The 57,671-nt window shown below is 60.2% G+C and carries 52 protein-coding genes and 1 tRNA gene (2 of these 53 cut by a window edge); 10 read left to right on the top strand and 43 right to left on the bottom strand.

What is annotated here, in order from left to right; translation table 11 throughout:
* The 7 genes from AAAV44_RS05195 to AAAV44_RS05165 form a co-directional block, all read right to left on the bottom strand.
* Positions 1-782, bottom strand: the 5' portion of a protein-coding gene (locus AAAV44_RS05195) for a nickel-dependent hydrogenase large subunit (RefSeq protein WP_349114871.1). The gene continues 307 nt to the left of window position 1, outside the view; only the first 782 of its 1,089 coding nucleotides appear in the window; the start codon lies at positions 780-782; its stop codon lies beyond the left edge, outside the window.
* A gap of 5 nt (positions 783-787) precedes the next feature.
* Positions 788-1,489 carry an NADH-quinone oxidoreductase subunit C gene (locus AAAV44_RS05190; protein ID WP_349114870.1) on the bottom strand — a complete coding sequence of 234 codons (702 nt, stop codon included), beginning with the start codon at positions 1,487-1,489 and terminating at the stop codon, positions 788-790.
* Positions 1,489-2,085, bottom strand: coding sequence for an NADH-quinone oxidoreductase subunit NuoB (gene nuoB, locus AAAV44_RS05185; RefSeq protein ID WP_349114869.1), 597 nt, complete (start codon positions 2,083-2,085; stop codon positions 1,489-1,491). Before nuoB ends, AAAV44_RS05190 begins: the two co-directional genes overlap by 1 nt.
* 12 nt (positions 2,086-2,097) lie before the next feature.
* Positions 2,098-4,980, bottom strand: coding sequence for a proton-conducting transporter membrane subunit (locus AAAV44_RS05180; RefSeq protein WP_349114868.1), 2,883 nt, complete (start codon positions 4,978-4,980; stop codon positions 2,098-2,100).
* A gap of 286 nt (positions 4,981-5,266) precedes the next feature.
* Positions 5,267-5,647 carry a helix-turn-helix domain-containing protein gene (locus AAAV44_RS05175; RefSeq protein ID WP_117746202.1) on the bottom strand — a complete coding sequence of 127 codons (381 nt, stop codon included), beginning with the start codon at positions 5,645-5,647 and terminating at the stop codon, positions 5,267-5,269.
* A gap of 448 nt (positions 5,648-6,095) precedes the next feature.
* Complete coding sequence (gene bilR, locus AAAV44_RS05170) at positions 6,096-8,126, bottom strand: bilirubin reductase, long form (protein ID WP_349114867.1); 2,031 nt, start codon at positions 8,124-8,126, stop codon at positions 6,096-6,098.
* Between the two features lie 528 nt (positions 8,127-8,654).
* A tRNA-Met gene (locus AAAV44_RS05165) sits at positions 8,655-8,731 on the bottom strand.
* 196 nt (positions 8,732-8,927) lie between these two features.
* Here AAAV44_RS05165 and AAAV44_RS05160 point away from each other — a divergent pair.
* Complete coding sequence (locus tag AAAV44_RS05160) at positions 8,928-9,701, top strand: type III pantothenate kinase (RefSeq protein ID WP_349114866.1); 774 nt, start codon at positions 8,928-8,930, stop codon at positions 9,699-9,701.
* Positions 9,702-9,897: 196 nt separating this feature from the next.
* Here the strand turns inward: AAAV44_RS05160 and AAAV44_RS05155 are convergent, their stop codons facing one another.
* The 3 genes from AAAV44_RS05155 to AAAV44_RS05145 form a co-directional block, all read right to left on the bottom strand.
* Complete coding sequence (locus tag AAAV44_RS05155) at positions 9,898-10,599, bottom strand: hypothetical protein (RefSeq protein ID WP_349114865.1); 702 nt, start codon at positions 10,597-10,599, stop codon at positions 9,898-9,900.
* Positions 10,600-12,330, bottom strand: coding sequence for a dihydropteroate synthase (gene folP, locus AAAV44_RS05150; protein ID WP_349114864.1), 1,731 nt, complete (start codon positions 12,328-12,330; stop codon positions 10,600-10,602).
* Between the two features lie 95 nt (positions 12,331-12,425).
* A complete protein-coding gene (locus AAAV44_RS05145; RefSeq protein ID WP_349114863.1) occupies positions 12,426-13,178 on the bottom strand; it encodes an NAD-dependent protein deacylase in 753 nt (250 codons plus the stop codon).
* 113 nt (positions 13,179-13,291) lie between these two features.
* Here AAAV44_RS05145 and AAAV44_RS05140 point away from each other — a divergent pair, with 113 nt between their 5' ends.
* Positions 13,292-14,110 carry an exodeoxyribonuclease III gene (locus AAAV44_RS05140; protein WP_349114862.1) on the top strand — a complete coding sequence of 273 codons (819 nt, stop codon included), beginning with the start codon at positions 13,292-13,294 and terminating at the stop codon, positions 14,108-14,110.
* A gap of 536 nt (positions 14,111-14,646) precedes the next feature.
* Here the strand turns inward: AAAV44_RS05140 and AAAV44_RS05135 are convergent.
* From AAAV44_RS05135 to AAAV44_RS05125, 3 genes are read right to left on the bottom strand one after another with little or no spacing between them, the layout of a single operon-like run.
* Entirely contained in the window at positions 14,647-15,360 is a 714-nt protein-coding gene (locus AAAV44_RS05135) for a DUF6580 family putative transport protein (protein WP_349114861.1), read from the bottom strand.
* Between the two features lie 4 nt (positions 15,361-15,364).
* Entirely contained in the window at positions 15,365-17,008 is a 1,644-nt protein-coding gene (locus tag AAAV44_RS05130) for an ATP-binding cassette domain-containing protein (protein ID WP_349114859.1), read from the bottom strand.
* Positions 17,008-17,895: an energy-coupling factor transporter transmembrane component T gene (locus AAAV44_RS05125; RefSeq protein WP_349114858.1), complete on the bottom strand. Its 888-nt coding sequence runs from the start codon at positions 17,893-17,895 to the stop codon at positions 17,008-17,010. Before AAAV44_RS05125 ends, AAAV44_RS05130 begins: the two co-directional genes overlap by 1 nt.
* A 199-nt stretch (positions 17,896-18,094) precedes the next feature.
* Here AAAV44_RS05125 and glmU point away from each other — a divergent pair, with 199 nt between their 5' ends.
* The 5 genes from glmU (at position 18,095) to gltA (ending at position 24,153) form a co-directional block, all read left to right on the top strand.
* Positions 18,095-19,507, top strand: coding sequence for a bifunctional UDP-N-acetylglucosamine diphosphorylase/glucosamine-1-phosphate N-acetyltransferase GlmU (gene glmU / locus AAAV44_RS05120; protein ID WP_349114857.1), 1,413 nt, complete (start codon positions 18,095-18,097; stop codon positions 19,505-19,507).
* A 192-nt stretch (positions 19,508-19,699) separates the two neighbouring features.
* Entirely contained in the window at positions 19,700-20,686 is a 987-nt protein-coding gene (locus AAAV44_RS05115; RefSeq protein WP_006235790.1) for a ribose-phosphate pyrophosphokinase, read from the top strand.
* 223 nt (positions 20,687-20,909) lie between these two features.
* On the top strand, positions 20,910-21,539 hold the full coding sequence (gene pth, locus AAAV44_RS05110; RefSeq protein ID WP_349114856.1) for an aminoacyl-tRNA hydrolase: 630 nt from the start codon (positions 20,910-20,912) through the stop codon (positions 21,537-21,539).
* Positions 21,540-21,913: 374 nt separating this feature from the next.
* Entirely contained in the window at positions 21,914-22,753 is an 840-nt protein-coding gene (locus tag AAAV44_RS05105; protein ID WP_006235793.1) for a sulfide/dihydroorotate dehydrogenase-like FAD/NAD-binding protein, read from the top strand.
* Complete coding sequence (gltA, locus tag AAAV44_RS05100; protein WP_117647774.1) at positions 22,744-24,153, top strand: NADPH-dependent glutamate synthase; 1,410 nt, start codon at positions 22,744-22,746, stop codon at positions 24,151-24,153. The genes AAAV44_RS05105 and gltA overlap by 10 nt, the downstream gene beginning before the upstream one ends.
* A 125-nt stretch (positions 24,154-24,278) precedes the next feature.
* Here gltA and AAAV44_RS05095 read toward each other — a convergent pair whose 3' ends face one another.
* From AAAV44_RS05095 to AAAV44_RS05045, 11 genes are all read right to left on the bottom strand, one after another.
* Entirely contained in the window at positions 24,279-24,902 is a 624-nt protein-coding gene (locus tag AAAV44_RS05095) for a cytidylate kinase-like family protein (protein ID WP_022094991.1), read from the bottom strand.
* A 171-nt stretch (positions 24,903-25,073) separates the two neighbouring features.
* Entirely contained in the window at positions 25,074-25,712 is a 639-nt protein-coding gene (locus tag AAAV44_RS05090; RefSeq protein ID WP_055285379.1) for an amino acid ABC transporter permease, read from the bottom strand.
* 3 nt (positions 25,713-25,715) lie between these two features.
* Entirely contained in the window at positions 25,716-26,462 is a 747-nt protein-coding gene (locus tag AAAV44_RS05085; protein WP_035136546.1) for an amino acid ABC transporter permease, read from the bottom strand.
* A gap of 25 nt (positions 26,463-26,487) precedes the next feature.
* Positions 26,488-27,363, bottom strand: coding sequence for a transporter substrate-binding domain-containing protein (locus AAAV44_RS05080; RefSeq protein ID WP_349114855.1), 876 nt, complete (start codon positions 27,361-27,363; stop codon positions 26,488-26,490).
* A gap of 8 nt (positions 27,364-27,371) precedes the next feature.
* On the bottom strand, positions 27,372-28,103 hold the full coding sequence (locus tag AAAV44_RS05075) for an amino acid ABC transporter ATP-binding protein (RefSeq protein ID WP_349114854.1): 732 nt from the start codon (positions 28,101-28,103) through the stop codon (positions 27,372-27,374).
* A 247-nt stretch (positions 28,104-28,350) separates the two neighbouring features.
* On the bottom strand, positions 28,351-28,794 hold the full coding sequence (locus AAAV44_RS05070; RefSeq protein WP_349114853.1) for a GatB/YqeY domain-containing protein: 444 nt from the start codon (positions 28,792-28,794) through the stop codon (positions 28,351-28,353).
* A gap of 54 nt (positions 28,795-28,848) precedes the next feature.
* Positions 28,849-30,072, bottom strand: a complete 1,224-nt coding sequence (locus AAAV44_RS05065; RefSeq protein WP_349114852.1) for a peptidylprolyl isomerase — start codon at positions 30,070-30,072, stop codon at positions 28,849-28,851.
* Between the two features lie 224 nt (positions 30,073-30,296).
* Positions 30,297-30,764 carry a PTS sugar transporter subunit IIA gene (locus AAAV44_RS05060; protein WP_349114851.1) on the bottom strand — a complete coding sequence of 156 codons (468 nt, stop codon included), beginning with the start codon at positions 30,762-30,764 and terminating at the stop codon, positions 30,297-30,299.
* Positions 30,765-30,829: 65 nt separating this feature from the next.
* Positions 30,830-31,297, bottom strand: a complete 468-nt coding sequence (locus AAAV44_RS05055) for a PIN domain-containing protein (protein WP_349114849.1) — start codon at positions 31,295-31,297, stop codon at positions 30,830-30,832.
* On the bottom strand, positions 31,294-31,638 hold the full coding sequence (locus AAAV44_RS05050) for a type II toxin-antitoxin system RelB/DinJ family antitoxin (RefSeq protein WP_349114848.1): 345 nt from the start codon (positions 31,636-31,638) through the stop codon (positions 31,294-31,296). Before AAAV44_RS05050 ends, AAAV44_RS05055 begins: the two co-directional genes overlap by 4 nt.
* Positions 31,639-31,904: 266 nt before the next feature.
* Entirely contained in the window at positions 31,905-33,371 is a 1,467-nt protein-coding gene (locus AAAV44_RS05045; protein WP_349114847.1) for an ATP-binding protein, read from the bottom strand.
* A gap of 70 nt (positions 33,372-33,441) precedes the next feature.
* Between AAAV44_RS05045 and AAAV44_RS05040 the strand changes: the two genes are divergently transcribed.
* Together AAAV44_RS05040 and AAAV44_RS05035 are read left to right on the top strand one after the other, a co-directional pair.
* Positions 33,442-33,768, top strand: a complete 327-nt coding sequence (locus AAAV44_RS05040; RefSeq protein ID WP_349114846.1) for a hypothetical protein — start codon at positions 33,442-33,444, stop codon at positions 33,766-33,768.
* Positions 33,769-33,850: 82 nt separating this feature from the next.
* The gene (locus AAAV44_RS05035; protein WP_349114845.1) at positions 33,851-34,417 is read left to right on the top strand and encodes a Crp/Fnr family transcriptional regulator; all 567 of its coding nucleotides are present in this window, start codon (positions 33,851-33,853) and stop codon (positions 34,415-34,417) included.
* Between the two features lie 10 nt (positions 34,418-34,427).
* On the opposite strand, the gene AAAV44_RS05030 is transcribed toward AAAV44_RS05035, so the two are convergent.
* The 8 genes from AAAV44_RS05030 to AAAV44_RS04995 all read right to left on the bottom strand — a co-directional run bounded on the left by AAAV44_RS05030 (position 34,428) and on the right by AAAV44_RS04995 (position 41,570).
* A complete protein-coding gene (locus AAAV44_RS05030) occupies positions 34,428-34,946 on the bottom strand; it encodes a zinc ribbon domain-containing protein (RefSeq protein ID WP_349114843.1) in 519 nt (172 codons plus the stop codon).
* 196 nt (positions 34,947-35,142) lie between these two features.
* Complete coding sequence (locus AAAV44_RS05025; RefSeq protein ID WP_349114841.1) at positions 35,143-35,799, bottom strand: hypothetical protein; 657 nt, start codon at positions 35,797-35,799, stop codon at positions 35,143-35,145.
* A gap of 417 nt (positions 35,800-36,216) precedes the next feature.
* Entirely contained in the window at positions 36,217-36,543 is a 327-nt protein-coding gene (locus AAAV44_RS05020) for a hypothetical protein (protein WP_349114840.1), read from the bottom strand.
* 13 nt (positions 36,544-36,556) lie between these two features.
* Positions 36,557-36,892: a zinc-ribbon domain-containing protein gene (locus tag AAAV44_RS05015; RefSeq protein WP_349114839.1), complete on the bottom strand. Its 336-nt coding sequence runs from the start codon at positions 36,890-36,892 to the stop codon at positions 36,557-36,559.
* 383 nt (positions 36,893-37,275) lie between these two features.
* Positions 37,276-37,662, bottom strand: coding sequence for a hypothetical protein (locus tag AAAV44_RS05010; RefSeq protein ID WP_117803467.1), 387 nt, complete (start codon positions 37,660-37,662; stop codon positions 37,276-37,278).
* A 288-nt stretch (positions 37,663-37,950) separates the two neighbouring features.
* Positions 37,951-38,649: a phosphoribosylglycinamide formyltransferase gene (gene purN, locus AAAV44_RS05005; protein WP_349114838.1), complete on the bottom strand. Its 699-nt coding sequence runs from the start codon at positions 38,647-38,649 to the stop codon at positions 37,951-37,953.
* Positions 38,639-39,742 (bottom strand): phosphoribosylformylglycinamidine cyclo-ligase, encoded by a 1,104-nt coding sequence (gene purM, locus AAAV44_RS05000; protein ID WP_349114836.1) that lies wholly within the window; start codon positions 39,740-39,742, stop codon positions 38,639-38,641. The genes purN and purM overlap by 11 nt, the downstream gene beginning before the upstream one ends.
* A 157-nt stretch (positions 39,743-39,899) precedes the next feature.
* Positions 39,900-41,570, bottom strand: a complete 1,671-nt coding sequence (locus AAAV44_RS04995) for an amidophosphoribosyltransferase (protein WP_148331751.1) — start codon at positions 41,568-41,570, stop codon at positions 39,900-39,902.
* 285 nt (positions 41,571-41,855) lie between these two features.
* Here AAAV44_RS04995 and AAAV44_RS04990 point away from each other — a divergent pair, with 285 nt between their 5' ends.
* A complete protein-coding gene (locus AAAV44_RS04990) occupies positions 41,856-43,085 on the top strand; it encodes a putative ABC transporter permease (RefSeq protein WP_271760873.1) in 1,230 nt (409 codons plus the stop codon).
* A 90-nt stretch (positions 43,086-43,175) separates the two neighbouring features.
* On the opposite strand, the gene AAAV44_RS04985 is transcribed toward AAAV44_RS04990, so the two are convergent.
* From AAAV44_RS04985 to dnaB, 11 genes are all read right to left on the bottom strand, one after another.
* The gene (locus AAAV44_RS04985; RefSeq protein WP_349114835.1) at positions 43,176-43,592 is read right to left on the bottom strand and encodes a molybdenum cofactor biosynthesis protein MoaE; all 417 of its coding nucleotides are present in this window, start codon (positions 43,590-43,592) and stop codon (positions 43,176-43,178) included.
* 54 nt (positions 43,593-43,646) lie between these two features.
* On the bottom strand, positions 43,647-44,645 hold the full coding sequence (locus AAAV44_RS04980; RefSeq protein ID WP_349114834.1) for a class B sortase: 999 nt from the start codon (positions 44,643-44,645) through the stop codon (positions 43,647-43,649).
* A 36-nt stretch (positions 44,646-44,681) separates the two neighbouring features.
* A complete protein-coding gene (gene purE, locus AAAV44_RS04975) occupies positions 44,682-45,146 on the bottom strand; it encodes a 5-(carboxyamino)imidazole ribonucleotide mutase (RefSeq protein WP_349114832.1) in 465 nt (154 codons plus the stop codon).
* A 442-nt stretch (positions 45,147-45,588) separates the two neighbouring features.
* Positions 45,589-48,903, bottom strand: coding sequence for a carbamoyl-phosphate synthase large subunit (carB, locus tag AAAV44_RS04970; protein ID WP_349114831.1), 3,315 nt, complete (start codon positions 48,901-48,903; stop codon positions 45,589-45,591).
* A 1-nt stretch (position 48,904) separates the two neighbouring features.
* On the bottom strand, positions 48,905-50,350 hold the full coding sequence (gene carA / locus AAAV44_RS04965) for a glutamine-hydrolyzing carbamoyl-phosphate synthase small subunit (RefSeq protein WP_349114830.1): 1,446 nt from the start codon (positions 50,348-50,350) through the stop codon (positions 48,905-48,907).
* Between the two features lie 206 nt (positions 50,351-50,556).
* Positions 50,557-51,522 carry a hypothetical protein gene (locus tag AAAV44_RS04960; RefSeq protein ID WP_349114829.1) on the bottom strand — a complete coding sequence of 322 codons (966 nt, stop codon included), beginning with the start codon at positions 51,520-51,522 and terminating at the stop codon, positions 50,557-50,559.
* Between the two features lie 19 nt (positions 51,523-51,541).
* Entirely contained in the window at positions 51,542-53,314 is a 1,773-nt protein-coding gene (locus AAAV44_RS04955) for an ABC transporter ATP-binding protein (RefSeq protein ID WP_349114827.1), read from the bottom strand.
* Between the two features lie 184 nt (positions 53,315-53,498).
* Entirely contained in the window at positions 53,499-54,194 is a 696-nt protein-coding gene (locus AAAV44_RS04950; RefSeq protein ID WP_195363837.1) for an NUDIX hydrolase, read from the bottom strand.
* 21 nt (positions 54,195-54,215) lie between these two features.
* Positions 54,216-55,520 (bottom strand): phosphoribosylamine--glycine ligase, encoded by a 1,305-nt coding sequence (gene purD / locus AAAV44_RS04945; RefSeq protein WP_349114826.1) that lies wholly within the window; start codon positions 55,518-55,520, stop codon positions 54,216-54,218.
* A gap of 118 nt (positions 55,521-55,638) precedes the next feature.
* Entirely contained in the window at positions 55,639-56,925 is a 1,287-nt protein-coding gene (locus AAAV44_RS04940) for an adenylosuccinate synthase (RefSeq protein WP_161115595.1), read from the bottom strand.
* Positions 56,926-57,018: 93 nt separating this feature from the next.
* Positions 57,019-57,671, bottom strand: the 3' portion of a protein-coding gene (gene dnaB / locus AAAV44_RS04935; RefSeq protein WP_022094074.1) for a replicative DNA helicase. The gene runs 739 nt beyond the window's last position; 653 of the gene's 1,392 nt are visible here — the last part of the coding sequence; the start codon falls outside the window, past its right edge — the gene reads right to left on this strand; it ends in the stop codon at positions 57,019-57,021.

Raw genomic sequence — 57,671 nt, 5'->3', positions numbered from 1 at the left:
TCGGCGCAACGCACCTGGCAGCGGGCATAGCAGTCGCCGTCGGTGGCAACAATGGGCTCAAACGCGGCCAGGTCCGCATAGGCGCCGTCGCCAAACATGCGCACGTCGTAATCCACGCCCGAGGCGCGCCCAAACGGGCCGACCATCGACAGATCCAGCGCATCTTTCTTGCTGATCACGCCCACGCCATGCAGGCGCTCGCCGCAGCTGTTGTCGTCCAAAAACGTATGCACCAGGGCCTCGTAGTCAGGACGCATGGCATCGAGCGTCTGGACAATGCCCGCCAGCTCGGAGTCCTCGATATCGTGCTTAAGGCCGCCGATCTCGTTAATCGACAGAATCACGCGCCCGCCGCAAGTGCTCTCAAAAATCTTGAGTATCTGCTCGCGCAGGGTCCATGACCGATAGAACAGCGCCTCGAAGCCAAAGGCGTCGGCGAGCAGACCCAGCCACAGCAGATGCGAGTGAATGCGCGAAAGCTCGTGCAGAATGGTGCGGATATACTGCACGCGACCAGGCACCTCGATGCCGAGCATGCGCTCGCAGGCGCTGGCATAGCCGCAGCTGTGGCCCACGGCGCAGATGCCGCAGATGCGCTCGGCGATGTAGCCAAACTGATGCATGTCGCGCTTTTCGGTGAGCTTCTCGAGCCCGCGGTGCACAAAGCCGATCTGAGGAATTGCCTCGATGACGCGGTCATCCTCGATCACCAGGTCCAGATGAAGCGGCTCGGGCAGCACCGGGTGCTGCGGGCCAAACGGAATAACGGAGCGATGTGCCATGGACCTTACGCCTCCTTTTTCTGCTTGTCGCGGGCGGCCTTGGCGGCAAGCGCCGCACGGACCTTGGCCGCTTTCTCGGGATCCATGGCGGCGAGCTTTGCTTCCATCTCGGCAGCCTTGAGCGCGGCCTTTGCAGCGGCCTCATCGTGCTGAGCATCGGAGCCGGCAGCCGCAGTGGGCTGAGCAGCGGCACCCGCGGCATCGCCAGCGCCCGTGGCGCCCTCCCCCGCAGCGGCCTTCTCGGCAGCGGCCTTGCGCGCCTTGGCCTCGGCAGCCGCGCGGACCTTCATGGCCTTCTCGCGCGCGGCCTTCACCTCGGGCGTAATAACGCTCATGGGTTCAGCGGTCGAGACCTGGTAGAAAAAGCCCTTAAAGTCGATCTGCATGTCGGTGATGACAAGCCCGAACAGGTCGTGTGCCTCATTTTCAAACGGGAACACCGCCGGATAGTACGAGCTGATGGACGGAATCTCCTGGTACCGATCAATTCCCTCAACCACCAGGTTCTCGATCGCATAGCTGCCGTCCTGCGCAATATGCTCCTGAGCAGCACGAACGTTGATAAACGTATAGACCAAGCGATACGTGCCGTCGTCGACGTTGCGCTCGGCGTGCATTTGCACAAAGCGCGCGCCGACGCCCTTAAGCGCCTGGACATGCGACAGAAGCTCGTCAATCCCGACGGTGGTATAGATTGCCTTTTGCATTACTCGGCCTCCCTTGCAGCGGCGGGCGTCTCAGCAGGCGCGTCGCCAGCGGCTGGCGCGTCACCGACACCGTCAGCCCCGGCCCCCGCAGCCACAAACCCGTCCTCGCCCAGCTCAACGCCACCGTCCCAGGTTGCGGCGCCGCCCACGGTAAGCGGGTCACCGCCGGCGCGCATCACGGCCTCCTTCTGGTCCAGGATGCCGCACGCCTCAACGATGGCGTCGATCACGGTCTCGGGACGAATGGCGCACCCGGGCGCGTACACGTCCACGGGAATTGCGCGGTCCACGCCACCGATCACGTTATAGGCATCGCGGAACACGCCGCCCGAACACGCGCAGATGCCGCAGGCCACCACGCACTTGGGCTCGAGCATCTGGTTGTAAATCTGGCGCACGACAGGCAGGTTCTGGGCATTGACCGACCCCGTCACCAAAAAGATGTCCGCATGCTTGGGGTTGCCGGTGTTGACCACACCAAAACGCTCCGCATCAAACAGTGGGGTAAGCGAGGCCAGCACCTCGATATCGCAGCCGTTGCAGCTCGAGCCGTCGTAATGAATAACCCACGGCGAGCGCGACATTTTATGATCCATGGATGCCGCCTCCTAAATAAATACGTCGACGAGGATGGGCATAAGGTTGAGCAGGCCAAACACCAGCGCCACGCCCCATCCGAGCCTAAAGCAGCTGCGCCAGGTGCTGCGTGCGAAGGTGTTGTCGATCAGGACCTCGACAAAATACGTCGCGGCCATCACGACCAGGGCTACGACCCAGCTCACCGGGTTGTTCCAAACAAAGAACATGCCCACCCACATCAAAAACAGCACGGTCTCGCACCAGTGCATAAGGGTCATCTTGGCCAGCGTGCCGCCGCTCATCTCGGTGGCGACGCCCTGGACGATCTCCTGATGCGCGTGATGCGAGCACGAAAGGTCAAACGGCGACTTGCGCAGCTTGATGGTAAGCACCGCGAGCAACGCGAGGAAAATGGGTGCGCTGTACACGATGATGGGGGCCGACTGCCCCGTCACGGCGATGGAATCGAAGCTGTCGGTAGCAAGGTACAAGCCCACGCTCATCAGCAGAACGGCGGGCTCGTAACTCATAACCTGCAGCAACTCACGATCGGCGCCGACCTGGGCAAACGGGCTTTGCGTCGAGGCAGACGCCAGCACCACAAAGATCGCGGCGAGCGTCACCATAAAGGAGCACAACATCGTGTTGGAACCCGACACAAAGATGCCGCCGCCCACCACGGTAAAGATGAGCGCGCATGCCATGTAGGTGTCGTCCATGGTGTTTACGCTGGCAGGGGCCTTGCGCAGCAGCTTGGCAACGTCGTAGAAGGGCTGCAGCAGACGCGGACCCACACGACCCTGCATGCGGGCCGAAAGCTTACGGTCAAGGCCGTCAATCAAACCGCCCACAAGCGGCGCAATCAAGGCAAACGCCACGGTGCCTATAAAGATGCCCACGACACCCGAACCTTCGAAATACTTGCCGCGCAGCACCGAGGGCGCGCTCATGGCAAGTCTCTCGGGCCCAATCCACGCGCAACACAGCAGCGCAAACAAGATAATGCTGCAGCACACGACGCTACCCGCGGGGCCAATACGCTTCTCGCCAAGGGCGTCCTCCGAATACCAATTGCGCTTTTCGGCCTTCACCTCGTGTCCCATCGAGCCGCGGAAATGACGATATTTGTCGGTTCCCACACCCGAAAGGTACACGTTGACGTGCGGCTTGTTGCTCACGCGGAATGAAGTCAGCAGCACCACGGCGATAAACGCCACGATAACCACCATCAGATACATGGCGTCCTTGCCGATAACGTACGGCACGCGGCCAAACACCATGGCCAAGTAAGGCGACACCAGACCGCTCGAGATAACCGGAAACGCCACGCAGCACAGAATCAGCAGCGCGGCGATGGTGTTGAGGGCCATCCATTCGGTCTTATGGACATTGACCTCAACGTTTTGAGCCGTGGGGTCGACGCCCGAAAGCTTGGCAAGCCACTTGCCCCAGAAGAAGAACGTCGCGGCCGAGCCAAAGGCAAGCACCATGATCATGAGCACGTTGCCAGTCTGCGCGAACGCCACCAGGGCGCCCCACTTGGAGACGAGCATGCCAAACGGCGCCACAAACATGCCCATGATGCCCAGCATCATCAGACGCGTCAGGTGCGGCATGCGGCTGAACATACCGTCCATGTCCTCGATATTGCGGCTGCCGATATGATGCTCGGCCGTGCCCACGCACAGGAACAGCAGCGACTTTGCCACCGTGTGGAACAGAATCAGAAAGATGGCCGCCCATACGGCCTCGGGCGCGCCGACACCCAGGCAGGCACTGATGAGGCCCAAGTTGGAAATGGTGGAGTACGCGAGCACGCGTTTGGCGTTGCTCTGCGAGATGGCCATGAGGGCAGCAAGCAAAAACGTGATGGCGCCCACACTCGTGACCATAAAGCCGGTTACGGGATAGATAGCATAGAGCGGGCTCAGCTTGACCATTAGGAACACGCCGGCTTTGACCATGGTTGACGAGTGCAGCAGGGCGCTCGTGGGAGTGGGGGCAACCATGGCACCCAACAGCCAAGTGTGGAACGGCATCTGTGCGGCCTTGGTGAGTGCGGCGAGCGACAACAGGATGACCGGCATCACCAGCAGTGCGGATTGCGCGGTGCCGGCGCCGGAAAGCTCGATCATGCCCGAGATGGTCAGCGGCATGCCGTTAACGTGCAGAAACATAAGGCCCGCCAAAAACGCGATGCCGCCCAGCATGTTGAGGATGATCTGGGTAAAGGCGTTCTTGATGGCCTCGGGCGTGCGCGTGTAGCCAATCATAAGGAACGAGCACACGGTGGTGATTTCCCAGCCGCAGAACAGCCACTCAAGGTTGTCGCTCGTCACGATAACGAACATGGCCGAGAGGAACAGGAACATGAGCGCCAGGAACTGCGGGCGACGGTCGGGCGCGGTCTGCCCGCGCAGCGCGGCCTCGTGCTCGTCATGGGCCTGGAAGTCCTTCATATAACCCAAGGCATACACGCAGATTAGGCTGCCGACGATGCCGACGGCGAGCACCATGATCACGCTCATGTAGTCCAGGTAGAGCGGCGTTGCCGTGACGGCTTCGGCCGCGGGCAACGTCATGGCTGCAAAGGCGAGCGAGCCCACCAGCTGGACTATGCCGAGCACCGTGGTGAGCGCGTTCCTATATTTGTACGCGTTGTACAGGATTACGGCGCACAGGATGACGTCGATGACGGAGCTGATGATCGAGAGCACATGCGAGGTGCCGGGGGCAACCTCAAAGCTCTGCGGACCCGTGCCAAAAAACATGACGGCGACTACAACTGTCACCGCCATAATAATGCCGGAACCTATGAGCCCCACCGCATCGCGGGCGCGGTCACCACGCGCGAGCAGCATGCCCAGCGCCGGTACCAGCGGAAACAGGGTAAGGAAATACAGTAGCGTCATACCATCACTCCCCCATGCAAAAACGCTGCAATTGTTTAACGTTATAGCTCAATTGAGGAGTAGCGGCGGCAGGTTTTCGGTCAACTGGGGAGTTTTAGGCGTACGGGGCAAGGAGTCTGTCCGCATTGGAGTAGAGGGGTGACGCTCCCTTACCGCAACGACAGACGCGCGGGCCACTGCGCGCGGTTTATTGACCACGTTGGAGGATGTCCCGATAGGCTCGCGCCGGTCCAAAAAGTTGGCGCGGCAAGAAAAATGCGCCCCTGTGGGCGCACCATCCCGTTTGCTATTCCGCCTTTTTAACGCGCGGCTTATCGACCAGTGCGGACTCACCGCTCTCGCGGTACTGACGGCACCAAGCCTTGACCGAAGACTCGCTGGGAATCTTGTGCTTGATCATGGCCTCGCGAACCGTCAAGCCGTTTTCCAGACGGTCCTTAACCACAGCGAGCTTTACGTCGTACGAATAGGTGTGATGATGCGAACCGGCATTGAGAACGGCGTCGGCACCGCCCACGGCATACGCGCGGGCCCACTGACGAGCCGTGGCCTGGGGAATGCCAAGCTCCGCAGCGAGGGCACGATGACCGACCCCCTCTTGGAGGATCTCGACGGCGCGCTGCCTAACCTCGGGCGCATGCGTGCGAGTCCTAGTTGCTTCCGACATACCTGCCACTTCTTAGCCTTAACCGTTAATCTGCTTTCTTACGTGCAAGTTAGATAGTAGCATTTTACTGTTTGCTCAAAGCAGTTAATTAAAATAGACGCGGCGTTATCTGGGCATTTGGCACCAAATTACGACATTTCTTTATCGATTATTTACGCTGGTAGCTGACTCGCAGCTAATCGTCATTCGCTTGTCAACAAAATTGGCATCTCTTTATGTCCTTTGGTATAGAAGATATAGTTATTAACCCCTCCCCCAATAATTTTGAGTAATCTGCAAGGCAGTAGACGTCCTCACTCCTCATGATTACCGCGCATTGCCATCCACCGGAGCAAAACAAAAGGGCGGGACCTGCTGCGCTTGCAGGCCCCGCACCGATTGACACCCGACGGGACGCAGTCGGGCGAGGCGGATCCGTGCTACCGCCCCGCCTGGCCGCGATGCTCAACTACAGCTCGTTGGCCGCGTGATACGCCGTGCGGATGGCGCTCGCAATGTCGGCGGTGCGCTCGCCCGAGCAGTCGCCCACGCAGGTCACGGGCACCGTCACGCCGTCCAGGTCAAACGCGTTGGCCTTGGAGCCCACGGCCATCACCACGTAATCGCAGGCGATATTTACCGGCTCCTCGGCGCCGTCCTCGGTGGTGCGCACGGCCTCCACGCCCTCGTCGGTAATGGCGGTCAGGCGGGTCTTCACGTGCTGCTCCACGTTGTGCTCGGCAAAGTCGCTCATAATCAGCGGCAGAATGGTCTCGGACTCGCCCGCGGCAATCTTGTCGAGCATCTCCACGATCGCCACCTCGCAGCCGTGCTGCAGCAGGTACTCGGCAGTCTCGGTGCCCACCAGGCCGCCGCCAATGACGGCGACGCGGCCCGTAAGCTCCACCTTGCCGGCCAGCACGTCCCAGCTCGAGACGACCTTGTCCGAGTCGGCACCCGGAACGGGGATGACCACGTCGTGCGCGCCCACGGCCACAATCGCGGCATCGGCGGCGTTGAGGTCCTCTGCCGTAGCGACGTGGCTGAGCTCAACCTTCACGCCCAGGCCAGGCAGAATCTTCTCGTAGTACTCGACCGAGCGCATGATCTCGTCCTTGCGCGGAGGCGCAGCCGCCAGCACAATCTGGCCGCCCAGATGATCGCTCGCCTCGTAGACGGTCACGTCGTAGCCGCGCTTGGCCGCCACGCGCGCGGCCTCCAGGCCGGCGATGCCGCCGCCCACCACGGCGACCTTCTTGTCGCCCTCGCCCGGCTTGATGGCGATGGTCGCCTCGTCGCCGTTCTCGGCATTGAGCACGCACGAAATGTACTTGCGGTTTTGAATCGCATCGACGCAACCCTTGTTGCAGTTGAGGCACTCGCGGATGGGCTCACCCGTGGCGGCCTTCAGCGCAATGTCGGGGTCGCACATGAGCGAGCGGCCATAGGCGATGATGTCGGCGGCGCCGTCTTCCAGAATCTTCTCGCCGGCCTCGACCGAAACCACGCGGCCCACGGTTGCCACCGGCACGGAGACCAGGGCCTTGACGCGCTCGGCCACGGGCAGCGTCCAGTTGTAGGGCATGGCGCCCATGGGCGGAATGGTGTCGCCCATGTTGCCGGTGTGGTTGGCCTGTGCGACCTGGATCATATCGATGCCCGCGCCCTCGAGCAGCTTGGCGAACTCGCAGGCCTCGTCGGGCTGCAGGCCGCCCTTGCCGCGCGGCGTGCCGTCGGGGTTCTCCATGATCACGGGGAGCTTGTACTCCACCATCAGCTGCGGCGCGGCTTCCTTAATGGCAGCGACGACCTCCAGCGCGTAGCGAACGCGGTTCTCGAACGAGCCGCCGTACTCGTCGGTGCGCTGGTTGAGGATGGCCGAGCACAGCGAACCCACCAGACGATCGCCGTGGACCTCGATGGCGTCGATGCCGGCCTGCTGCGCACGGGCGGCCGAGGCAGCGATGGCCTCCTTGATCTGGGTGAGTTGCTCTACGCTCGCCTCGTTCACAAAGTGCTGCATGTCGTGATGCAGCTTGGCGTAGGCCTGGTTGCGGATCTCGTTGGACTCGGCCATCTTGGCGGCAAAGGTCTCCTCGTCGCCGGCGGCCTTGGCCTCCTGCGCGGCCTTGGCGGCAGCCATGGAGCCCATGACCATGCGGCCGACACCGGGCACATCGTACTCGGGGTGGAACAGCTGCAGCGCGACCTTGGCGCCGTGCTTGTGGACGGCATCGGCCAGCGCCTTAAACGTGGGGATCTGGGCGTCGGTTGCCAGCTTGGGCGTGGGGCTTGCGGTCATGACGGGAGCAACGTCGCCGATGACGATGTAGCTCACGCCGCCACGGGCCAAGCGCTCGTAAAAAGCCAGGCTGCGCTCGCCGATGGAACCGTCGCGCTCCTCGTAGCCGGTGGTCAGCGGCGGGAACATAATGCGGTTCTTGAGCTCAAGGGGGCCAACCGTAATGGGCTGGAGCAGCTTGGATGCAGGTGCGGTCATGAACATTCCTCTCTTATAGGCGCGGCGGCGATGATGCCACGTAGTTGTCTAGAGGATATGGCATGGGGGCACAGCGGCACAACGAAAATCGGCGAATATCAGGAGGCGGCAGGTGGATGGGGCGGGGCGGCCCGTTGGTTTGTCTCAATCTGTAACATCTACTCGGCAAAACCGGGTCTTACTGTTACAGATCGAGATATTCCCCTCGACCCAACCTCAACAATCTCAATCTGTAACAGCTAGGCCCACTTTTGACCCCTACCTGTTACAGATCGAGACAAACCAAGCCCGCCTGCTAGAAAATCTCAATCTGTAACGGTTACTCGGCAAAAACCGTCCCTCGTGTTACAGATTTAGACAAACACGACCCAAACCACCGGTATATCTCGATCTGTAACACCTAGCCGCCCAAATCGGGTCTAGATGTTACAGGTCGAGATTTTGTTTGAGAGGCCGAGAATTGGACCGAAAACACGGTCCCGGAATAACAAAAAAACTCGCCGGCTAGGCCGACGAGCTGCAAGTTCTTGGTCGCGGGGGCAGGATTTGAACCTACGACCTCCGGGTTATGAGCCCGGCGAGCTACCAGACTGCTCCACCCCGCAATGTCTGGGCGCCTCATGTGCGCAAGAAAGAATATTACGCGGGAGTTCGGTAAACGGCAAGGAAAATCTCGTAGAGCATAATTCCTTCATATTTAAACCCCTCAGCCCCTATCACCGTAAACGAATCGCAGCTGAGCGCCGTCGACGGCACGTATACAATGGTGCGCGTCCTTTTATGCCGACACCGGGAGTAGACATGCTGCTCGCTATCGATATGGGAAACACGCAGACGGCCATGGGCCTGTTTGACGGAGACGAGCTGGTGCAGTCGTGGCGCATGCCCACCGACCGCTCCTATACCGCCGACGAGATCCATGTGCGCCTGATGGGTTTCTTTAAGATGTACGGCCTTTCGCTCGATGCGGTCGACGCGATCGCCTTTGCGGGCGTGGTGCCGCAGCTCTCGCGCGAGTGGCACGCCGTGGCCGACCGCATTGCCGCGGACGCCATCGTCATCGGGCCGCAGACGGCCGCCGTAACCAAGCTGCGGGCGGCGCGCCCCCAGGCCGTTGGTGCCGACCGCATCGCCAACGCCGTCGCTGCCGAGACCTTCTATGGCGCGCCGGCGATCGTGGTGGACTTTGGCACCGCGACCAATATCGACGTCATCGATGAGGACGGCTATTACATTGGCGGAGCGATCGCGCCGGGCATCCGCATCTCCATGGACGCGCTAGCTGCCCGCGCTGCCAAGCTCGCCAGCGTTCCGCTCGAGGCGCCCGAGCACGCCATCGGCCGTGACACCGAGGAATGCATCAAGGTCGGCGCCGTGATGGGCGCCGCCGCCATGGCCGAAGGCCTGGTCGCGCGCATGAAGCGCGAGCTGGGCCGCGACGATGCCACCGTTATCGCCACGGGCGGTCTCGCCGGCATCGTCGCCGGCTCGACCGATGCCTTCGACGTGGTAGACGGCCAACTCACCATCAAGGGCATCTGCGAAATCTACCGCCGCATGCAGGAGCTGGGATAGAGCAGGGGCTTAAGTCGAGCACGCCCGATGCCACAGCCCCCGCAAATGCTCGCCAAGCCTATTCCTCAAAATCGAAAAATTTTCAGTTTTGAGGAATAGGTCCGAGGTGCTACCCCGCAGTCACGCAAAGCCCTCCCCGGCACAGGCCGAAGAGGGCTTCGTTGTCATCGTTATCTTTGAGTGCGGGCGCTACGCGTTACAGACCGCGAATTCGTACAGCCTCGGGCGGAAACTCTTGCTCGCCGGCATCGGTTTTGATGGTCGCACGACCCCAGATGTCCAGGCCCGCAAACACACCGACCGCAAGCGGCAAACCGTTGGGCGACACCGCCGCAACTTGGCGGCCCAGCAGCGGCACCATGTCGAAGTACTCGCCCAGCACGGGAGCCAGCGGCCCTGCGGCGCCTTGCGGCGTGTTGGCAACAACCGCCCAGGCGTCCACGCGGGCCAGCACGGCGGCGGCCAATGCCTCGACCAGCACCTCGTCAGCCATATCCACGCCAAGCTCGCCTAGCGCCGCACGCTCAACATCAACCGTCACCGCGGCAAACATGCCCGCGGCACCGGCACCGCCGTTGACGGCGACGCGCGCGAGCGACGTCTCAAACGCAGGAGCGCCGCACACGATGTCACTCGGCCACTGGATGCCCACCTTGCCGGCAAGCCCCAGGCCAGGCGTCGACGCCGTGCCCACGAGCGCGTCCATCATGCCCATTGCGGCCACAAACGGCAGGCCGTGGAAGGCATGCATGTTCACATCGGGGCGCACGACCAGCGAAAACGTCAGCGATGCATCGCCCGCGCTCCACGCGCACCAGCCCGCGGACATGCCCTCGCGGCCCGCGTCACGCGCCGCGTCGAGCTCGGTACCGGCGGCTACAGCATTCATCTCGATCATCTACATGCGCCCCAATTCGCCCACGATATGGCCCACGCGATCCTCGGGCTCCTTGACCTCGACGCCGTTGTAGCGGAAGAACCGCGCCGGGTCGTGCATCAGGTCTTCGAGCGGCACCAGCACAAAGTCGCGCTCGCCAATGAGCGGATGCGGCAGGCGCAGCTTCTTGCCGCCGTGGGTCTCGCCGTCCATCCACAGCAGGTCCAAGTCGATGGTGCGCGGGCCGTTTACCTTGGCCTTTTTGGAGCGGTCTCGGCCCAGCTCGGCCTCAATCTTCATAAGCTCGTCGAGCAGCACCAGCGGCGCCAGCTCGGTCTTAATCTCGATGACGGCGTTGGCAAACGCGTCCTGGCGCGTCTCGTAGGCCGGCTCGCTCTCGTAGATGCGCGAGCAGTTGGACACGCAGGTGAGCGGGATCTCGGCAATCATGTCGCGCGCGGCGCGGATGTTGTCGCAGCGATGCCCCAGGTTGGAACCCACGGCCACAAACGCGCGACGCGGCTGCGGCTTGGCAACGGCCCAGTAACCGTTCAGGAACTGCGCAAAGCCCGCAACGTCATGCACGCGCACGATGTTGGCGCCGGCCTGGATGGCGCCCAGGCACACACCAAACGTGGCGGCATCGCGTGCGGCGGCCTCGGTCACGCCCGAGACGGCGCCCACAAAGCGCTTGCGCGACACGGCACACATGAGCGGATAGCCCAGTGACGCCATCTTGGCAGTCTCGCGCTGGATGACGATGTCCTCGTTAGCCGACTTACCAAAGCCCGGGCCGGGATCGATGCAGATGCGGTCGCGCGACACGCCGGCATGGATGAGCGTGCGGGCCTGGTCGGACAGAAAGCCCATGACGCGGCGCATGATGGGCGCCGAATCGGGCAGGGTGAAGCGGCGGAGCTGCGAGGTGGGCACGTAGGCTTCCTCGCGGCGGGCGCTGCGGCGCATCATGGCGGCCAGGCGGTCATTGGACTCCGATGCGGCCTCGGTGGCCTCGGGCGCGGGCGCGACGGTCTCGGCGGCAGCAGCCTGCTCAGCGGCCGGCGTCTCCTGCTCGCTTGAAGGCTCGGACGTGGGCTCCGGTTCGCCAAACGGCAACGAGGGCTGCACCACGCCGCCCGGAAGCTTGGCCTCCGGCTTAGGCTCGCCCAGCAACTTGCCGCGACGGCGGCGAGCCGGCTTCTCGGCCTCACGCGCGGCCTCGGCAGCCGCCTCGCGCGCCTTCTCGGCAACAAACGCCGCTGCCGAGGTATCGAGCTGCACCGTTGCGTGCGTGCGGGTGGGCGCGGCGACCTCGCCGGCATGCATCACGATGACGCCGCAGGTGCTCGTCTTAACAAACTCGACCATCTTGGGATCGGTGAAGCCGGTCACGTCGTTGACGATCGAGGCGCCGCAGCGCACGGCCGCCTTGGCAACCGCCACATGACGCGTGTCGATCGAGACGATGGCGCCCTCCTTGGCCAGCGCGCGCACCACGGGCAGTACGCGGCGAGCCTCCTCGTCGGGGTTGACCGGGGTAAAGCCGGGGCGCGTGGACTCGCCGCCCACGTCGATGATGTCGGCGCCGGCGTCGAGCATCGCCAGGCCGTACTCGATGGCGGCATCGGGGTCGAAGTGCTCCCCGCCATCGCTGAACGAATCGGGCGTCACGTTGAGGACGCCCATGATGCGCGGACGGTCAAAGCTGAGCTCGTACTTTCCGCACCGCCATGTCTTGCTGTCGTTCGCCATGAACATCCTCCTAAAATGCCCACGCCGCCGAGCTTGGGGAGCTGGCGGCGGGGTCGCTTTGCACTCAGTCTTTCTATTGTATCCGCGCGCGCGGGCTAGAACGCAAACGCGGCCGCGATGTCGCAAGAAATCAGCAGGTCGGCATTTGCATCCTGATCGGTGGGAGCAAGATTGCAAATAGCCAGCGTATCGCCAGTAAAGTAACGCGTGAGACCCGCCGCCGGATACACTACGAGCGAGGTCCCGCCCACGACGAGGGCGTCGGCTGCGGCGATGGCAGCAACGGCGCCGGTAAGCACGCGCTCATCGAGCGGCTCCTCGTAGAGCACTACGTCGGGCTTGATGCGGCCGCCGCACGCGGGGCACGCAGGCGCACCCGCGGCGTCCTCGTGCTCGCGTGAGCAAATCCATTCGGCGCTGTAGACCGCGCCGCACGTCTGGCAGATATTGCGGTGGACCGAGCCATGCAGCTCAAACACGCGCCGTGAACCAGCCGCCTGATGCAGGCCGTCGATATTTTGCGTCACCACGGCGTCGAGCTTGCCGGCGCGCTCCAGCTCCGCCAGCTTGGCGTGGCAGTGGTTGGGCTTGGCGTCAAGGGAGATCATCTTGGTCCGGTAGAAGTCGAAAAACTCCGCCGGATGCGCCTCGTAGAAGCTGTGCGAGAGCATAGTCTCGGGCGGATAGGAAAACCGCTGGTGATACAGGCCGTCAACGCTGCGAAAATCGGGAATGCCACTTGCCGTGGAAACGCCCGCGCCGCCAAAGAAGACCACGTGGCCATGGGTTTCGAACAGCTCCGCCAGCGCGGCGGAGGCCCGCTTGGGGTCCGATATTGCCTGCGTCATATATGTCCTCCGTCCGTGTCTTAGGGACGGCGGCGTTCGCGCTATCACTCGCGAACTCCGCCCCGCTCTTGTTGCGTTAATCTTAAGCCTGCCAATCCCGTCGAAAGGACACCATGCCTCAGACTTACACTTTCGCCTCGTGGAACGTCAACGGCCTGCGCGCCGTGCTCAAAAAAGACCCGAGCTTTATTCAGATCGCGCAAGAACTCGACGTCGATATCCTGGCGCTGCAGGAGACCAAGCTGCAAGAAGGCCAGGTCGATATCGATCTGCCCGGCTACCACCAAACCTGGAGCTACGCCGAGCGCAAGGGCTACTCGGGCACCGCGGTCTTTAGCCGCCAGGAACCGCTGCGCGTGCTGCGCGCCGATGCGCTGCTGCCCCACGCCGGCGAGGACGAGGCGGCCGAGCTCGTCGCCCAAGCCGCAACCGAGGGCCGCGTCTGCGCGCTCGAGTTCGACAAGTTTTGGTTCGTGGACGTCTATACGCCCAACGCCCAAAACGAGCTCGCGCGCATCGATGTACGCATGGCCTGGGACGATGCCTATCGCGGCTTTTTGAGCGCGCTTGAGCGCGAAACCGGCAAGCCCGTCGTAACCTGCGGCGACTTTAACGTGGCACACGAGGAGATCGACCTAAAGAACCCCAAGTCCAACCGCGGCAACGCAGGCTTTTCGGACGAGGAGCGCGGCAAGTTTACCAAGCTGCTCGACGCCGGTTTTACCGACACCTGGCGCGCGGCAAACCCCGACGTCGAGGGTGTCTACAGCTGGTGGAGCTACCGCTTTAATGCCCGCAAGAACAACGCAGGCTGGCGCATCGACTACTTCCTGGTAAGCGACGCAATCGCCGGCAACGTACGCGACACCGGCATCCGCGGCGACATCTTCGGCAGCGACCACTGCCCCGTCACCCTCGCCCTGGAGCTCTAGCCCCCAAATGATCCCCCGGGGACGGAGGGAAACGGATCATTTTCACCTCGCGAGGGAATCCACGCGACCCACCCGCCACGAAACTGGCCCATCTACTACGTTTAAGCCACTACCCTCAACCACAGCGAACAACGCAAAAAGAAAACCGCAGGTAGAAAGCCTGCGGTTTTTCATAAAACGCGGTCATGGTCGGGGATATCAAGCTAAACGTAGTAGATGGGCCAGTTTCGTGGTAAGCGCCGTCAACTGATTCCCTGGGGACGTCTGGGGACGGAAGAAAGCGGATCGATTTGGCTCTCTGAGGGCCGCGACGCCCGCCATATCAGCCGGCCATTCCAAAACCATGCCGGTTTACGGGGCTGAATCGCAGATCCCTAACCACACGCAATTCGAGCAAAATAAAACCGCAGGTAGGTGGCTCGTCTATTTTCGAAAAATGCCGGTATGGTCGGTCTGTGTCAATCCAGCCCCTTAAACCGGCATAGTTTTGATATGACACCAAGTCAGTATTGATTCTCGCCCCAGCGCAACCGCCACTACAGCCCGTACTTCACGACGACGCGGTTGATGCGGCGACACCAGGGCCTGTACAGGGCGGCCAAAAACACGCAGGTCGCGAGTCCGTGTGTGATATCGAACGGCACCGCCGTAGCAAGACGCGCTACGGCGCCTGCCCAGGTGAGCGGCTGCACAAAACCGATGATGTCATACGCGTTGATCACGACGCCATACAGCAAGCCCGAGGCAAAGCCATACGCCAACAGAGCCGGCATTCGCACGGCTCCATCGGCGCGGTCAAACGCGCCCGCATGCGCCAGTGCGCCACCGATATAGCCCACCAGACCCCAGGCATACATCTGCCACGGCGTCCACACGCCCTGCCCAAAAAAGAAATTACTGGTCAACGCTGCCAACGCGCCGACCATGAAGCCGTTGCGTCGGCCCAACGTCGCCCCCGCGATAATAGCGATGGCGCTCACGGGTTTAAAGTCGGGAATAGGCCCAAACAGGATGCGCCCCGCCGCGGCCAGCGCCGCCAGCACCAGCGTGGGCATGATCTGGCGCAGGCCTGGACGTGATGTCTCATAGCCCGCAAAGAACAGTGCGAGCACGAGCGCAACTACAACCAGCATGGCAAGCGCCGCCTGCTCAATGCCCACCAGCAACGCCGCAGTCATCACTGCCGGCACCGCCAGGAGCAGCGGAATCTCCATTTTTGTGAGTAGGCGCGAGACGCGATGATCCGTCATCCCATCACGCCCTGTAGAACACGTTGTCGGCAAAGAAATCTGCCGGAGGCTCCATGCAGGCGATCTCGCCGTCGAACATCATGGCGACGTCGTCGGACACCTGCTCGGCAAAGTCTAAGTCGTGCGTGGCCATGATGACGGTACCGCCGGCATTCGCATGGTCACGCAGGGCGCGAGCGATGATGCGGCGGCTGGCCAAGTCCAAACCCTTGGTGGGCTCATCAAGCAGCAGCAGCTCCGGGCCAATCAACAGCAGCTTTGCCAACGCAAGCAGCTGGCGCTGACCGCCCGAAAGATCGTACGGGTGACGCGCCTCCAAGCCCGCTAGGCCCAGGCGCGCTGTCTGCTCCTGTGCTGCGGCCTCGTCGTATCCGCAGGTCGAAGCCCATTCCATCAGTTCGTCGCGCACCGTCTCGGCAACCAGCAGAGCCTTGGGGTTCTGCGGCAGCAGCGCCGCCGAAGCCGCCCCACGCACCATGCGGCCACGCTGCAGCTTAGCCGTCTTGGCCAGCACCGAGAGCATCGTCGACTTGCCACAGCCGTTTCCGCCCACGACCGCATGCACCGCGCCGGCTGAAAACGTCACATCGAGCCCGCGTAGCACCCAACCGCCCGCGCGATCGTAGCGAAACCAGCCTTCCGACAGGGTGGTAGCCGACCCACCGTGCATTTTTTGGAGTATTCTGCTTCCATCCGTGCGCGGGAAGGCTTCCGAGCCGTTTTCGAGCGACGTTTGCGCCACAAATTCGGACGATTTGTCCAATTCCGAACTTTTTTTCGCGCTCGATACGTCCCCGGTCGGCTCCAGAGAGCCTAAATTGTCCTCACGCCTGCTGAATACTCCGTTTTTTGCACATCGGATGGCACCCCACCCCAACACGTCATCGGAAAACAGCGATTCTCGGCGTCCCAAAGAAGCCATATCCGCCACCTCGCGCACGCGACCGCCCTCAATCCGGTACGCACGCGTCGCATACTCGAGCATCGGCCGCGGTTGATGCGTAGCCACAACAACCGTGCAGCCCAGCTCACGGTTCACGCGAAACAGCGCGTGCAGAAAATTCTTCTCGGCAACGGGATCGAGCTGAGACGTGGGCTCGTCGAGCAGCAGCACACGCGGACGCAGCGCCAGGACGGCGGCAAGCGACAGCAACTGCTTGCGACCGCCCGAAAGCGTATCGGTATCGCGATGAAGCCAGTCCTCCAGACCAAAGAAATAGCTGGTCTCGGCAACACGGCGACGCATCTCGTCGCGCGACACACCCAGATTCTCCAGGCCAAACGCCATCTCATGCCACACGGTCTCGCACACAATCTGGTTCTCGGGATCCTGGAACACGTAGCCCACGCGCTCCGCAGACGCGCGCACGTCCATGTCGGCAACGTTCTCGCCCAGCACGCGCGCATCGCCAGTGCGCTCGCCCGCCGGAGCGATCTCGGGCTTGAGCAGCGACAGCAGCGTCGACTTACCCGATCCGGTACCGCCGACAAGCAGCGCAAATGCACCTTGAGGAACAGACCAGTCGAGCCCCTCGAGCACCGCAGCATCAGCCCCGGGGTAGGCGAAGCTCAGGCTCCGCACCTCAATCGCCGGCATATCCGGGCCGCACGCCGCGCCCGACACCGAGCCCCTATCCAACCGAGCCATCAGCCAAACCTCTTCTCATCGATCGCATGCAACACACAGGGCAGTACCATCCAGGCAGCGTACACAACATAGCCCAGCCACGGCGCGGGCACCGAAAGCTGCGGGTAAAACGAATACTGCGTTGTCGCGGTCCATGCCACTGCCACCGCGGCGGCACCAAACAGCGCGAGCTCGACCAGCGCGGCAACGTCGCTGCGTCCCAGTCGATACCGCGCGTACGTCGTACGGCGCGACGCAGCACCCCACCCGCGCGAGCGCATGGCATCCGCGCGCTCAAGCGAATCTTCCATGCCCCAGCCCATCAGCACGCTCGACGCCCGCAGGCGCGATCGCACGGGATCGGCGGGCGCACGCCCCGGCACATCGATCGCGTCCTGCACCGCCAGCACCGTGCGGCCGCGGCGCAAAAACTGCGGGATAAGCCGCATACACATCGAGATCATGAGCGCGAGCACCGGCGCGGCGTTGCCCAACAGTGCGAGCACCTTGTCGTATTCGAGCATCGACGCCGCCGCCTCAAACCACAGCACGCTCGCCACAAACAGCCCGCCCATGCACAGGCCGTAAACCATGCTCTCCAGATACACCGCGCGCATGCCAATACGAAACAGCTCCGTCGAGCCCGAGGCGCTAAACAGCGGATTGAGCACCGCGATGATCAAAATCACTGGCAGCTGCCAGCGAAGCGCCCCCAACGTGCGCGCAGCACCGCGCGTCGCAAACCCGTACGCCAACCCACCCGCAAGCGACAGCGCGATCAACACCGGTTGCATCGAGAACATGGTGAGCCCCAACGTCAGCACCATGTAGAGCGCCGGAACTGCCGGATGCGACATCGAAAATGCCCCCACGGGCTCGGCGCCCGAACCCTCTCGTATGTTGTCCATAGGCATCCCCGCCCTCCCGCCAAATCACCGACGCCGAAGCACTGCCGGCACCGCCCGCAAGCAGCGCAAACACCACACCAGCGGCCCAAACCTCAGCTGTCGCGCATCAATCGTTACGCGCTCATCATATGCCTGCGGTATCATATTGCGCCGTGTATCGTTTCCAAACACACGTCTCTATAACGTAACAGGAGATCACATGGACGCAACCGCAATTATCCTCGCCGCCGGCGAGGGCACCCGCATGAAGTCGAACCACTGCAAGGTTTCGCACAAGATCCTGGGCAAGCCCATGGTCCAGTGGATCGTCGACGCCACCATCAAGGCCGGCTGCAGCCGCGTCGTGGTCGTCATCGGCAGCCACGCCGACGAGATGCGCGCCCTCATCGATGGCGCCTATGCCAACAGCGCCACCAAGGTCGAGTGCGTCGAGCAGACCGAGCGCCTGGGCACCGGCCACGCCGTGAAGGTCGCGCTCGAGGCCTGCGGCATCGCGCAAGGCCCCGTCGTCGTGCTCAACGGCGATCTGCCGCTCATCACCGCCGACACCGTCGCCAAGTTCGCGCAGACCGTCGCCACCGGCGAGCTCGCCTGCACCGTCATGACCATGACCCCGCCCGATCCTTTTGGCTACGGCCGCATCAAGCTAGGCGCCGATGGCCAGATCGAGCGCATCATCGAGCAGAAGGACTGCACGCCCGAGCAGGCCGCCACGCTGCTGGAGTGCAACGCCGGCTGCTACGCCTTCGACGGCGCGCAGCTTGCCGCCCACATTAACGAGATCGGCAACGACAACGCGCAATCCGAGTACTACCTGCCCGACATGCTCGAGATCCTCAAGGGCCACGGCCAGGCAGTCTCTATCTTCCACTGCGACGACTACCGCGACGGCCTGGGCGTCAACAGCCGCATCCAGCTCGCACAGCTTACCGCCATTGCACGCGACCGCATCAACGAGCACTGGATGGCCGAGGGCGTTACCTTCATCGACCCCACGCAGGCCTGGATCGGCCCCGATGCCGTTATCGGCCGCGACACCGTAGTGTGGCCGCAGACGCACCTGATCGGCCACGTCACCGTGGGCGAGGAGTGCCAGCTCGGCCCCAACAGTCGCCTCACCGACACCACCGTCGGCAGCGGCTGCACCATCGATGAGACCATCGCCATCGAGGCCGTCATCGAGAACGGCGTCGACTGCGGCCCGCGCGCCTACCTGCGCCCGGGCACCCACATGCTCGACGGCTCCAAGGCCGGCACGCACGTGGAGATCAAGAAGTCCACGATCGGCGAGGGTTCCAAGGTGCCCCACCTGTCCTACATCGGCGACACCACCATGGGCTCCGGCGTCAACGTGGGCGCGGGCTCCATCACCTGCAACTACGACGGCGTCCACAAGCACAAGACCGTCATCGGCAAGGATGCCTTCATCGGTTCCGACACCATGATGGTCGCGCCCGCCCAGATTGGCGACGGTGCGCTCGTGGCCGCCGGCTCCGTCATCACCGAGCCGGTTCCGGCCGACGCACTCGGTCTGGGCCGCGCCCGTCAGGTAAATATTGAGGGCTGGGCCGCCGATTATCGCCGCCGTCTGCACGAGGACGACGAGGCATAACGCTTTACCAAGCACAAAAGGAGCTGTTCCATGGGGACGGCTCCTTTTTCTATCGTGACCTGCGCGACCGGATGAGTGGTCGGTTCGTGTCCGTTGACGGTAAAGACGTTATCAAGACCCGATTAACCCCGCCGCACGGTTACAATGCAAAAAGGCATCTATATGGCATTCGATGTATAAAGGAGAAGGGTAATGCCGATTAATGATCCCGAGAAGTCGGAGAATATGCGCAAGTCCATCCGCGTGTATTCCGGTTCCTCCAACCGTCCCCTCGCTCAGAAGATCGCTGAGTACCTTGGGGTCGAGCTTTCGGGCCTTACGCTAAAGCAGTTCGCCAACGGTGAGATTTACGCCCGCTACGACGAGACCGTCCGCGGCGCCGACGTCTTCCTGATTCAGTCCGTGGCCGGCGGCAACGTCAACGACATGCTCATGGAGCTGCTCATCGCCACCGACGCTGCCAAGCGCGCATCCGCCCGCTCCATCACCGCCGTTATCACCCACTACGGCTATGCCCGCCAGGACCGCAAGGCCGGCCCGCGCGAGCCCATCACCGCCCGCCTCGTCGCTAACCTGCTCGAGCGCGCCGGCGTCGACCGCATCATCACCCTCGACCTGCACCAGGGTCAGATCCAGGGCTTCTTCGATATCCCGGTCAACCACCTGTCCGCACTGCCGCTGTTTGGCCAGTACTACAACGACATGCACTTCGACACCGACAACCTGGTTGTCGTCTCCCCCGACGTGGGTCGTGCCAAGGCCGCCAAGAAGCTGTCCGACATGCTCGGCTGCGACCTGGCCATCGCCCACAAGGGCCGTCCGCGCCACAACGCCGCCGAGGTCATGGGCATCATCGGTGACATCAAGGGCAAGACCTGCGTCATCAACGACGACATGATCGACACCGCTGGCACCCTGTGCGCCAACGTCAAGGAGCTCAAGGCTATGGGCGCTGGCGACATCTACGTCTGCGCCACCCACGGTATCTTCTCCGGTCCGGCCATCGAGCGCCTGAACGACGCCCCGATCGTCGAGTGCGTCGTCACCGACGCCATCCCTGTCGAGGTCGGCGGCAAGATTAAGACCATCTCGGTCGCCGAGGAGTTCGCTCAGGCCATCTCCGCCGTTTACCACGAGGAGCCCGTCTCCACGCTCGTCGGCGGCGACTTCGCGCTGTAGTCGCATCGTCCTTGCAACCCGACGCATCGCCGCCGGAACAGAAGAAACCCCCGCGCTCCCCCTTGCTTCGCAAAGGTCGCGCGGGGGTTTCTTCTGTTCCGGCGGCTCGCTCTGCCGCGGCCGTGCTTTTGTCTGGTGGGATTTCGCTGAAGCAAAGCCTCGCATTCGGCGGGCGTGGTAGCCTTTGTCGTTGATTGAACTATTTACGTAACGGAGGACAAACATGGCAGCTGCACAGCCGCTCAAGATTCGCATGGTTGCCGGGCTTGGCAACCCGGGCGAGGAATATGCCGAGACCCGCCACAACGCCGGCTTTAAGGCAATCGACGAGCTGGCCCGTCAGGCCGGCGTCACGTACTGGAAAAACCAGGCCGGCGCCGAGGTCGCGGTCATCAACATCAACGACCCCGAGGAAGAGGGAGGCAAGCGGCAGATTGTGCTGGTCAAGCCGCAGTCGTACATGAATACCTCGGGCGGCCCCATCTCCAAGCTCTGTCGCGAGTACAAGATCAAGGCCGAGGAGCTGCTCGTAATCCACGACGAGCTCGATATTCCCGCCGGCGACGTGCGCGTCAAGGTGGGCGGCGGCCATGCTGGCCACAACGGCCTGCGTTCCATCATCGACAAGATGGGCAGCCGCGACTTCAGCCGCATCCGCACCGGCATCGGCAACCCTCCCGGCAAGATGGCCGTCGCCGACTACGTGCTTAAGCAGTTGCGCGCCCGCGAGGCCGAGGATTTCCAGGACACCTGCGCCCGCGCGGCCGACGCCGCCGGCCTGGCGATCGTGCACGGCGTGGTCTATGCCCGCGACCACGTCAACGGCGCCGCCTCCGCCAACGGCAAGCACTAAAACCTACCATTTAGGGACAGGTTTATTTTGGCAGGTTTTATCTGCGGAAACGCCACAGTGAGCGCATCGCAATAAACCCTGCGCCGCCATATGCACGCAACACCCCAAAGGGGGCCGGCCTCATCACAAACCGAGGCCGGCCCCCTTTGCCGTTTTACCCGATAAGGCTGACCAAAATAAACCTGCCCCTATTTGGTAGGCCAAAGTGGATAAACCCTGCTCCCACCTGCCAAAGACACACGTAAGCGACATGTCCATGAGGGTATAATTTGCACCGTATGTCTGCACAACGCCTGTGCGCGTACGGTTTTATTCGGGCTACCGTCCATTTCCGTGGAGGCACGGTTCGGCAGCCCTAACAAGAGAGGGGTTCTATGTATAAGATCCTGGAGAAGACGCAGTTCTCGGAGAAGGTGTTCAAGTTCCGCATCGAGGCGCCTGCAATCGCCAAGCATGCGCACGCTGGACAGTTCCTCATGGTTCGCGCCAACGAGACGGGCGAGCGCGTCCCGTTTACCCTGGCCGGCTGGAACGGTGACGAGGGCTGGGTCGAGTTCATCTTCATGGTGATCGGCAAGACCACCGAGATGCTTTCCACCTACGAGGCCGGCGAGTCGCTGCGCGACGTCGTGGGCCCGCTGGGCGTTCCCACCGAGATGGCCGAGGGCCCCTGCGCTGTCATTGGCGGCGGCGTCGGCCTGGCAATTGCCTTCCCGGTCGCCAAGCACCTGGTCGAGACCGGCCACGAGGTGCACGCCATCATGGGCGCCCGCACCAAGGACCTCCTGCTCATGGAGGACCAGTTCCGCGAGCTCCTCGACGAGGACCACATCCACATCACCACTGACGACGGCTCCTACGGCGAGCAGGGCGTTGTCACCGCTCCGCTGGAGCGCCTGCTGCAGGACAAGGCCGTGAGCCAGGTCTTCTGCGTCGGCCCCGTTCCGATGATGAAGTTCTCGACCCTCACCGCCCAGAAGTACGACACCCCCATCACCGCGTCGCTCAACCCCATCATGGTTGACGGCACCGGTATGTGCGGCTGCTGCCGCGTCGAGGTGGGCGGCGTGACCAAGTTCGCTTGCGTCGACGGCCCCGACTTCGATGCCACCCTGGTCGACTGGGATGACCTTCGTGCCCGCCAGGCCGCTTACCGTTCCGAAGAGGGCGAGTCCCTCAAGGCCTATGAGGAAAAGAGCTGCGCATGCCACTAGTTAACGGTCGTTTCGTTGCCGATATGAAGTCGCCCCGCACCCCCGATAACGAGGAGCCGGCTGCCGAGCGCGCCTGCGACTTCCGCCCCGTCGACAAGGGCTTCACCGAGGAGATGGCGCTGGCCGAGGCCGAGCGCTGCCTCAACTGCAAGAAGCCGTTCTGTGTTGAGGGCTGCCCCGTCAACATCAACATCCCCCGCTTTATCGAACAGATCCGCGAGAAGGACTTCGGCGGCGCTCTCGATACCATCCGCGAGGACTCCATGCTTCCCGCCATCTGCGGCCGCGTCTGCCCGCAGGAGAACCAGTGCGAGGGCAAGTGCATCCGTGGCAAGAAGTCCGAGCCCGTGGCCATCGGCCAGCTCGAGCGCTTCCTGGGTGACCGCCCCGAGCTCGCCTCCACGCCCAAGATGGCCCCCAAGAACGGCAAGAAGGTCGCCGTCGTCGGCTCCGGCCCGTCCGGCATCACCTGCGCTGGCGAGCTCGCCCGCAACGGCTTTGACGTCACCGTCTTCGAGGCCTTCTTCACCGGCGGCGGCGTGCTGGTCTACGGCATCCCCGAGTTCCGTCTGCCCAAGGCGGTCGTCAAGCGCGAGATCGACGGCCTGGAGGACATGGGCGTCAAGTTTGAGTACAACTCCGTCGTAGGCAACATGGCCACGGCCGAGGAGCTGTTCGAGCAGGGCTTCGACGCCATCTACGTGGCGACCGGCGCTGGCCTGCCCAAGTTCCTCAACGTCCCCGGCGAGAACCTGCCCAACGTCTTCTTCGCGAACGAGTACCTTACCCGCGTAAACCTGATGAAGGCCAACAAGTTCCCCGAGTACGACACCCCCACCAAGCACGGCAAGAACGTCGTCGTCTTTGGTGGCGGCAACGTGGCTATGGACGCCGTCCGTACCGCCAAGCGCCTGGGCGCCGAGCACGCCATCATCGCCTACCGTCGTACCGAGGACGAGATGCCCTGCCGTCGCGCCGAGCTGCACCATGCCAAGGCCGAGGGCGTCGAGGTTCTGCCGCTCGTCTCCCCGCTCGAGTTTGTCGCTGGCGAGGACGGCTCCGTGTGCGCCGTCAAGGTCCAGAAGATGGAGCTCGGCGAGCCCGACGAGTCCGGTCGTCGTCGCCCGGTGCCCATCGAGGGCGCCATCGAGGAGATTCCCTGCGACGTCGCGATCTCGGCTATCGGCACCAACGCCAACCCCTTCGCTGCCAAGATCGGCGGCAAGATGGAGCTCAACAAGTGGGGCTACATCGTCGCCGACGAGGAGACCGGCCAGACCACCGATCCTCGCATCTGGGCCGGCGGCGACATCGTCACCGGTGCCGCTACGGTCATTCTGGCGATGGGTGCCGGCAAGAAGGCCGCCGCTTCGATCACCAAGAGCCTGCTGGGCGAGTAATCACCCACAGCGCTAGCCATCAAACGGCAAAGTCCCCGTCGAGCACACGCCCGGCGGGGACTTTTTCTATGCCGGCCGCCCAAACCACCACAAGGTGCCTGTCCCCTTGTGGTGGTTTTGGTCGGTTAGCCTTCGAGCTGCGCCACTTTGTAGCGGTAGGCAGCGGCGATGACGTCTTTGCAGCCTTCGCGGCCCAGCTTGGCGCGGTTGACGACGATGTCCTTACCGCTCGTCATCTTCCACTTGCCGGCACTGTAGCGCTTATAGAACGCCTCGCGCGCCTTCTGCTGCTGCTTGACCAGCTTGGCGCCCTTCTTTTTGTTAAGGCCACGCTTCTTGCGCACAATCTCGACGCGGTCCTCAAAGGGTGCGGTCACCAACACGGCAATGTGGTTGGGGTTGTTACGCAGCAGGTAGTCGGACAGACGACCCTCGATAATGCAGCTCTCGGTCTCGCCCAGATCCAAAATCACCTGGCTCATCTTTTGGAACAACTTATCCGAGTACGAACGGGCGTCGTAACGGTCGGGCAAAAACGCCATGTTCTCCACGGCCAGGCGCTCGTCATAGGCAGCCATCTTGTCGAGCGACTCGCCCGCGCGCAGCGACGCACGCACCAGCAGCTCGTTATCGTACAGTGGAATCCCCAACTCGTTGGCGAGGATGCGTCCAATCTCATGGCCCTCGGCACCAAAGTCGCGCGCGATGGTAATGACCACAGGACTCTTCTTGTTCTCCAGATCGCTCATCGCGATTCCTTTCTAACAAATGAGAAATAGGCGATTCCTGATTCCCATTTTGTCACTTACGACCGTCCTGGTTTCCCAAGTGCGACAGATTGCCCCGAAAGAGGAGCGCCGCATACTAAATGTACGCAAGCGACGATTGAGGGGCAAGGTGCCGTGCTTGGGGAAGCAGGACTACGCTGCCACGATACGACGTTGATACGCTCGGACCAGCAGCGAGATACCAAAGTTGAGCACAAAGTACATCGCAAACACCAGGCCGTAGAGCATAAGCACCTGCGACAGGTCGATCGCGTGGGCCATCACGACGTTTGCCGTGTACATGAGCTCGGCCACGTTAATGCCTGAAAGATACGAGCTGTCCTTGATGACGGTCGTGCACTGGCTAAACAGCGCCGGAATGATTGTCTTAAACGTCTGCGGCAGAATGATGTAGCGCATGGTGGCAAAGAAGCCAAAGCCCTGGCTCTGCGCTGCCTCAAACTGGCCGCGCGGAATCGAGTTGAGGCCGCCGCGCACAATCTCGGCCATAACAGCGCTGGTAAACAGCGTAAAGGCGATGGTCGAAATCACAATGTCCAAACCCTGCACCGTAAAGTAGATAAACAGGATCCACAGCAGGTTCGGCGTGCAACGGAACAGCTCGATATAGGCGCTCACCAAAATACGGAACGGGCGGGGCGCATAGCTTTTAACGAGCGCCAGCACCGTGCCAAAGATGAGCGAGAAAAAGATCGACAGCGCCGAGATCTCGATTGTCTTAACAAAGCCGCCCCAAATGTAGAGCAGGTTGGTCGCGTTGAAGATTTCCATGCGCTAGGCCTCCTCTACGTTGTCGAGCCCCAGCTCGGCCAGGCTCACGCCGCGCGGACGCTCCTTGGAGCGGCGCTCGAGCCACTGCACCAGCATGGCGAGCGGAAAGCAGATGATGAAGTACATAAGGCAGCAGACGATGTATCCCTGCAGGTAACCGTACAGACTCACAAAATTGTCGGAACGGTACATAAGGTCGCCGCCAGCCACAAGCGCCAGCACCGACGTGTTCTTGACCAGGTTGAGCGCCTGGTTACACAGCGGCGGCAAAATGATCTTGAACGTCTGGGGCAGCACGATGTACCAGTACGCCTGCGCACGGGTGAAGCCCTGGCTCTGGGCCGCCTCCATCTGACCGCGCGGAACCGCCTCGATACCAGTGCGGATGACCTCCGAAATATAGGCCGCGTGATACAGGCCCACACCCAAGAAGCCCAGCACGAACGGCGCGATGCGCACCGGCTGGTCGGCACCGGTTATGGCCTGCAAAAACTGCGGACCAGCCATGTACATAAAGAGCACCTGCACGGGCAACGGGGTGTTCTGGTAAAACTCCACGTACACGCGGCTTATGGCGCGCAGTACGCGCGAGCGAGTGGTAGAGAACACGCCCAGCAGCGTGCCCAGCACCAGCGACAGCAGCAGACCGGCAACGACCACCTGCAGCGTCACCCCAAAGCCCTCCCAGAAGGGCCCCATGTTTTGAAATGTCGTCGACCAACGGTCGGCGTCAAATAATCCTTCGAGCATTTGATTCCTTCCTTGGACGATACGCCTATACAAGACCCCAGGTCTTGACCTCTTGGTCGAGCCAACCGTCGGCCAGGCGATCGCAAATCACCTGATCGACCACGGCCGAAAGGTCGCAACCCTTCTTGGTCGCCACGCCGTAGCCCTGCTCGCCAAACTTGACCTCGGGCTGCAGCAGCTCAACGGTCTCGTTCATGTAACCGGCCAGCGTGGAGCGGTCCATGGCAAAGACGTCGATATTGCCGGCGTCGAGCGAACTCTTGATGATGGGATAGCCGCTAAAGGCCCTAAACTCGGGCTTGCAGCTAAAGCCGTTGTCCTTGATCATCTGCTCGATCAGGCCCTGCGTGGTGGCACCCTGGCTCACGCCAATAACCTTGCCGTCCAGGTCCTCAATCGAGGTAAAGCCCGAACGCTTCTTGACCATGAGTCCCACGTAGTCGGTGCGGTACGGCGTCGAAAAATCCCAGCTCTTCTTGCGCTCGTCGGTGATGGTGTAGGTCGCCGCGACCACGTCGAGCTGGCCGTTATCGATCAGTGGGCCGCGCGTCTTGGGCGTTACGTCGGTAAACTCGACAAGCTCCTGGGCGCGGGCCTCCTTGTAGCTCACGCCGAAGACGGCAGCGGCGATCTGGTAGCACAAATCGACTTCCATGCCCTCAAAGCGGCCCTTGGCGGTGTCGTAATAGCCGTAGCCGGGAACATCCTTCTTAACGCCGGCATTCAGATGGCCACGCGACTTAATGGCCGCAAGCTTGGACCCCTTGTCGGAGCCCTCGCCACTGGTGGAGTTGCCGCAACCGGTAAGCGCGGTCCCCGTCAGCGCAAGCATGCCGGCGCCAGCCAGCTGCAAAAAGCGGCGGCGCGTCACGGTCGCCCTCGTCATATCCGTCATGTCCATCACCGCGCCTAGTGCAGAATCTTGGACAGGAACTCGCGGCAGCGCGGGTTCTCGGGGTTATCGAAGAAGTGCTCGGGCGTGCCCTCCTCCAGAATGCGGCCGTCCTCCATAAAGATGACGCGGTCGGCCACCTGGCGCGCAAAGCCCATCTCGTGCGTCACGCAGATCATGGTGATGTCCTCCTGCGCGAGCTCAATCATAACGTCCAGAACCTCCTGGACCATCTCGGGGTCGAGCGCCGAGGTCGGCTCGTCAAACAGGATGATGGGCTGCTTGGTGCACAGGGCGCGGGCGATGGCGATGCGCTGCTGCTGACCGCCCGAGAGATTCTGCGGATACTCGCCGGCCTTATGCGCCATGCCGACGCGCTTGAGCGCGGCGATGGCGATCTCGGTCGCCTCCTCCTTGCTCTTCTTTTGCAGCTTGGTGGGCGCGAGCGTCAGGTTGCCCAGCACCGTCATGTTGGGATACAGGTTGAACTGCTGAAACACCATGGAGCTATACTTGCGAGCCATCTCCAGGTGATTCTTCTTGGTGAGCGGCGTACCGTCGATGACGACCTCGCCCGACGTGGGCTCCTCCAGATAATCGACGCAACGGATGAGCGTCGACTTACCCGAACCGGAAGGCCCGATCATTACGAGCTTCTCGCCGCGCTTGACGGTGAGGTTGATATCTTTGAGCACATGCAGGTCGCCAAAGTACTTGTTGAGATGCTTGATCTCGATCATGTCCGCCATGAATGTCCCTTCCCTGCGTTTACACGAGTTGAACTATTGTACGGAAAGAACCGCATTTCCGCAGCCCACACTACATTCCCGTAAAGAACCCGCAACCTTCCACCCACTCATTGGGGACAGACTTAAATGAGTACCCACCCATTGGGCACTCATTTAAGCCTGTCCCCAATGAGTACCCAGCCCAGCAAAAAGGGGCGCGACCGCAATGGTCACGCCCCCTCAACATCAACTATGTACCGCTCGGCCCCTACGCAAGCTTTGCGCCGACGATCTTTGCTGCTGCCGGCTTATCGAAGTTACCGCCAGTAGCCTTACCCAGAGCGCCCATGACCTGGCCCATCTGCTTCTTGGACGTGACGCCCAGCTCGGCGATAACCTGCTCGATCAGGGCCTCGAGCTCCTCGCCCGAGACCTGCGCGGGCAGCAGGCTCTCCAGAATCTTGACCTGCTCGGTCAGGTTGTCGGTACGCTCCTGGTCGGTACCGGCCTTAATGGACATCTCCAGCGTCTCGCTCGTCTGCTTAATCAGACGCTTGATCATGCTGTTGACGTCTTCCTCGGTCACATCACGACGCTCGTTGACCTCGATGTTCTTCACTTCGGCCTTAACCTGGCGAATGATAGACAGGCGAACCTTGTCCTTAGCCTTCATGGCCGCGATCATTTCCTTCTGCAGCTCTTCGTTGGTCATCTGCAAATCCTCCTCAATAGCGTGGGCGGCACTCGCACGGGCACCGCCCCATGATTACTCAGTCGTCGACGAATTGTCGGTCGAACTCTTGGTGACGCCCTTCAGGCTGACGTTGTAGGGCACGTCCTTGGGCATGGGGTTAACGGTGATGTCGGCATCCTTCTTGTACTGCTCCAGCCACTCGCTGTACGCGGTGCTTGCCGCCTGCGTCTTCACCACGTTGGAGACGTACTTCTTGATGTCCTTGGGCACCTGCTTAATGTCATCGACCTGATTATCGACATGGAGGTAGTCGGTGCACTTGATGATGTGATAGCCATAGGTCGACTCGACGACGTCGCTCACATCGCCCTTGTTGAGCCCCTCGAGCGCCGCCTGGTAGCTGTCGACGAAGGTGGTGAGCTTGTCCCAGCCCACATCGCCCTTCTTCTCCTTGGAGCCGGTGTCGTCAGAGTACTGCTTCACGGCGTCCTCAAAGCTCAGCTCGCCGGAGTTAATCTTGTCCAGGCACTCCTGCGCCTTGGCCTTGGCGGCGGCCTTGTCCTCGTCGGAAGCGTCAGAATCGACCTTGATCAGAATATTCGACGAGCGACGGGCGTCATTGTAGTTGGACAGGTTCTCGTTGATGTAATCGACAATCTCGCTGTCCTTGGGCTTGCTGGTGGGTGCCACGGCATCCTTGAGCTTTTGCTGCGCCAGGCTCTCCTTGAGCGAGTCCTTGTAGGTGTCCTCGGTGTAGCCATAGGTCTTAAGCGTCTTCTTAAAGGCTTTGGCGCCGCCGGCACTCTTGCAGGCGTCCTTCCAAGCCTTCTCGACCTCCTCGTCCGGGACGGTCACGCCGTTTTCCTTCTGCGCCTGCTGAAGCAGGATCTGCTGCGCGTAGGAGTCGATGAGCTGCTTGCGGTACTTCTTGGGTGTGAGGTCGTTGTCGACCAGGTACTGTGCCCAGTCCTTGTCCTTGGTGTAGCCGTAGGACGTGCGCATGCTCATAATCTGCTTGGTCACGGTGTCCTCGGTGAGGTTGGTGCCGTTGATGGTGGCAGCCACACCGCCGGTGAGCTTATAGCCCGAGCCGGCGCTTTCGGTCTGTGACATCAGGCCGGAGCACGCCATGGCCGAGACGGAAAGCAGCATCGCCAGCACGCCGATGACCACCAGGACAATCTTGACGGTCTTGGACACATAGGTCTTGCGCTGCTTCTTGCGAGAGCTGGAGGCGGCGCGGGACCGTTGCTCGGACGTCGGCGCGACCTCGGGGTTCTTTTTCTTATTTGCCATGTTTGGCCTTTCGCATCACGAATCGAACAAACGCCATTGTGTCACAACGCAGCCCCCGCGGCACACCTGGTGCATGGGGGACAGGCTAATCTGCACCATTTTGGTGCAAAGGGGACATACCTGGCAGCTGACAGTTAAGGACGTTCCTTTTCTACCGGCAGTTTGGGCCAGCCCCCAAGTGCCGACACATAAGGAACGTCCCCAGGTGCCGGCTTAGCTCCACCTTAGAAGTGGCGGCGGATGGCGTCGACCATGCCTTGGGGTGTGGTCTGGCCGAGTACGTCAGCTGCGGCGTCGGCATCCATAAAGATATTCATGAGCGCTTGCAGGGCCTCGACCTGGCCGCCCGGCTCGGCAATACCCAGGTTAATGATGATCTGTGCCGGCACAGGAGCGCCCATGCCCGCCATAGCATTGAATGTCACGGGCGTAGCAGGCTTTACCACCGCGATATAGGGCTTAGCCACAAATCCGGGATCAGTATGCGGGATGGCAATATTGGCCGCCGGCATAGCGAGGCCCGTGGGATAGTTGTCCTCGCGCGTACGGACGGCATCGAGCCAACCGGACGCAATGTAGCCACGCGGGGCGAGCTCGCTCTCGAGCTGCGCAAACACCTCGCCCGGCGTCGCACACTCCCAATCAAAAAACACCAGCTCAGGCGAGAATAGCATCTCGGCGTTATCCGCCATACTGTCCTCCAAAGTTGCATGAGGTTCACAATGCCCCATATGATAGCGAAACGAGACAGACAAGGTTAGCTGAGAATCCCGATCATCTCGAGTGCGCGGGCAGGCGTCAGGCAAACTTCAGGCATCGCCTCCAGCATGCGCCGGTCGCTCGTAACCACGTAGTCAACATCTACCGTCTCGCCCGAAGCGATGATGAGGTTGTCTTCAAGATCCGGCATGCGTTTGCCAAGCATGCGCGCCATCTCGCACTCTGCCAACGAAAGCGGAGAGGCGGTTGCCACCTGCATCATGTGCTCAATGCAGGCCCATGACGCCGAGGTAAACGACACGTTAATCCCATTCGCATTCCGCCGGGCTAGTCGCCGGGGCAAAATATAGAACACATCCTTTGCCGTCGTTGGGGCATACAGAAGGTCAATCGTTCCTACCTCGGCCAGTTCAACCAATCTTTTCGCTTCATCGAACGCCCCCTCTTGCAGGTAATAATCGAGCCAAACGTTCGTATCCACCAAGAGATGCTTTGCCTCAATCATCGGCAATTCGCCTCAATGTCGGCAATCATCGCGTCATACATATCATCTCGTACGGCATCCCAGTCTTCCGCAGATGATCCAGCTGGCGCAAAATCCGAGGCACTGAGCCCCAACGAAGAAAAAGCTAGGCCACACCCCTGCTCGGCCAGACTCTCCGCACGGGGCGCCTCGCACTTATCCGTCACCATGAATCCCGGCAACGTTTGATGCTCGACGAGATAGGCCCAAAGCGCACGAATGGCATCGCTCGGCCCCAATCCATTGCGAGCCAGGACCGCATCGCCACCAGCTTTGAGCATAGGATCGATTCGCGTATTGAGCTGCACCGTCGCTGTACCCATAGCGGCTCCTCTCTACTTGCTAGCAGTATAGCAAACATAAAAGGCCACGCAAAAGGGCCCCGCCCACACACGGACGAGGCCCTATCGGATTTCTTGGGATGGAAATGACACCCGTCACGTTATTCAGAGTCCAAAATCAAAGAGGCTATAAAAGCTGAGAGGGCTCATGTGATTCCATAAGCCCCCTCAGCTTTTTCGATAGTTAAGTCACAACAGCGCTTCGTCATTAACAAACACAAGCTGCCTCATTTTCCCGCTTCTGCCCTTTAGGCCCAATACGGAATATACCTTCGATATTTGGCGCCCGCATCCTCGTCCTCTTCCTTTATCAACGCCTCTTCCAGGCACTCTCTGATTAGACGAGACATCGCCACCGTGTTTTTCTTTTCATCGGAAAGTCCAAAACGCTCTCGCAGTGACTGATTGCTCATCGACTCGCCTTGGGCGTACAAAAGACAAGCATGCCAGTACACAGCATTTTTTCGTTCGCTTTTTTTCATTCGAGTATATGGGCAATCGCAATAGAGCGTCACGAGCGTTCCCAGCCCGCCCTCACTCTTGATAACCGGTGAAGGCATGCCGGCTTTTTCGAGCGAATCTACGATTAAATCCCAGCCCGTACCGCCTTCTTCGCAAAGATCCATTTGGCGCATGAGGGACGCCATCATCGAATTGCGCGTTTTCGGCTGCGCGTTGAGCACGCGTTCTGCCGGAATAAGCGTTGTCCCGGGATTAGAAAACTCGATACGATTGTCGTAAATCGCAACAAGAGGCCCCGCCGTGTTGTCAGCGATGTCTTGATGGATCACGGCATTTGATAGCAGTTCGCGAATCGCCCTTTGTGGGTAGGCCGTCTGGATGCGTCGAAATGCGCCATCCAACGTCTCAACAGCCGGAATCATCGACATGATCAGTTGCTCAGCCTGCGGAAGCGCTAAAGCGTAACCCTTATCGATTTCAGTATCACCAATAATGTCAAAGCTGCCTTTTCCCGCATATCGCACAATTCGCAGCATGCGTTTTCTGAGCTCCGGATAGCGAGAGAGCCTCTTTCCCACCAGAAGCACCCCCAAGCGCGTCATGCTATAACGGCCGTTGTCTTGGCGATGAATCAGCTCTTGCTCACAGAGAGCAAGAATTACTCCGTCCAGATCGACGGGTCTCCTCAATCTGCACAGCTCAAAATATGCATCAATATCCAGAATCTCGGCGACCTCTTGAGGCGTCAGATCGCTCTCAACTACAGCGAGCTCCGCGTTCCCCGCCTGCAAGCGACGCCACAGCTCCGTCTCTCGCGCACTACCAGGAAGCAGTTCTGCCGTCGAAGATCCCTCTCGGATGTAGGCGGTCTTATCAAAATAGACCGGCTGAGCGTTCGCGGCGTGCACTTTCAGCACCACAAAGTGCTTTGTCTCATGGTCAATAACCGCAAACTCGTAATTCGCATTGTTTGAGAGCGCAAGCTTGAGCCACATCAAAAGCTCTTGGTTTCCCTTGCCCTTTGCGTGATATGGGTTGAACTGGGTACCCACAAGCTCATGAGCATCGTCGCTCACGCCCCAGATCTTATAGGCATATGCACGGCCGCAGTAAGCGGCAGCGTTGGCAAGCGCAGAGATGTCACGCCCCGTTCTAACGGGGTCGCTATTACTCTCTTTAAACTCAAGCCACTCGGTTTCATCAGGATAGCCGATAAGTGAATAAATCAGCTCCATGCCATCTGCTTCACCCATTGAGCCTGCCTCCTTGCGCTCATTTTGATAACAAAATGATAAATAGACGACAAATAGAATTGTGCACAATTTGAAGCTGAAGGCCAAGTTATTCTGGTCATTTTCCCAGATAATCTCAATGCTGGAAGCTTTGTTCTCTGCAAAAGAGTCGACTGCCGTAATTGACAGGCAAGAAGATATGGCCCCGGTGTCAAAAGGAACTCAAGCAGCAGGGAATGTAATTAAACCAGCAACTATCGCCAAGCAAATGGGGGTTGTCCTTATCCAGCATCATGTCCTTCGAACAAATCGAGCGGCAGCGGCACAGCAACGAAAAACACAGCTGGCAAACAGTGGCGCAGCGGCACTCCATTTTTATGTATTTCTGAAATTTCCGAAAAAGCCAGAATCTCATTAGCATTTGATAATGCCTCCCCCCGATGGCGTATCTTATTCTTGGTTAGCATTTGTTAACGATATGTGCCCGTTGGAGCGATTCCGTGTCCCTAGATCCGAATTTTTTCTGTCAGTACGCCCCGTGCGACAACCAAAACCTATTAGCCGAGCTAGTGGCAATGGCTTCAATCCAGCAATTTCAAAAAAGAGAAATTATCCTTGAAATGGGTACCCAACAAAAATGGTTTTACCTTTTAAAACAGGGGGTAGCCTGTTCGTATTCTCTACAAAGCGATGGTTCGGAAATCACTGACTGCATAATGGCGGAGCCGGGCATGCCTGTAATGCTTAGCCCCGAGTTTGACATTCCATCCCCGACTTATATTGAAGCTTTAACAGACTGCACGCTCGTTCTTCTCAAGATAAGCGATGTTCAAAATAAAGCCCAATATAATCCAGGACTTGCAACTCTCATTAACCGATATCTATCAAGGGCTTGGCACGATCATTATAAAACCGAATCCGCACTTAGGCTGTTGCCGGCTCGTGACCGCTACAAATGGTTTCTCGAGGAGTATCGGGGGGTTATCGACAGGGTCCCCCATTCGCGCATCTCATCATTTTTGGGCATGTCACCAATTACGCTTTCACGCGTAAGGGCAAACATATAGCAACGAGAAACTATTTCCTTTTACGTTTAATCTCAACGGTTATTGCTGAGCCGCATTCAGGACAAAAGTTGATCCCTCTACTGTATGCAATCCTACACTTCTTGCAATAACGCCATATGTCGCCCATATCAATAGGACTAGCGCAATTTGTACAGAATTGAGCATCTATCTCATTTTTTGTACCGCAGCATTGGCATTCGATCTCATCGCAACAATTGGGACGTTTTTTCATTGGAGGGACCGGACAAGGATGACGTCTAGGCACCAAATCTTCAATTTGGGCATAGCAGAGGCGCTGGCTCTCTTTGATGTTTATCAGCATGCCGATTCGATGCTCAATACTCGACCGTATTTCATCTTCGCCCTCGCTTTTAACGATATCGTCGCATAACGCATCCACTAGAACCTGATAGTCATCTTCAAGTCTTCGCGCTTCTTCTTCAAGATCATAGATCAACTCAATGCGCGGCGTGGATCGTTCACCCGCATCAAGATGGAATGGCTCATGGTCAACTGGCAGCAGTGGCATATTATCCTCCTCTTAGCTTGCTGGCTAACTATCGCAATCAATCACTAACCAGCCATTATCGCCGAAAGGCGATGGCGTTCTGGTCCCCCACATGCAGCACCTCGGCAGACATAACAAGTCTCTGCGCCACAGCGACATCATCTGCCTTGTGTCGCGTATTAAGGTCTTTCATTTCATCCGCGTAATCTCGACACAGCTACTTGCGGCCTCCGTTACGAATTTCCCAGTATTTAATGTCGTCCAACGTTTCTTGGATCCGATCCATCTTGGCATCACGCAATAAATTATCAATCTCGTCACTGCAATCAGATCTTGTGCTTCTGCTCGATATTGACTGCGTCGTTCCTGAATCGGAGAACAGCTCGCTAAAGAACTCGCCCGGAGCTGCAACGATCGCCAAGAATCCCATTGACCAGAACAAGACACAAATCAGCCTTACAAACCAGCCATATCCGTTTTCAAAGGCAAATTGACCGCCAAAAATAACCGCTCCGCAAAATGACGCAATGGGCATAAGCAGGTCTCCAATGAAATGCCCTGGACCGAACATAACGTAGCAAATATAAACTGAATAAGAGGGATTGACGAAAACCATAATCGAGACTGCGCTCATAGCCGCCAACACCAATAGGGGACTCTTCCAGCACAGCGAACAAGTCAATACCACAAGCCCAAGATATACAAGCACTATCCAAAATGCGATGGTTGAGGTTTTGGGAGATTCCGCCCATCCGCCCCAAAAGCCCGACACAGCATACTGCGCCGCCGCCCCATTGGATGAAACGACCGAAGCAATGTATACAACCATTGCTCCAAATATAAAAATTGCTATTAAATCGATTGCTTTTCTCATTTTACCCCTATCCGCAAATATCGCTTTTTTCTAGCGTCCTATAGTCTTTTGGCCGCTATTGGCTACTTTGTTTAGATTTCGGCCTCCAGCAGACATGAAAAAAGCCATACCCTAACGGCGCTCACGACAAAGACCGCTTGCCCACATCAAGTCAAAATGAATCACGGCCAACCGAAGACAGTGACATACCCATATCCTTCGCTTGGCCTCTAGCATCGATCACTTGTCACTTAACCTAAGTCTTTCCAGAAGCCAATGGCGACCGGATAACGTTGGCTTGAAGCTCGCTGACAAGATTAACGAAATCACCGGGTGTCCAAATTAAATCGGGCACCCGGCTACCAGTATCCTTATATTTTTACGGCCCAGCCATGCATTTCAGTCATCAATAAACACCGTATCGCTATCTAATGCAGCCTAGACTATGCTCCTAATTGCACCCTCCGCTTGGGACAGGAGCCCTTTCATCTTTTTCTTTTGCATCCACCCGTTAACGCCCGTCAAATCGGATTCACCCAAGAGAGCATCGCCCATCCATCCCTCAAGCACAATTTCCCTTTCGCCAAAAGCAATCGTAAAATTGCGCTGCAGCATCAGTACGCCGTCGCCCTTCGACCAACAAGGTTCACCCTTAATTAGTTTCTGTTGAAAACCGGCGCCTTCAATGATGTTCTTCCAGATCTCTAAGACTCTTGGCGTATCAATTTGACCATGCGCGCAAATCGTTACTGTTGTCCTCGGCATCTCAAGCCCCTTCTTATTGACCCAACTCTTGACCACAGTTCGGACAGTGCTTTGCATCTCCTATGATTCGAGTTTGGCAATAAGGACATACTTTGCCTTTGTTCCGTGTCGAATCAATATCAACAACATTCTTGGATGTATAGCGCACGCTTATAAATAGAAGCGCGCCAACAATCAGTAAAACAAATCCGATTCCAATAATTGCCAAAACCGAAAGCTCCATGCTGGTAAGAGGAGCTTTAAATGTATAACGATGAGATAGCATCGCTTTTGTTATAAGCCCGTAGACCAGCGCAAAAAGCCCCAAGCCAAGTGACAGCAATGCAACGGTTTCTTTTTTTGGTTTCATTAGATCCACCCTCCAGTCAGGCAACCAACCCGTCAAATCTCGCAATCGACATGACTCCCACCGTTCAAATTTCTAGAAAACATGGTGGCTTTAATGCCATAGCCCTCGTTTGGGCTCGAAATCAAACACGAAATTATTTAGGCAAACTTTATTATCCACACTGGAAACAAACAGGCATTAGCATTTGATAACGCCCCTGCGGCATCTGAGCAACAACCGCACTAGCAGCAAACGGCTCAATCTGAGCAAAAAGAGGATGCGGACTGGTGAACAATTTATACTTTAATGTGTGCCGGGCTCGTGACAATGATGTTTGTCACGAGCCCGGCATGGTATTCATCTATGGCATTCCCCATCTTCACACGGTCGGCGTGTCTTAGCTCTCATTCTCTCGTGTACGTTTCGTTGTTGATAACAAGCTCATCCCCATTGAGAAAATAGAGCCTATCATCCGCCTCTTCAGCTTCCTCTTTGCTGCTGGCTTTCTTCCAATGTTGAGAGCTGATATTTCCTTGACTGCTACTTAGAACCAATGTCTCGTCTTCTTGAATCGTATAGCGATCGCAGCTTTCCAGCCACGCACCGTTATAGGTAAAAGGAACCGAACAATCACCATTCTCATCAAATTGGAGAATTTCGTCTCCGTCGTCGTTTGCCCAAGTTCCAACAATCGACTTCTCACCACATCCAACTAGACCAATCAGCGGGACAGAAGCCGCGGCAACGGCCATTTTAATTGCTGTTCGTCTCGAAAATAATTGTGCACCCATCTTTGCTCCCAACAGACAGCACCCGTACAAAAGATAATTTGATTATCCCCATAAGATTATTTAGCGCATTATCATTTGATTATGGTCCGACGTATCCCGAGCATAAAGAAAAGCAAATGGCTCTATTAGGCTAAATCAATCTCTTGCCGGATCGCGTCTCTTGGCGAAGCAATTGGACTATGAACATCAAGCTGTGGCAATCGTTTGCCTCAAACAACGTAGATCGCAATGCATAAAAATGGCGGTTAAGCGTACCTCCGACGCTTAACCGCCAACACAAACCAACGACTAGCGCGTCGGGTCAACTGCCACCTTGCCGCTCTCCAGCACGTGGACGCGACCGTCGGCGAGCATTTGCACGACCTCGGGATACAGCACATGCTCGATCGCGTGGATGTGCTCCTCGAGCGTGTCGACGTCCCAGCCCTCCTCAACAGCCAGCGCACGCTGGGCGATGATGGGGCCGTTGTCGTAGATCTCGTTGGCAAAGTGCACGGTCACGCCGGTCACCTTGACGCCGCGAGCAAACGCATCGTCAATCGCATGGGCACCGGTAAAGCTCGGCAGCAGCGCCGGATGCAGGTTGACCACGCGATTGGGGAACGCCGCCAGCAGCGGCGTGTGCACCATGCGCATGTAACCGGCCATCACCACGTACTCGCAGCCGCGTTCGAGCAGCTCATGCGCGATGATCTCGTCGGCCGCGATGGGGTCGGCATAGACATCCTTGGACAGCGTGAGTGTCTGGATACCCGCACGCTCGGCGCGCTGCAAGCCCTTGGCCGAAGGACGGCTCGACACCACAAGCTCAATCGAGGCGTTGAGCTTGCCAGCGGCGATCAGGTCAATCAGCGCCTGCAGATTGGTGCCGGAACCGCTGATAAGCACGCCGATCTTAAGCGGCTCGGCCGTATCGGTGCCGGTCGGACGGGTGTAGGGCACAAAGCCCAGGCCCTCGGCATCAGCCATCTGCTCGTTAGCGCTCATCGGAGTACACGACCTTACCGGAGCCCTCGACGCACTCGCCCACGCGGAACGGCTTCTCGCCTAGCGCGACCAGAGCCTCGGTCACGGCAGCCTCGTCCTCGGGGGCGACGATCAGGCACAGGCCGACACCCATGTTGAAGGTCTTGCATGCCTCGCTGGGCGCGAGCTCGGCCTGACGCGACACGTAGGTGATGACGGGCGGAACATCCCAGCCCATCTCGGCGCCGTTGCGGGTGACCACGGCGTCGACGTCGTCGGCGAGCGCGCGGTTGAGGTTCTCGGTAATACCGCCGCCGGTGATGTGGGCAATGGCATGAACGTTGGCGCCACCGTGGAGCAGCTCAAGAATCGGCTTCACATAAATGCGCGTGGGAGCCAGCAGAGCGTCGGCCAGCGAAGCACCGCCGAGCTCCTCGAGCGGACGGCTCAGCTCCTCGGCCTTAGCGGCAGCCTCGGGCGTGCCCGGCTTGATACCGTCGACACCGATGACCTTGCGAACGAGTGAGTAGCCGTTGGAGTGCACGCCGGTGGAAGGCAGGCCCAGGATCACATCGCCGGGGCGAACGTTCGCGGGGTCGAGCATCTTGGGACGATCGACAACGCCCACGGTAAAGCCGGCGAGGTCGTAATCGGCGGGGGCCATGACACCCGGGTGCTCGGCCATCTCGCCGCCCACGAGCGCGCAGCCCGCGAGCTTGCAGCCGTCGGCCACGCCCTTGATGATCTTTGCCATGTGCTCGGCCTCAATGTGACCGATGGCAACGTAATCCAGGAAGAACAGCGGCTCGGCGCCCGAAGCCAAAATGTCATTGACGCACATGGCGACCAGATCCTGGCCCACCGTCTCGTGACGGTCCATGATCTGGGCGAGCACGAGCTTGGTGCCCACACCGTCGGTGCCGCTGATCAGGATCGGGTCTTCCATATCCTTAAGCGCGGCGGCCGAGAACAGGCCACCAAAGCCACCGATGCCGCCGATAACCTCGGGGCGGTTGGTATCCTTGACCATCTGCTTAATAGCGTCGACGGCGCGGCCGCCCTCGGCGGTATCGACGCCGGCGTCCTCGTACGTCACATGCTTGCTGTCGCCCATCTGAGCCTTCCTCTCCCACTACCGTGGCGCCGCGCGGGCGCCAAACGGTGCTCATAGTTGCGTTCATTTCGGCGCGCGTCATAACAACACACGCCGTCATATCAACAAAACAGCAGGTAAAACCTACCAAAATAAACCTGTCCCTACATGGCAGGCTTTAGGCCTCGCCGTGCTCCTCTTCCCAGCTGCGGTCGTCGTATTTCTCGACCACGGCGTCGTCGTCAAAGTGCAGCGGCTTGTCCAGGTTGCGGGGCTTAAAGCCCTCCATGAACTTGTCGCGGCCAAAGCTCTCGGGAATCGCCACGGGGTAGCGTCCGGTAAAGCACGCATCGCAGTAACCGCCCTTGGGCATGACCTTCAGCAGGCCCTCGACCGAAAGGAAGGCCAGCGAATCGGCGCCGATATACTCGCAAATCTCGTCGACCGTCTTGTTGGCGCTGATAAGCTGCGACTGCACGTCGGTATCGATGCCGTAGAAGCACGGCCAGATGACCTCGGGCGAGTTGATGCGGATATGAATCTCCTTGGCGCCGGCGTTGCGCAGCATCTTGACGAGCTGCACCATGGTGGTGCCGCGGACGATGGAGTCGTCGATGACGACTAGGCGCTTGCCCTCGATGTTGTCGCGCAGCGGGTTGAGCTTCATACGCACGCCCATGGCACGCAGCTCCTGCGTAGGCTCGATAAACGTACGGCCCACATAGCGATTCTTGATAAGGCCCTCGCCAAAGGGAATACCGCTCTCGTGCGAATACCCCTCCGCGGGCGGCAGACCGGAGTCGGGCACGCCGATAACCAGGTCGGCCTCGACGGGCTCCTCATGTGCCAGCTGACGACCCATGTCATAACGGCAGGCGTAGACGCTCTTGCCGTTCATGATGGAGTCGGGGCGAGCGAAGTAGACCTGCTCAAAGATGCAGTTAGCAGGCTCTTCGGCGGCAGGCACGCCTTGCTCAGACACAAGGCCCTCGGCGCTGATGCGCAAAATCTCGCCGGGACGGACGTCGCGGACGTACTCGGCGCCCACAATGTCGAGCGCACAAGTCTCGGAGGCGACGACCCAGCCGCCGGCGCGGGTGACATGGGTGGTGGCGTCGACCGTCGCGGCGCCGTCCTGCGACGGCAGCTGCGAAACGGATGCGGCGTCGGCCTGATCCAGGCCCTCGTCCACCAGCTTGCCCAGCACGAGCGGGCGAATGCCGTGCGGGTCGCGGAATGCGTAGAGCGCCTGCTCGTTGATGAGTGTCATGGCGTAGCCGCCGCGCACGAGCTCCATGGTCTTGCGAATGCCCTCGCGCAGATGGCCAGTACGCTGAGTAAAGTAGCCGATGAGTTTGGTCGCGACCTCGGAATCCGAGTTGGAGAGGAACGGTACGCCCAGCTCGATCAGCTGGCGGCGCAGCTCGTCGGTGTTGACGAGGGTGCCGTTGTGCGCGAGCGCGATAATGACGCTATTGATGGTAGAGAGGTGCGGCTGAGAGGCTTCCCAGCTCTTGGCGCCGGCGGTGCCATAGCGCACATGACCCACGGCCAGCTGACCGGAGAGCGTCGATAAGTCGGCATTGGAGAACACGCGGTCGAGCAGGCCCAGGTCCTTGCGGACCATAACCGTACCGCCGTCACCAACAGCGATTCCCGCCGATTCTTGGCCACGGTGCTGCAGTGCACGCAGGCCAAAGTACGTCAGTCGAGCCACGTCACGATCGGGCGCCCACACACCAAAAACGCCGCATTCCTCATGCAGCTGGTCGGAGTCCGGATCATACGTCGACATGGCGTTCACCTGTCCCGCGGCGCGCTCGGCCGCGCGGATGGTTTCTTGAGACATGGCATCCCCTCAGAGCCTCGTATTTTGGCGTTACCCGCCTTATTATACGCACGGCGCGACGCGCTCCCCAGCGCATGAGCAGCGCTTTTTAAAAGCCCACCGAGCTAATAATCCGTTTTGCGGCCAAACATTTTATCGGTCTGCCCAGTGCAAGCGCCCGCGCCCCCATATGGCCGCCGCGTCCACCGTTGGGGATTGCAAAGTTGCAATTGGGACGTTCGTCCTGTCTTTTAGCAGGTCGGCGGCGTATCCTAGTAACCTAGGACAAAGCGAGAAAGGTTCTGTATGGATCGAAACGAACTCGACCCCAGCGTCCCCAGCGCCACGGAGGTCAAGAAGATTCCCCTCATCATTAAAGTGTACGCCGTCCTGTGCATCCTGTCCGGCGTGGGCACACTCCCGTCGGTCGCCGTCTTTATGTGGCAGGTCATCACCGCACTCATTAACGGCAACGCCGCCGCTAAGCTCGGTGATAACACCCTGGTCGCGGTTGGCCTTATCGTCGCCGGCATTATGCTCTCGGCGGCAAGCGCGATCATCTTGATCGTCTTTGGCCTGGACCTCATCAAGGACCAGCGGCGCAATGCCGCCCGCCTGTCTTACGTCCTCATCGCATTTACCGTCGTGGAGCTTTTAGTTGACGTGATGCTCCAGGGTATCGGACCCTTCCTGCTGCGCCCCGCCATTCAGCTCGGTATCCTCATTGCGCTGTCGGCCACCGTCGACCCCACGCTACGCCAGGAGCGCGAACTGCAGCGCCGTCTGCAAGAGATGCTCGACCGCGATGCCGCCGCCGAGGGGATGCTCGGCCGCGACGAAACCGGCGAGGGCTACATCAAGCTCAACTACTTCAACCTGTTCTGGGTATTCTTCGTCTGCAGCGTGTTAGGTCTCATTCTCGAGGAAGTCTGGCATATGGTCGTCGTCGATCCCGGCGTCTATCAGGACCGGGCCGGTATGCTATTTGGCCCCTTTAGCCCCATCTACGGATTTGGCGCGGTGCTCATGACCATGGCGCTCAACCGCTTCTATAAAAAGAATCCTCTGATCATTTTCCTGGTAAGTGCCCTGATCGGCGGCGCTTTCGAGGTGTTTGTAGGCTGGTTTATGCAGACCTCATTTGGCGTGGTCTCGTGGAGCTACTCGCACATGAAGCTGTTCGGCATGCCCGACCCACTCGCCGTCCTTACGGGCGGACGCACCTGCACGGGCTTTGCCTGCCTGTGGGGCCTGGGTGGCCTTATCTGGATCAAGCTGCTGCTGCCGAGGCTGCTCAAGCTCATCAACATGATTCCGTGGAAGAGCCGCTACTCGGCTACCGTCATCTTTACCGTCATTATGCTGGTCGACGGCGTCATGACGCTACAGTCGCTCGACTACTGGTACCAGCGCGTCAACGGCACGGAGCCGGATATTCCCGTCGCGCAGTTCTACGGCAAGTACTTCGATAACGACTACATGGAGAACCGCTTCCAGAGCATGACCATGAGCCCCAAGGATGCGACGCGCGTGTAGCGCCCACCGCGCCCAAAACGCAAAATGCCCGCCGGTATCACACGTACCGGCGGGCATTTTTATAAACGACCCTTCTATCGACGCAAGCCCCTACGCCTCGCGCTCGACCTCGCTCACACACTCATTTTTGATGGTACCGACGAGCGCCTGCAGTGCGTCGACCACATGCGGGCGAATGTCCCCGCCAATGAGTACGAGCATGATGTCGTCGCCCACGGCAAGCTCGCCGCTCGCCAGCCACACGCGCACATAGCCGATACCCGGCATCGCGCGCGTTGCCTCGATGGCGGCCTGCACCTTTTCGGCATCGAAGCCGAACACCATGCCGCCCACCTTATGTCCAGGCGCCACACCATTTGTCTCGACCCCACGCACCTCGGACTTAGGCGTCGCACGCACCACGCCGTTGTGTGTCAGGTACATCCCGCAATCAGCCGCCGAGACATCGGCCTTGGCTTCGCGCAACCAGGCATCAACCGAAGGCATCGATTTGCCATTCTCAAGCATCATTTCTCCTTTTGATTTCCAGGGTTATCTTTTGGGACGGGGCTCCCGGACACTTTATTCCTCGACCGGCGTGAGCACCATGACTGCGCGCGTATTGCTAAATGACAGCGAACGGCAGGTCACAAGCGTTACGACCTTGGTTGCCGAAGCGGCACGATCGGTGGCATCGCTCGCCACGGCCGAGGCGCCATCGAGCATCTCGGACAGGTAATTCTTCAGTCCGTCATCGCCCTCAAAGTTGGGCGTGCGCGCCTTGGCATATGTGTCCTCGACCACCTTGGTCGCCAGCGGGCGCAACTTATACGTCGCATCGCGCGTGATGTAGTACATGTATTCCATGCTGTCGAACGTCGCCTGATCGGTCGTATCCGAAACCACGTTGAACATCGAACCGTCGTTCATGTGATGACCGTAGATCGTGGTCTGCTGATCCACCATGCCCGGCGCGGTGTCGTCGCTATCCAAGAAGATGGCCCCCGAGGCATTGGCCGTACCGTCAAACAGCGTGTTGAGGTACTTGGAGTTGTTGTTGGTTTGCACCACGGGGTAGTTGATGTTGGTGCCGGACGCGTAAATCCACCCCACAACCTCGGGATTTGTCTGGGCAAGCGCATTGAAGTCGATAATCGGCACGCCGCTGGCGTCCTTGTCACTCACATATTGCTTTTCGATTTTTTGATACGACTCGCTCGCCTGCTTGTAGCCAATCTGCGCGTTGATAAAGATGGCGGCAGCGGCAACGACCAGGCCAATGCCGATAATGATGAGCAGTATGGGAATGACGGAGCGGCGCTTTTTGCGCGGCGGCTCGGTATAGCTCGATGGCGCAGTATGCGCCGAAGAGCGAGGTGACTTCTTGGCCGTACTGTATGACGAAGGGCGATATGCAGCAGGTGTATCCTGACGGCGATGCTTCGCCGGCGTCACGGGGCGCGGCGGGCGCGGCTGCTGAGGAGAGGATGTCCGACCCTGCTGCGGCGCGCGGGCTGCTCCCGACTTGGCTGGATCGGGAATCCGAGAAGCCGAAAAACGCTTTCCCTGATAGTCGGACATGGCTCTCCTTATGCTGCAAATGGACTGGCGGAGCGCTTAGGCGTCAGCCATCTCCTGCTTCATCTTCTCGATAACCATGCGGTACTCGGGGTCGCAGGCGCCCAGGATCTGCGTGGCGTAGATGGCAGCATTCTTGGCACCGTTGATGGCCACACAAGCAACGGGCACGCCCGAAGGCATCTGCACCATCGACAACAGCGAGTCCATGCCACCCAGATCGCTCGTCTTCATAGGCACACCGATGACCGGCAGCGGCGTAAATGCAGCCACGACACCGCCCAAGTGAGCAGCCTTGCCGGCGGCAGCGATAATCACCTTGATGCCGCGGTCGGCAGCGGTCGAGGCCCACTCGTGGACCTTCGCCGGCGTGCGGTGTGCGCTCGCAATGACAAGCTCATAGGGCACACCGAGCGCCTCGAGCTCGACGGTGCAACCTTCCATAACGCCCAGATCGGACTTGGAACCCATGATGATCCCGACAACCGGCTTTTGATCTGCCATAAACAAAGACCTCCTGTTGAGAGCGGTGACGCGGCGAATCCGCGACCCTTAACTACTGAGAGTAGTATAGCTGCTCCCGTCCCTGCGGTCTGCGTGGTGCTTTGCGGGCGGGCCAGGCTTTATCTTCACTCCGGTTGCTTTGCAAAGTCGTTCAGATAAAGCCTGTCCCGCCCGCAAAGCACCCCTCGACCTACCGGGGATTGCTATGACGTACGTTGGCTGAAATATTAACGTGGGATCCGCCGTTCGAACGAACGGCGGATCCCACACTCACTTTTTATTCAGCCCTAGTCATCGCGCAAAGCCCCTTCGGCAGCACACGGTGCAGCCAAGTCACCGCAGGCCGGGGCGGGAGGGGCCGAGTTTCCTCCTGAGCGACTCTGCTTGCAGCCGGAGCGAAAGGGGGAAACTCGGCCCCTCCCGCCCCGGCCGACCAGGTCAACTACACCGTGTACTGCGGCAGGTCCTGCAGGGCGATGACGTCCATGCCCATGTCGTTGGCGCTGCCGTGACCCTGCTCGTCCTCGCGCACGGCCTCGATGGCGCTCACGTACGTGTTGGCCGCAGACATCGCCGTCACGCAGGTCACGCCACGACGGACGGCCTCGGTGCGTAGCAGGTAGCCATCGCCACGCGAGCCCGGGCCGTACGGCGTATTGACGATCACCGCAATCTTGCCATCGGCGATGAGGTCACCAATGTTGGGACGCTCGCCGTCGTGCGGGCCGCTGATCTTCTCCACGACTTCGCACGTCACGTTGCCTCCGCGCAGCACGCGCGCCGTACCCTCGGTGGAGCAGATATCAAAGCCCAGGTAGCGCAGGATACGAGCGACCGAAAGGATATGACGCTTGTCGCGGTCGCACACGCTGATGAACACCTTGCCGCAGCTCGGATCGGGCAGCTTGTAGTCAATCGCCAGCTGCGTCTTGGCATATGCCTCGGGATAGCTCTTGGCGATACCCATGACCTCGCCCGTCGACTTCATCTCGGGACCCAGGATAACGTCGGCGCCCGGGAAACGACCCCAGGGCATAACGGCTTCCTTCATGCAGAACCAGTCCAGCTGACGCTCGTCGCTCGGCAGGCCCAAGCTCGAGATGGAATCGCCCGCCATGATACGTGCGGCACACTTGGCGAGCGGCACGCCGGTGGCCTTGGAGATAAACGGCACGGTGCGGCTGGCACGCGGGTTGGCCTCGATCACGTAGACGGTCTCGCCCTTAATGGCGTACTGCACGTTGACCAGGCCGCGTACGCCCAGCGCCATCGCGATGCGGCGCGTGGTCTCGCGAAGCTTTGCCTGCAGGCTCTCGCTAAAGCTGAACGGCGGGATGCAGGTCGCAGAGTCGCCGGAGTGAATACCGGCCTCCTCGATATGCTCCAGAATGCCGCCGATGTAGACCTCTTCGCCATCGCACAGGGCGTCGACATCGGACTCGATCGCACCCTCCAAGAAGCGGTCCAGGTACACCGGGTAGTCGGGGCTAATGCGCGCGGCCTCGGCCATGTAATCGCGCAGATGCTCGGCATCGTAGGCGATCATCATGCCGCGGCCGCCCAGCACGTAGCTCGGACGCACCAGCAGCGGGTAGCCGATGTGCGCGGCAACGGCCTCGGCTTCCTCAAACGAGGTTGCCTGGCCCGCCGGCGGATACATAATGCCCAGCTTGTCGAGCAGGGCGGCAAAGCGCTCGCGGTCCTCGGCAAAATCGATGGCGTCGGGCTTGGTACCCATGATGTTCACGCCGCTCTCCTCGAGCATGCGCGCCAGCTTAAGCGGAGTCTGGCCGCCGAGCGTCACCACGACGCCGTCGGGGCGCTCAACATCGATAACGTCCATGACGTCCTCGTAGGTGAGCGGCTCAAAGTAAAGGCGGTCGGACGTGTCGTAGTCGGTCGAAACGGTCTCGGGATTGCAGTTGACCATGATGGTCTCAAAGCCGCGGGCCGCCAGCGCGTAGCTCGCGTGCACGCAGCAGTAATCGAACTCGATACCCTGGCCAATGCGGTTGGGACCGGCGCCCAGGATCATCGCCTTGGGCTTGTCCGCCGGCGTGGCCTCGTCGGGAGCTACGCACTTCTTGGCATCCGGGCTCGTGCGGTAGATGTTCTCGTACGTCTTGTAGTGGTACTCCGTGGCGCTCGAGAACTCCGCAGCGCAGGTATCGACCGTCTTCATGCTGGGAACCACGCCAAGGCCCTTGCGATAGGCGCGCACAAAGCGCTCGTCCGAGCCGGTCAGCGCGGCGATCTCGGCGTCGCTCGTACCGTACTGCTTGAGCAGACGCATCGCGTCGGCGTCGATATCCTCCACACGCAGGCCGCGGATGCTCTCCTGGACCTGCACCATGTCGTTGATGCGGTTGAGGTACCACGGGTCGATGCCGCAGATGGCATGGATGCGAGCGATGTCCCAGCCACGGCGCAGAGCCTCGACCACAAAGAAGATGCGATGCTCGGTCGGAGTTGCCACGGCCTGAGCGAGCTCGTCGTCGCTCAGCTTATCGGCGCCCTCTTTGCCACCGGCGCAAATGCCCTGGTGGCCGTCCTCCAGCGAGCGCATAGCTTTGCCAAAGGCCTCCTCAAAGGTGCGGCCGATTGCCATGATCTCGCCCACGGCCTTCATGCGCGTGGTGAGCGTGGGGTCGGTGCCCTTGAACTTCTCGAAGGCAAAGCGCGGCACCTTTACCACGCAGTAATCGATCGTGGGCTCAAAGCAAGCGGGCGTTGCCTTGGTGATATCGTTGACGATCTCGTCGAGCGTATAGCCCACGGCCAGGCGCGCGGCGGCCTTAGCGATGGGGAAACCCGTGGCCTTGGAGGCCAGTGCGGACGAGCGGCTCACGCGCGGGTTCATCTCGATGACGATCAGGCGGCCGGTGCTGGGGTTCACGGCAAACTGCACGTTGGAGCCACCGGTCTCGACGCCGATCTTCTCCAGAATGGCGAGCGAGGCCACGCGCATGCGCTGATACTCAAGGTCGGAGAGCGTCTGCGCCGGCGCCACGGTGATGGAGTCGCCGGTATGCACGCCCATGGGGTCGAGGTTCTCGATGGAGCACACGATGATGCCGTTGCCGGCGTGGTCACGCATGACCTCCATCTCGTACTCTTTCCAACCCTCGATGGACTCCTCGACCAGCACCTCGTGGGCGGGCGAGAGTTCCAGGCCCTGGCTCACGATGGAGACGAGCTCCTCGTGGGTGTGAGCGATGCCGCCGCCGGCGCCGCCGAGGGTAAAGCTCGGGCGCAGTACGCAGGGATAGCCCACGCGCTCGGCGATAGCCTCGGCGTCGGCCACGCTGTAGGCATAGCCCGAGCGCGCGACCTCCAGGCCAATCTCGGCCATGGCCTCGTTAAAGAGCTTGCGGTCCTCGCCGCGCTCGATGGCGTCCAGATCGCAGCCGATCATCTCGACGCCGTACTTGTCGAGCGTACCGTCTTTCGCCAGCTCGACGGCGGCGTTCAGACCGGTCTGGCCGCCCAGCGTGGGCAGCAGCGCGTCCGGGCGCTCCTTCTTGATCACGCGCTCGATAAATTCGGCGGTGATGGGCTCGACATAGGTGCGGTCGGCCAAACCCGGATCGGTCATGATGGTCGCCGGGTTGGAGTTGACCAGGATGACCTCAAAGCCATCCTCCTTGAGCACCTTGCAGGCCTGGGCACCAGAGTAGTCAAACTCACAGGCCTGACCGATAACGATGGGGCCCGAACCAATGACGAGGATACGCTTGATGTCAGTACGTTTAGGCATGTTAGTTCTCCTCGGTCTCGGTCGCAGCGGAACCATTGTCGGCAAAGTTCCAGCCCTGCAGGCGGTCCTTCGCGGTGTCGATGTCCAGGTAGTTCTCCTCGCCGTCCATGAGTCGCGTAAAGGCGGTAAAGAGATAGTGGGCATCGGTGGGTCCGGGCGAGGCCTCGGGGTGGTACTGCACCGAGAAGCACGGCGCGTCGAGCAGCTGGATGCCCTCGGCGGTGCCGTCGTTGAGGTTCACATGCGTCAGGCGAATGCGGCCGAAGCGCTCGTTCATCACGACTGGCGCGATGCCGCGGCGCACCCAGACGCGCAGATCCCCATCGGCCGCATGCTCGGTCTCGCCGCCGGAAAACTCGGGGACAAGCTTGCCCAAGCTGGGGAACAGCAGACCAAAGCCATGGTTTTGCGCGGTAATCTCCACGCGACGGCTTACCAGGTTCATGACCGGCTGGTTGCCACCGCGGTGACCGAACTTAAGCTTTTCCATCTGAGCGCCGCAGGCCAGGCTGATCATCTGGTGACCAAGACAAATACCAAAGACCGGCACCTTGCCGATCAGCTGCTGCACCTGCTCGTAGGTCTCCACCACGGCGTCGGGGTCGCCGGGACCATTGGACAAAAAGACGCCATCGGGATTCATGTCGAGCACCTCACTCGCGGGCGTATCCCACGGCACGACGGTAAGGTCGCAGCCGGCGCGGACCAGACCCTCCAGAATGCCGCGCTTCACACCGCAGTCGTAGGCGACCACTTTGTGACGGGCAGGAGCGGCAGCCGTAAGCGCAAAGTCATGCGTGGCAGGCAGGTCGGCGGCCACAAACTCGTGAGGTACGGGGCAACTTACGGTCTTGACCAGGTTCTCGCCTACCAGCGTGGGCGCTGCGGCCAGACGCTCGGCAAGCTCGTCGACGTCGAAGATCTCGGTCGAAATAATGCCCATCTTGGAACCATTGTCGCGCAGGTGGCGCACCAGGGCGCGAGTGTCGACACCCTCGATAGCGACGATGCCGTGAGCGCACAGGTACTCCGGCACGCTGACGGCCGAGCGCCAGTTAGAAGGCGTGGCGCACATGTCGCGAACGATCATGCCGCGCATGGCCGGAGCGCTCGCAGGGCGCACGGCGTCGCCGGGGAAGGCCGACTGGACGTCGGTCTCGTCGATACCGTAGTTGCCGATCTGCGGATAGGTCATGGTTACGATTTGGCCGGCATAACTCGGGTCGGTCATGACCTCAAAGTAGCCCTCGAGCGAGGTGTTGAAACAAACTTCGCCGGTCGCGGTGCCCTCGGCGCCGCATGCACGTCCATAAAAAATGGTCCCATCCTCAAGATACAGGATGCAGGGACCGCAGGTGCCCTTGCTGGTTTTGGCCAGCATACGCTGGCAAAGCTCGCTGGGCGCGAAGGTGCGGGCGGCAGCGCCCGCGGTATGGTTGTTCGCCATAATTCTCCTTCCCGGTCTCACAGGACCGGCTTAAAGGTGTGTAGTTAGGCCTCGCGGTATTGTAACCGCAAGCATGCCTCATGGCGTTAATTTCATCGAAATGTTTACGAAATGATAATTATGACTTTCTATGCATAATGTTTTTTAATCCCCGTCCCAGAAAAATCATCCCGCGGGGCTTGTGGCTCACGCGGGATGATGGCGTCTTATTTTTTCTTGTCCTGTTCCAGCAGTTCGGACGGTGTGCGATCGGGCTTGCCGCCACGGAAAATCTCGCGGCCATGCAGACGATGCTCCAGATCGCGCTCGGCTTTTTCCTCGTCAATCTTGGTCTGGCTCACCACCGGGTCCTCAATCAACGACGACACCGAGTTCACCTGTTTCTGAATGCGCTCGGCGATGGTGTCATCCATACTCACGATGCGCATCTTCCAGTCGATGCTCGTGGCGTTGGATGAGCTCTTGGTCCACACGAACGTCAAAATGGCGCTCTGGTGGCCGCGCGCGGGGAACATGCCAAAGAAGGAATCGTGCTGAATGTTGCTATCCTCGTCGATATAGGCGTGAACGTTATACACCACGCGGTCGATCTTATCGTTGAGCAGCGCGTTGGTCGCAAGCGCCGCGGCCTGGATCTGCCCGTTGGACAGCAGCTCGAGCTCGTTGGCAGACGATGTGTCCAACACCGTCACCTCGACCGTGCCCGTACGCTCATCGGCTTCATCGACGGTAAAGTCGAGCGGGAACTGCGTAAAGCCGTTGCCCCACTCGAGTCCACCCTTGAGTGCTGTAGAAACGGTATCAACCGAAACGCTCTCGGACAGGTTGGCGGTATTCAGACGGCGCATCACGCCGTAGCCGATCTGCATGCCCACGATCAGCACCAAGATGCCGATAACCACGACCATGGCAGTCTTCGTAATGGTATGGCTCACCTGCGAACCCGAAGGGTCGTCCTCGGACAGCGGGTCGATATGTTTTGCCTGGCTCGCGCGGTCCTCGCTGCGCAGCTGCGCTAGCGCCGCTTTGTCACCGCGCTTGACGGCGGCCTCTTTCTCGCGCATGCGCTCGGTACGCTTTTTGGCAAGCGTAGGATCCAAGACGCCGGATGCATCGATTTCGGAGAATAACTCCGTCACTTCTTCCGGAGTCAAAGGGTTCTTATCAGCCATGATCTTCCTGTCATATCAATCAGTCGAGCTCGTGCGCACGCGCACCTTCGAACTGCATTCGATAGTAACGGGCATAAGTGCCACCACGGGCGAGAAGCTCCTCGTGCGTGCCACGCTCCACAACGCGACCATGCTCAACGGTCGCAATCTCATCGGCATGCTTAATGGTCGAAAGACGATGGGCGATGATAATCGTGGTGCGGCCGCGTGCCAGCTCTTCGAGTGACCCCTGCACCGCCTCCTCGCTCTCGTTATCCAAAGCACTCGTCGCCTCGTCCAAAATCAGGATCTTGGGGTTCTTGAGAAACACGCGCGCGATGGCAACGCGCTGCTTCTGTCCGCCCGAAAGACGGCTGCCGCGCTCGCCCACCACGGTGTCGTAGCCCTGCGGAAGCGACTCGATAAAGGCATCGATGTTGGCGCGACGGGCGGCCTCGGCGATCTCTTCTGCCGTAGCGCCCGGCTTGCCGTAGGCGATGTTCTCGCCAATCGTACCGTCAAACAGATAGACATCCTGCTGCACCAGGCCGATGGCACGACGCAGGCTCTGCTGCGTCACATCACGCACGTCCTGGCCGTCGATGCTAATGGATCCGGCAGCCACGTCATAAAAGCGCGGCAACAGCGAACAGGTCGTGGACTTGCCACCGCCCGAAGGGCCAACCAAAGCGATGGTCTGCCCGGGCTTGATGGACAGATTCATATGGTCGATAACGGGACGCTCGTCGGCATCGCCCTCGCCCAGCTCAACGTCCTCGTAGTTAAAGCACACGTCGTGATACTCCACGGCGCCGGCAGTCACCTGCAGATCAGTGGCGCCCGGCTTGTCCTGGATATCCGGCGCGGTCGAGAGCACCTCGTCCATACGCTTAAAGCCGGCGATAGCCTTCTGATACGTTTCGGCCGAATTGACGAGCGTCTCAAGCGGCGTGCAGAACAGCGAAATATAGAGTGCAAAGGTCGCCATATCGACCGCCTGCAGCTGTCCCTGGGCGACCAGCCAGCCGCCCAGCAGCACCACGATCACATAGAGCACACCCGAGAGCAGGCCATACGTCGCGGTATAGACGCCCATGGCGTGATACATGTTCTCCTTGGACGAAAGATAGCGATTGTTGGAGGCGCGGAACTTGAAGCGTTCGGTCTCCTCATTGGCAAAACTCTTGACCACGCGCATGCCCGCCAGCGAATCCTGCAGCTGCGCATTGATGCCGCTGATCTTTTTGCGGTTGTCGCTAAAGACCTCGCGCATGCGCATGTTCTGCCAAAACATGATGACCGCAAACGCCGCCGTCACCACGGCCATGGCGAGCGCCAGCACCGGGGCGATGGTAAAGAGGATCACAAACGAGCCGATAATCTCGATGCCGCAGATGATGATCCACTCGGGCACGTGGTGCGCCGCCTCGCAGATATCGAACAGATCGTTGACCACGCGGCTCATCATGTCGCCCGAACTGTTGCGGTCGAAGTACGCAAAGCTAAAGCGCTCGTACTGGTCAAACAGGTCCTCGCGCATCTTGGACTCCATGCGCGCACCCATCACGTGGCCCCAGTAGCTCACAAAGTAGCGGCAGGCGCAGCGAACGGCATACATCAGCACCAGCCCCACCGCGATCATACCGAGCGCCTGCATAATGGCAGCCTGGCCCTGGGTAAACAGCCCACCGGTCAAATTGCGCAGGATAATGGGGAACGCCAGGTCAATGGCGGCAAGCACCAGAGCACAAACAGTATCAGCAACAAAAAGCCCCATCTGGGGCTTGTAATAAGACAAAAACCTCTTAAACATAATCACCTTACGCGGTTTTACCAAACCGCGTTTCGTCTCGACGCTGCAAGTGCTCCATTTGGACAATCTGGCCTTCAATCGTCGGTCGCGTATATCCATACGCTTCCCTCCTCTTTTAGGCCACCTTGTCTCAAATGGAGCACTTTCGCTGACTTACACAAACCTGCGGGATCATCCCCGCTCGTTAAAGCTCAGTTCCGCCCAGCCTGTGCGCGATGCTATCGCAGGCCAAGGCGCCTACGACGGTCTTGGCGTCTTCGATCTTGCCGTCGAGCACGGCGTCGATCAGCTCGTGCAGCGGCACCAGGTCCACGTTGACAAACTCGTCATCATCGGGGTTGGGCGCATCAAACTCGAGCTTGGTAGCCAAGTAGATGTGGATGATCTCATCGCAAAAACCGCAGGACGTGACAATCGACGTCAAAAAGCGAATACGACCAGCCCTAAAGCCCGTCTCCTCATGCAGTTCGCGCTTGGCGCAATCGAGCGGGTCCTCGCCTGGATCGAGCTTGCCGGCGGGAATCTCGACCGTCACGCGGTCGATGGCGGTGCGGTACTGACGCACCAGTACGATCTTGCCGCTCTCGGTCAGTGCCACAACGGCCGCCGCACCCGGATGGCGAACGATATCGCGGGCGCTGCGGTGGCCGTTGGGCAGCTCAACCTCAAGACGGTGGACGTCGAGGATCTTGCCCTTCCAGGCGCACTCCTCCGAAAGAATCTTCTCGTGCAGCTCAGCATCGTGCGGGTCGTCGTCGCCCAGCACCAGCGCCGGCTCGTCAGCGACCTCGCCACCAGGTTCGCCCTCGGCGTGCCCATACATGCGGCTGTCCTCTTCGACAATCTGCGCGTCCACGAGCTCTTCGTTCTTCTCGTCCATCCGTCTCATTCCTCTCGGATTTTAGGCATCCCAGGCGTCGCGACCGCGCAGAGCGCGCAGGCCGATGTCGTGACGCAGGGTCTTGCCCTCAAAATCAATCTTCTCGCAGGCCTCGTAGGCAAGGTTGCGAGCGTTCTCGAACGTGTCGCCCAGAGCGGTCACGGCAAGCACGCGGCCACCATTGGTCACGAGCTGGCCGTCCACCACGGCAGTGCCCGCGTGGTACACGGTCACGTTCTCCATGGCCTCGGCATCGGCGATACCGGTGATGACCTTGCCCTTCTCGTAGCTGCCGGGGTAGCCCGCGCTCGTCAGGACAACGGCCACGGCCCACTCGTCACGCCAGTCGAGTTCAATCTGATCGAGCTCGCAGTTGGCACAAGCCAGCATGACCTCGACCAGGTCGTTCTTAAGGCGCGGAAGCACGACCTGCGTCTCGGGGTCGCCAAAGCGGGCGTTGAACTCCAGCACCTTGGGGCCGGCGGGTGTGAGCATAAAGCCGCCGTACAGGCAGCCGCGGTAGTCGATGCCCTCGGCAGCGAGCTCGGCCACGGTCTGCTCCATGACCGCCACCATGGTGGCGTGCTCCTCGTCAGTCACGATGGGCACCGGGCTGTAGACGCCCATGCCGCCGGTGTTGGGACCCTTGTCGCCCTCGAGCGCGCGCTTGTGGTCCTGCGAGGTTGCCATGGGGCGCACGGTCTTGCCGTCGGTAAAGGCCAGCAGCGAGCACTCAGGACCAACGAGCATCTCCTCGATAACCACGGTGTTGCCGGCATCGCCAAAGGCGCCGCCGAAGCACTCGCGCACGGCTTCCTCGGCCTGCTCAAGTTCGGTCGCCACGATAACGCCTTTGCCCGCGGCAAGGCCGTCGGCCTTCACGACCAGCGGGGCGCCCTGCTCACGCACATAGGCAAGAGCCGAAGCCTCGTCGGTAAACGAACCATAGGCTGCCGTCGGAATGCCCGCACGCTCCATGAGCTGCTTGGAGAACAGCTTGGAGCCCTCCATCTGGGCACCCTCGGCACCCGGGCCAAAGCAGGGAATACCCGCCGCGCGCACGGCGTCGGCCACGCCCGCCACGAGCGGAGCCTCGGGGCCAATTACCACGAGTCCGCATCCGCGGCTCTGAGCAAACGCTGCCACGGCCGCAGGATCGCAGTCGTCGAGAACAACGTTCTCGCCGCAGCTCGCGGTGCCGCCGTTGCCCGGCGCGATGTAGAGCTTGCCGGCGCGCGGTGATGCTGCGAGCTTAGCTGCCAAAGCATGCTCACGGCCGCCGCTGCCCAACAACAGGATGTCGATGGTTTGAGTGTCCGCCTTCAAGGGTGCCTCCTCTATGGATTAACGGCCCGCTCCGCGCGAGCCCTTTGCAAGCAAATATACCCCTCGGCCGCCCGTCCGGGCTGCAAAGGGGCATATCGCAATAACCAAATAGTCCCGATTACTTCCAGAATCGGTTGATGATCTGCTCGCGACCAGCGCCAACGCCAATGAACGTCACGCGGGTGTGTGCCAGATCCTCGATAAACGCCACGTAGTCCTGGGCCTCCTGCGGCAGCTCCTCAAAGCTGCGGCAGCCGGTGATATCGCACTTCCAGCCAGGAAGCTCCTCGTAGATGGGCTTGGCATGCTCAAAGCGCACCTGATGCTCGGGCACGCTCGTGTAACGCTCGCCATCGACGTCATAGGCAACGCACACCTTAATGGTGTCGAAGGCCGAAAGCACGTCGAGCTTGGTCATGGCGATATCGGTGAGGCCGTTGACGCGCGAGGCGTAGTTGGCGATGGGGCCGTCAAACCAGCCGCAGCGACGACGGCGACCGGTGGTCACGCCGTACTCGTAGCCCTCCTCGGTCAGCGTGTGGCCGGCCTCGGACTCATAGGAAAGCTCGGTGGGCATGGGGCCCGAACCGACGCGGGTGATATAGGCCTTCATGACGCCCAGCACGCGGTCGACGTTCTTCATGCCCACGCCGGAGCCGGTGATGGCGCCGCCGGCGGTGCAGTTGGAAGACGTCACGTACGGATAGGTACCGTGGTCGATGTCGAGCAGCGTCGCCTGGGCGCCCTCAAACAGCAGGTCCTTGCCCTCGTCAATCATGTTGTTGAGCAGCAGACTCGTCTCGGTGATGTAGGGACGCAGGCGCTCGGCCATCGGCAGGTACTCGTCGCAAATCTGGTCCACGGTGTAGGTGGGCAGATTGTAGATGAGCTCGAGCTCGGGGTTCACGCGGGCGAGAGCGGTCTCCAGCTTGTCGCGGAACAGCGTCTCGTCCAGCATGTCCTGCATGCGCAGACCAATGCGGGCCATCTTGTCCTGATAGCACGGACCGATACCGCGCTTGGTGGTACCGATGTTCTTCTTGCCGAGCTTCTGCTCAAAGGCGCCATCCAGATCAATGTGGTACGGCATGATGACATGCGCGTTTCCGCTAATCTTGAGGTTCTTGGTGGTGATGCCGTCGGCCTCGAACATGTCGATCTCCTCAAGGACAACCTTGGGGTTGACGACGCAGCCGTTACCGATCACCGACACGTGGTCGGAATACATGATGCCGGAGGGCACCTGGTGCAGGCCGTACTTCTTGCCGTTGACGACGATGGTGTGACCGGCGTTGTTGCCGCCCGAGTAGCGCACGACGGCATCGAAGTCGCCGGCGACCAGATCGCAAATCTTACCCTTGCCCTCATCGCCCCACTGGGCACCGACCAAAACGGTTGACGGCATGTTTACTCCTTACATTCATGGACTGTCTACGCACCACGCCGGCACGCAGAAGCACAAAACGTTCCCAGTATACCCGTGCAACGGGCGCCTGTCCTACTCCTCGGCATGCGCCCCATCAAGCTCATAGAACTTGGTGGATGCCGGCAGGAACATCAGGTCGACGTCGCCGATCGGGCCCGAACGGTTCTTGGCCACGACGATACGCGTAACGCCCTCGTCGGGTCGATCGTCGCGCGAGGCCTCGGCCTCGTCGGCGGAACGGTCCAAGAACATAACGATATCGGCGTCCTGCTCGATGGAGCCCGATTCACGAAGGTCGGAAAGCTGCGGGCGCTTGCCGGTACGGGATTCGACCTGACGTGAGAGCTGCGACAGCGCGATGAGCGGGATCTTGAGCTCCTTGGCCATGATCTTCAAACCACGCGACATCTCCGAGACCTCGACGGTACGGCTCTCGGAGCGGCGTCCCGGCGGAGGACTCACCAGCTGCAGGTAGTCCAGGATGATAATTGCCTTCTCCTTGTTATGGAGCATACGGCGGCTCTTGGCGCGAATCTCGGTCACTGTGGTGCCGGGTGTATCGTCAATCAGAATATCGAGCTTGGACAAGGTCTGCGTGGCCTCGTTGATATTGGCCCACTGCTCGGGGCTAATGCGGCCCATGCGGAAGTCACTGATCGAGATCATGGCGTAGGCGCAAATCAGACGCTGGGCAATTTCCTTGCCCGACATCTCCAGAGAGAAGA

The organism is Collinsella sp. CLA-AP-H1 (assembly GCF_040092945.1).
Classification (GTDB): Bacteria; Actinomycetota; Coriobacteriia; order Coriobacteriales; family Coriobacteriaceae; genus Collinsella.
The sequence above is the reverse complement of the archived record's forward strand: the minus strand, read 5'-3'. Positions and strand labels throughout refer to the sequence as shown.

Bases quoted from the DNA above. Each gene is read 5' to 3' on its own strand.
- AAAV44_RS05050 (WP_349114848.1), bottom strand. From the start codon at position 31,638: ATGGGTACAGCGACGGTGCAGCTCAATACGCGAATCGATCCTATGCTC.
- purN (WP_349114838.1), bottom strand. From the start codon at position 38,649: ATGAGCGCTAACGAGCAGATGGCTGATGCCGAGGGCCTGGGCTTTGTG.
- AAAV44_RS04940 (WP_161115595.1), bottom strand. From the start codon at position 56,925: ATGCCGTCAACCGTTTTGGTCGGTGCCCAGTGGGGCGATGAGGGCAAG.
- AAAV44_RS05130 (WP_349114859.1), bottom strand. From the start codon at position 17,008: ATGGCTCGGTTGGATAGGGGCTCGGTGTCGGGCGCGGCGTGCGGCCCG.
- AAAV44_RS05095 (WP_022094991.1), bottom strand. From the start codon at position 24,902: ATGAGCGATCTGGAGAACAAGAAGAGTCCTGTGGTCATTACCATCGCG.
- AAAV44_RS05145 (WP_349114863.1), bottom strand. From the start codon at position 13,178: ATGACGCAGGCAATATCGGACCCCAAGCGGGCCTCCGCCGCGCTGGCG.
- AAAV44_RS05105 (WP_006235793.1), top strand. From the start codon at position 21,914: ATGTATAAGATCCTGGAGAAGACGCAGTTCTCGGAGAAGGTGTTCAAG.
- AAAV44_RS05160 (WP_349114866.1), top strand. From the start codon at position 8,928: ATGCTGCTCGCTATCGATATGGGAAACACGCAGACGGCCATGGGCCTG.
- AAAV44_RS04955 (WP_349114827.1), bottom strand. From the start codon at position 53,314: ATGTTTAAGAGGTTTTTGTCTTATTACAAGCCCCAGATGGGGCTTTTT.
- AAAV44_RS05135 (WP_349114861.1), bottom strand. From the start codon at position 15,360: ATGACGGATCATCGCGTCTCGCGCCTACTCACAAAAATGGAGATTCCG.
- AAAV44_RS05045 (WP_349114847.1), bottom strand. From the start codon at position 33,371: ATGGGTGAAGCAGATGGCATGGAGCTGATTTATTCACTTATCGGCTAT.
- AAAV44_RS05175 (WP_117746202.1), bottom strand. From the start codon at position 5,647: ATGTCGGAAGCAACTAGGACTCGCACGCATGCGCCCGAGGTTAGGCAG.
- AAAV44_RS04990 (WP_271760873.1), top strand. From the start codon at position 41,856: ATGGATCGAAACGAACTCGACCCCAGCGTCCCCAGCGCCACGGAGGTC.
- purM (WP_349114836.1), bottom strand. From the start codon at position 39,742: ATGGGCGACAGCAAGCATGTGACGTACGAGGACGCCGGCGTCGATACC.
- AAAV44_RS04980 (WP_349114834.1), bottom strand. From the start codon at position 44,645: ATGTCCGACTATCAGGGAAAGCGTTTTTCGGCTTCTCGGATTCCCGAT.
- AAAV44_RS05155 (WP_349114865.1), bottom strand. From the start codon at position 10,599: ATGATCGAGATGAATGCTGTAGCCGCCGGTACCGAGCTCGACGCGGCG.
- bilR (WP_349114867.1), bottom strand. From the start codon at position 8,126: ATGACCGCACCTGCATCCAAGCTGCTCCAGCCCATTACGGTTGGCCCC.
- AAAV44_RS05015 (WP_349114839.1), bottom strand. From the start codon at position 36,892: ATGAAACCAAAAAAAGAAACCGTTGCATTGCTGTCACTTGGCTTGGGG.
- AAAV44_RS04950 (WP_195363837.1), bottom strand. From the start codon at position 54,194: ATGGACGAGAAGAACGAAGAGCTCGTGGACGCGCAGATTGTCGAAGAG.
- AAAV44_RS05180 (WP_349114868.1), bottom strand. From the start codon at position 4,980: ATGACGCTACTGTATTTCCTTACCCTGTTTCCGCTGGTACCGGCGCTG.
- AAAV44_RS05065 (WP_349114852.1), bottom strand. From the start codon at position 30,072: ATGGCAAATAAGAAAAAGAACCCCGAGGTCGCGCCGACGTCCGAGCAA.
- AAAV44_RS05190 (WP_349114870.1), bottom strand. From the start codon at position 1,489: ATGCAAAAGGCAATCTATACCACCGTCGGGATTGACGAGCTTCTGTCG.
- AAAV44_RS05020 (WP_349114840.1), bottom strand. From the start codon at position 36,543: ATGCCGAGGACAACAGTAACGATTTGCGCGCATGGTCAAATTGATACG.
- AAAV44_RS05060 (WP_349114851.1), bottom strand. From the start codon at position 30,764: ATGGCGGATAACGCCGAGATGCTATTCTCGCCTGAGCTGGTGTTTTTT.
- AAAV44_RS04985 (WP_349114835.1), bottom strand. From the start codon at position 43,592: ATGCTTGAGAATGGCAAATCGATGCCTTCGGTTGATGCCTGGTTGCGC.
- purE (WP_349114832.1), bottom strand. From the start codon at position 45,146: ATGGCAGATCAAAAGCCGGTTGTCGGGATCATCATGGGTTCCAAGTCC.
- AAAV44_RS04995 (WP_148331751.1), bottom strand. From the start codon at position 41,570: ATGTCTCAAGAAACCATCCGCGCGGCCGAGCGCGCCGCGGGACAGGTG.
- AAAV44_RS04960 (WP_349114829.1), bottom strand. From the start codon at position 51,522: ATGGCTGATAAGAACCCTTTGACTCCGGAAGAAGTGACGGAGTTATTC.
- AAAV44_RS05080 (WP_349114855.1), bottom strand. From the start codon at position 27,363: ATGGACATGACGGATATGACGAGGGCGACCGTGACGCGCCGCCGCTTT.
- AAAV44_RS05075 (WP_349114854.1), bottom strand. From the start codon at position 28,103: ATGGCGGACATGATCGAGATCAAGCATCTCAACAAGTACTTTGGCGAC.
- AAAV44_RS05025 (WP_349114841.1), bottom strand. From the start codon at position 35,799: ATGAGAAAAGCAATCGATTTAATAGCAATTTTTATATTTGGAGCAATG.
- AAAV44_RS05055 (WP_349114849.1), bottom strand. From the start codon at position 31,297: ATGATTGAGGCAAAGCATCTCTTGGTGGATACGAACGTTTGGCTCGAT.
- AAAV44_RS05140 (WP_349114862.1), top strand. From the start codon at position 13,292: ATGCCTCAGACTTACACTTTCGCCTCGTGGAACGTCAACGGCCTGCGC.
- carA (WP_349114830.1), bottom strand. From the start codon at position 50,350: ATGGCGAACAACCATACCGCGGGCGCTGCCGCCCGCACCTTCGCGCCC.
- AAAV44_RS05085 (WP_035136546.1), bottom strand. From the start codon at position 26,462: ATGCTCGAAGGATTATTTGACGCCGACCGTTGGTCGACGACATTTCAA.
- AAAV44_RS05125 (WP_349114858.1), bottom strand. From the start codon at position 17,895: ATGGACAACATACGAGAGGGTTCGGGCGCCGAGCCCGTGGGGGCATTT.
- pth (WP_349114856.1), top strand. From the start codon at position 20,910: ATGGCAGCTGCACAGCCGCTCAAGATTCGCATGGTTGCCGGGCTTGGC.
- nuoB (WP_349114869.1), bottom strand. From the start codon at position 2,085: ATGGATCATAAAATGTCGCGCTCGCCGTGGGTTATTCATTACGACGGC.
- AAAV44_RS05010 (WP_117803467.1), bottom strand. From the start codon at position 37,662: ATGGGTGCACAATTATTTTCGAGACGAACAGCAATTAAAATGGCCGTT.
- AAAV44_RS05115 (WP_006235790.1), top strand. From the start codon at position 19,700: ATGCCGATTAATGATCCCGAGAAGTCGGAGAATATGCGCAAGTCCATC.
- glmU (WP_349114857.1), top strand. From the start codon at position 18,095: ATGGACGCAACCGCAATTATCCTCGCCGCCGGCGAGGGCACCCGCATG.
- gltA (WP_117647774.1), top strand. From the start codon at position 22,744: ATGCCACTAGTTAACGGTCGTTTCGTTGCCGATATGAAGTCGCCCCGC.
- AAAV44_RS05070 (WP_349114853.1), bottom strand. From the start codon at position 28,794: ATGACCAACGAAGAGCTGCAGAAGGAAATGATCGCGGCCATGAAGGCT.
- AAAV44_RS05090 (WP_055285379.1), bottom strand. From the start codon at position 25,712: ATGGAAATCTTCAACGCGACCAACCTGCTCTACATTTGGGGCGGCTTT.
- folP (WP_349114864.1), bottom strand. From the start codon at position 12,330: ATGGCGAACGACAGCAAGACATGGCGGTGCGGAAAGTACGAGCTCAGC.
- AAAV44_RS05030 (WP_349114843.1), bottom strand. From the start codon at position 34,946: ATGCCACTGCTGCCAGTTGACCATGAGCCATTCCATCTTGATGCGGGT.
- carB (WP_349114831.1), bottom strand. From the start codon at position 48,903: ATGCCTAAACGTACTGACATCAAGCGTATCCTCGTCATTGGTTCGGGC.